The organism is Citrobacter sp. MGH 55 (assembly GCF_016906145.1).
GTDB classification, from domain to species: Bacteria; Pseudomonadota; Gammaproteobacteria; order Enterobacterales; family Enterobacteriaceae; genus Citrobacter_A; species Citrobacter_A amalonaticus.
On record NZ_CP070239.1, the window covers coordinates 457379 to 507250 of the forward strand.

A 49872-nucleotide genomic window follows, 5' to 3' on the forward strand; every position below is an offset into this window, starting at 1 on the left:
TTATCGCCCGGCCACTTTACCCCGCTTTTTATTGGCGGCTGGCGTCTGACGCTGATGCGCCACCGGCGTGTGTTTGGTCAGCGCCGGACGGGTGTTACGGTTCTGACGGCGCGCTTCGCGCATCTCTTCCAGCGTTGGCGCCGGTACCAGGCACTCACGGCGTCCGCCAATCAGATGCTTTTTACCCATCTCTTCCAGCGCCTGACGGATCATCGGCCAGTTAGCCGGATCGTGGTAACGCAGCAGCGCTTTATGCAGACGACGCTGCTTATCTCCCTTCGGCACCACCACATCTTCACTCTTATAGCCAATCTTACCCAGCGGGTTTTTGCCGGTGTAATACATGGTGGTCGAGTTGGCCAGCGGCGACGGATAGAAGTTCTGCACCTGATCGAGACGGAAGCGATGTTTCTTCAACCACAGCGCCAGATTCACCATATCCTCGTCACGCGTTCCCGGATGCGCGGAGATGAAGTACGGGATCAGATACTGCTCTTTCCCGGCCTGCTTCGAGTAGAGATCGAACAGTTGTTTGAAGCGGTCATAGCTGCCCATACCCGGCTTCATCATCTTCGACAACGGCCCTTCTTCGGTATGTTCCGGCGCAATCTTCAGATAACCGCCGACGTGGTGGCTCGCCAGCTCTTTGATATAGCGCGGATCTTCCACTGCGATGTCGTAACGCACGCCGGAGGCGATCAGGATCTTCTTGATGCCTTTCAGATCGCGCGCACGGCGATAGAGGTTAATCGTCGGCTCGTGGTTGGTATCCATATGCGGACAGATATCCGGATAAACACACGACAGACGACGACAGGTCTGTTCTGCGCGCGGTGACTTACAGCGCAGCATATACATGTTGGCCGTCGGTCCGCCGAGATCGGAGATCACGCCGGTAAAACCCGGCACGGTATCGCGGATCGCTTCAATCTCATTGATGATTGAATCTTCAGAACGGCTCTGAATAATGCGTCCTTCGTGTTCGGTGATCGAACAGAACGAGCAACCACCGAAACAGCCGCGCATGATGTTGATCGAGAAACGGATCATCTCGTAGGCCGGGATGCGGCTGTTACCGTATGCCGGGTGTGGCACGCGCTTATACGGTAGGGCAAAAACGCTGTCCATCTCTTCAGTAGAGAGTGGGATCGCCGGCGGGTTGATCCAGATGTAGCGATCGCCATGCTTTTGCATCAGCGCACGCGCACAGCCTGGGTTGGTTTCATGGTGCAGGATCCGCGAAGCGTGCGCATACAGCACTTTGTCGCCCTTCACTTTTTCAAAGGACGGCAGCAGAACGTAGGTTTTTTCCCACGGTTTCGGACGCGCGGGCTGCACGGTAATGGCTTTCGCTTCCTGCTTTTTCGGGGCAACCGGTTTGTTGTCGGCGCACGGCAAATCTTCACCATACGGATGCGGGATCGGATCGATTTTCCCCGGCGTATCCAGACGCGTGGAATCGACGCCGCTCCAGCCAGGCAGCGCTTCTTTCACCATAATCGCCGTGTTACGCACATCGCGGATCTGATCGATGGTTTCACCCATCGCCAGTCGGTGCGCCACTTCCACCAGCGGACGCTCGCCGTTGCCAAACATCAGCATATCGGCTTTAGAATCCACCAGCACGGAACGGCGCACGGTATCAGACCAGTAATCGTAATGCGCGGTACGGCGCAGGCTCGCCTCAATACCACCGAGGATCACCGGCACATCTTTCCACGCCTCTTTACAGCGCTGGGTATAGACCAGCGTGGCGCGGTCCGGGCGCTTGCCCGCGACGTTATCCGGCGTGTAGGCATCGTCATGGCGCAGGCGGCGATCGGCGGTGTAGCGGTTGATCATAGAGTCCATGTTGCCAGCGGTTACGCCAAAGAACAGGTTCGGTTTGCCCAGACGCATAAAGTCGTCTTTGCTGTTCCAGTCCGGCTGCGCAATGATGCCGACACGGAAGCCCTGTGCTTCCAGCATTCGACCACAAATCGCCATACCAAAACTCGGGTGATCGACATAGGCGTCGCCGGTTACCAGAATAATGTCGCAGCTATCCCAGCCAAGTTGATCCATTTCGTCGCGTGACATCGGCAAAAAAGGAGCGGGACCAAAACAGGCCGCCCAATACTGAGGCCAGGAGAAGAGATCTCTGTCTGGCTGGATCAGGGATATTGCGCTCATAGTGCTTCCAAAAATGGTAAAAAAATAATCAAAGGCCGGCGATTATATGCCGGAACGAATGAGAAATCGAAGGATAATCTCTCTCGCATCGTCGCGAGAGAGAGGAGGATTACGCCGCCGGATTCACCAGAATCTGACCGATGGAACCACGGTCCGCCATTTCCAGCGTCTGGCTGTGGAAGTAAAACGGGAAATGCGCCCAGGACGGCTGTCCATAGTAAACCAGCAGCTCTACCTGCCCATCCACCCAGACGGTATCTTTCCAGCCACGATCTTCCGGGAATGGCATCGCGCCGTTGACGTTACGCACGAGGAACGACACCCCTTCAATGTGGAATGACTGCGGCATATCGGCCCGCACCGTCCAGCGCTCCCAGGAACCCTGCTGCGCAGTGATATCAATGCGGTTGACGTCCCATAACTGGCCGTTGATGCCTGGATCGTCGCCCAGACTGATGTCGCGACTGCGAATTGGCGTACCGCTCATGATCTCGGTCGGCAGCAGACGCATCGGCAGGCTGTCGGTCACCAGTGGCAACAGACCGGTTGGGCGCAGCGTTAACACCAGCGTGGACACCAGAATGCTCGACGGTTCAAAGAACCCCCGGATCCGGTCGACAATGCTCGCTGCCTCACCACAGGTAATCGACACTTCATCGCCATTGGTCATATCAACCAGAATTTCGCGGCGCTCGCCGGGTGCCAGCGACAACTGTTTTACCGACACCGGTGCCGGCAAAAAGCCCTGGTCGCCGGAGATAACATGCAGCGCGCGACCGTCGCTCATCTGCAACTGATAACGACGGGAGTTAGAGGCGTTCAGCAAACGCAGACGCACCCAGCCGCGGGACACTTCCACGTAAGGGCTTTGGACGCCGTTGACCAACAGCGTATCGCCGACAAAACCGCCGCTGCCAGGCTCGCTGTATTCCGGCGTGCCGAAGTTATCCAGCCGCTTGTCCTGAATAATAATCGGGAAGTCATCGACACCGTAATGGTTGGGGATCGGCAGCGATTTACTGACCTCATCTTCAACCAGCCACATCCCAGCCAGGCCATTATAAACCTGCTGTGCGGTACGGTTCGGCGTATTGGCGTGGTACCACAGCGTGGCGGCGTTCTGACGGATGGGCAGTACCGGCGCCCAGTCCGCGTTTGGCGACATCATGCGCGCCGGACCGCCCATCAGCGGACCCGGCACCTGGAGACCGGCGATAGTCATCGAGACGTTTTCTGCCAGACGGTTACTGTAGATCAGCTTAACGTCATCCCCTTTCCAGACGCGGATCGTCGGCCCGAGATAACGCCCGTTAATCCCCCAGACCGGCGCTCGCGTGCCCTGGGTAAAGGACCAGTGCGAACGCTGCAGTGTCATAAACAGCGGCTGGCCCCGGCGGGACTCCAGTAGCGGCGGAACGGGCAGCGGCTGTTGCTGACCGGCAGCATGGGCCCTCAGCGGAACGGCACCTGCGCACAGCGCGATCCCCGATGCCTGAATGAACTGACGCCGACTGAGTGACATATAAGCTCCATGTAAAACTGGCTAAATTACGGGCAGGAACTCGTTTCCTGCAAAAACTCGTCATACTCCAGGCTGCATGCGCGTTGGCTTGCAGCACGAATGAGTAAGCATTTATCGCTGAATCACACTTTTCCGGCGGCTTCGCGCTCGGCGACTTCTTTATCCAGTTCAGCGATCTTTTGTTCCATCAACGAGCGGCAGTGCGCGGCCAGTTCACGAACCTGATCTTTACCATACTGACTGATATCCACCGGCGGCAGCATCTCCACAATCACCAGACCATTCTTCAGGCGATTCAGATTAATTTTATTCGAGGTATTGGAAACGCACACCGGAATAATCGGGACGCCAGCCGCAATCGCGGCATGAAACGCCCCGGTTTTAAACGGCAGCAGGCCACGACCCCGGCTGCGGGTGCCTTCCGGAAACATCCAGATGGAGATACGACGCTTTTTAAAATGATTCACCACTTCAGCAATCGTGCCGTGCGCTTTTGCGCGGTTATTACGGTCGATCAGCAGGTTCCCTGTCAGCCAGTAAAGCTGACCAAAAAACGGGATCCACAGCAGGCTCTTCTTCCCGACGGTCACGGTGGGCGGCTGCACGATATTCGCGGCGGTCACCATATCGTAGTTATTCTGATGGTTAGCGATATAGATAGCGTTGCCGTAGCTTTCCGCATCCGCGGGTTTACGGCACTCTACCTTCAGGCCGAACAACGGTGCCAGGCGACCAAACATATGCCCGAAGGTCGCGACGTGTTTTGGGTTACGCGGGCTGAGCAGGCAGTAAAGAGAACCGAAAACACAAACCAGAATGGAATAGATAACGGTAATAATAAGTCGAAAAATAAATAGCATAACAACCTCTGAAGGCCTAAGAGCCCGGGATTCTACGTCACCTGCTATCAGGTTAGGGTATTGTTAATGTGGCTCTCTGGAAAACTGTATTGTTAATCGCGACTCACGAATAAACAACGGTTTTACGGGAAATTTTACTGTCATCTGGCCTGGCGGTATCGTTACAACCGCAGGCCGGATAAGGTATTAACGCCGCCATCCGGCACGATAGTGCAGCCTGATGGCGGCGCGTTGCCTCTTATCAGGCCTACTTATGCCTTCAGGCGTTTAACAACGTTTTACTCTTCGCTGTCGCCACTGCTGGCACGACGCGGCGAATCAATGTCGATGCGATCGATGCGTTGCAAACCGCGCATCAACGTCCCGCGACGGCCGCGCTCGCCGGTCACTTTCTGCAATTCCTCAGGGCGCAGCTTGATTTTGCGTTTCCCGACGTGAATCGTCAGCGTACTTTGCGGCGGCAGAACATACAGCAGCGCCAGCGCATCGTCACCACGCGCCGCATCCGCAGACGGAATGTTGATGATCTTATTCCCTTTGCCTTTCGACAACTGCGGCAGATCGCTGACCGGGAACATCAGCATACGTCCGGCCGTCGTTATCGCCAGCAGCATATCCGTTTCATCTTCAATCACCACCGGCGGCATCACGCGGGCGTTTTCCGGCAGCGTGATGAGTGTCTTACCGGCACGGTTGCGCGCCACCAGATCGTTGAACGTACAGACAAAACCGTAACCCGCATCGGATGCCATCAGCAGTTTCTGCTCATCGCCTTCCATCAGCATGTGCTCAACGGTCGCGCCTGGCGGCAGCGTCAGTTTGCCGGTCAACGGTTCGCCCTGACCGCGCGCCGACGGCAGCGTGATCGGATCAATGGCGTAACTACGTCCGGTGGTATCGATAAACACCACTGGCTGGTTGCTCTTCCCTTTCACAGCGGATTTAAAGCTGTCGCCCGCTTTGTAGTTCAGTCCCTGTGCGTCGATGTCATGACCTTTGGCGCTACGCACCCAGCCCATCTGCGACAACACGATCGTCACAGGCTCAGACGGCAGCATGTCGTGTTCGCTCATTGCTTTCGCTTCTTCGCGCTCGCGAAGCGGTGAACGACGATCGTCACCATAGGCGTCGGCATCGGCCTGAAGTTCTTTCTTCAGCAGGGTATTCATTTTGCGTTCAGACGCGAGGATCGCCTGTAGCTGATCGCGTTCTTTCGCCAGTTCATCCTGCTCACCGCGAATCTTCATCTCTTCCAGTTTGGCGAGATGACGCAATTTCAGTTCGAGGATCGCTTCGGCCTGCGTTTCGGTAATACCAAAACGCGACATCAGCGCGGGTTTCGGCTCATCTTCCGTACGGATGATCTCAATGACTTCGTCAATATTGAGAAACGCCACCAGCAAACCTTCCAGGATATGCAGGCGTTTGAGGACTTTCTCGAGGCGATAGTTCAGGCGACGACGCACTGTATCGCGACGGAACGCCAGCCATTCGGTGAGGATCTCCAGCAGGTTTTTCACCGCCGGACGCCCGTCAAGACCGATCATATTAAGGTTAATGCGATAGCTCTTTTCCAGATCGGTGGTAGCAAACAAGTGGTTCATCACCTGTTCCATGTCCACGCGATTGGAACGCGGCACCACCACCAGACGGGTCGGGTTTTCGTGGTCTGACTCATCGCGCAAATCGTCTACCATCGGCAGCTTTTTATTGCGCATCTGGGCGGCGATTTGCTCCAGCACGCGCGCGCCGGAAACCTGGTGCGGCAGCGCTGTAATTACCACCGCGCCGTCTTCTTTCTTCCACACCGCGCGCATGCGCACAGAGCCGCGCCCGTTTTCATAAATTTTACGAATCTCGGCGCGCGGGGTAATGATTTCCGCTTCGGTCGGGTAGTCCGGGCCGTGGACAATATCCAGCAGCTCGTCCAGCGTGGTTTTCGGCTGCTCAATCAGGGTGATCGCGGCTTTTGCCACTTCACGCAGGTTGTGCGGCGGAATATCGGTCGCCATGCCGACCGCGATACCGGTTGTACCGTTAAGCAGGATGTTCGGCAGACGCGCAGGCAGCATTTTCGGCTCCTGCATTGTTCCGTCGAAGTTTGGCACCCAGTCAGCGGTTCCCTGGCCGAGTTCACTCAGCAGCAGTTCGGCGTATCTGGACAGGCGGGATTCGGTATAACGCATCGCCGCGAAGGATTTCGGATCGTCCGGCGCCCCCCAGTTCCCCTGGCCATCAACCAGCGGATAACGGTAAGAGAACGGCTGCGCCATCAGCACCATGGCCTCATAGCAGGCGCTGTCTCCGTGCGGGTGGTATTTACCCAACACGTCGCCGACGGTACGGGCGGATTTTTTAAATTTGGCGCTGGCATTCAGCCCCAGCTCTGACATCGCATAGACGATGCGGCGCTGAACGGGTTTCAGACCATCACCAATAAACGGCAACGCCCTGTCCATGATGACGTACATGGAGTAATTCAGATAGGCGTTTTCCGTGAATTCATGCAGCGCAAGGCGCTCTGCCATATCGCTCATTAATCGTGATTCCTCAACTGTAAGCCCGCCAGATACGCGGTATCTTTTCGGGCAATATTGCCGCAGATACTACCTTATCTGACGCGTTGAGTCACAAAGAAAAGGGCCGCGAACGCGGCCCTGACAGGGATTATTTGCTGACTTTACTGATTTGCTTCACGTCAATTTCAACAGAATTCCAGTCTTTATCCACTTCACCCTGAATTTCAACGGTATCCTGCGGGGTAACCGTCACGCCATTCCAGCGTTTGTGGTCGATATCGACATTGATGGTGCCTGTCGCATCTTTAAACAGATAGAGGTCATCGGAAATACGTTCAACGATGTTGCCGCGCAGCGTCACCCAGGTGTCATCACGCAAGGATTTCGCACTTTCTACCGTCGTGCTACTACCGTTAGGCCCCTGGAAGCCGCCGCTCTGCGTTTGCGTCGCGGACGGGCCAGAAAAACCACCCTGCTGCGCGGCCAGAACCGGTGCGGAGCAGAGCGCCATGACGGCAACAATTGCAGCCAGTTTTTTCATGATCATTTCTCCCTTTGATGTCATTTCACATCCATTAAATACGGTAATCCTTAACAAGTTCTTAAGGCAAAAAAAGTCTCTTTTTTGCTGTACATCACGTGCAACATCGCGGTTTACTTGCCTTTATCACAGCGGGTGCAGGGATGAAAATATGCGAATTTTACTGGTTGAAGATGATGCGTTGATTGGTGACGGCATTAAAACCGGGCTGAGTAAAATGGGCTTTAGCGTCGACTGGTTTACCGAAGGTCGTCAGGGAAAAGAAGCGCTCTACAGCGCGCCTTACGACGCGGTGATCCTCGATCTCACGCTGCCGGGAATGGACGGGCGCGATATTCTGCGCGACTGGCGCGAACAGGGAAAGCGCGAGCCGGTGCTGATCCTCACCGCACGCGATGCGCTGGCCGAACGCGTCGAAGGGCTTCGACTCGGGGCCGATGATTATCTGTGTAAACCCTTTGCACTGATAGAAGTCGCCGCCAGACTGGAGGCGCTGATGCGTCGCGCCAGCGGTCAGGCCAGCAGTGAATTACGCCATGGGCGAGTGAGCTTACGTCCCGGCGATCGGGTCGCGACGCTGGCGGGTGAGCCATTGATACTCAAGCCAAAAGAGTTCGCGCTTCTGGAATTGCTGATGCGTAATAAAGGTCGCGTGCTGCCGCGCAAGCTCATTGAAGAGAAGCTGTATAACTGGGACGAAGAGGTCACCAGCAATGCCGTTGAAGTGCACGTCCACCATCTGCGACGCAAGCTGGGCAGCGATTTCATTCGCACCGTTCACGGCATCGGCTATACGCTTGGCGAGGTATCATCGTGACCCAACGACTCAGCCTGCGCGTCAGGCTTACCCTCATTTTTCTGATTCTGTCAGCCATTACCTGGGCGGCATCGAGTTTTGTCGCCTGGAAAAAAACAACGGATAACGTTGATGAACTGTTTGATACCCAGTTGATGCTCTTCGCCAAACGCCTGGTTACGCTCGATATCAATGAACTGCACGCCACCGAACGGATGGCGCATACGCCAAAGAAATTCAAGCACGGTCATGTTGATGATGATGCGCTGACCTTTGCCGTCTACACCACGGACGGTAAGATGGTGCTGCACGACGGCGATAATGGTCAGAACATCCCCTATAGCTACCGCCGGGAAGGCTTTGATGACGGCAAGTTAAATGGCGATGACGATAAATGGCGTTTTATCTGGCTGACTTCCTCCGATGGTAAGTACCGCATCGTGGTCGGTCAGGAGTGGGAATACCGTGAAGATATGGCGCTGGCGATTGTGACGGCGCAACTGGTTCCCTGGCTTATCGCCCTGCCGCTGATGCTGCTGCTGTTGATTATGCTGCTGCATCGGGAGCTCATGCCGCTTAAAAAGCTGGCGCAGGCGTTGCGTCTGCGCGATCCGGAATCCAGCGAGCCGCTCAGCTCACACGGCGTCCCGAGTGAAGTGCGCCCGCTGGTCGAATCGCTCAACCAGCTTTTTACCCGTACCCATAAGATGATGGTGCGCGAACGGCGCTTTACCTCAGACGCCGCCCACGAACTGCGTAGTCCGTTAACGGCGCTAAAAGTCCAGACGGAGGTGGCGCAGCTTTCTGATGATGATCCGCAGGCACGCGAGAAAGCGCTGATGCAACTCCATACGGGCATCGATCGTGCCACGCGTCTGGTCGACCAGTTGCTGACGCTTTCCCGTCTCGACTCGCTGGATAACCTGCAGGACGTCGCCACGCTCTCTCTTGAGGAAGTGCTTCAGTCTGCGGTAATGGACATCTGGCAACCCGCGCAGCAGGCGCAGATTGATGTGCGTTTGCAGATCAACGCTCATAATGTGACGCACACCGGGCAACCGCTACTGCTCAGTTTGCTGGTGCGCAATCTGCTGGATAACGCCATCCGCTACAGCCCCAAAGGTAGCGAGGTGGATGTCACGCTTGACGCCCGGCAGTTTACGGTCAGAGACAACGGCCCCGGCGTCACGGCAGAAGTCCTGCCTCACATTGGCGAACGCTTTTATCGTCCGCCCGGACAGCAGGTTACCGGCAGCGGGCTGGGCCTGTCGATTGTCCGTCGCATTGCCGCCCTGCACACAATGACAGTGTCGTTTGACAATGCGCCAGACGGGGGTTTTATCGCGATAGTGAAGTGGTAATCGTCGATTATTGCGCCAGATGCAAAAGACTTTGCACATTTTGCTAATTTCACCCTACCGGCTGTTGACGTAAAATTAGCCTCAAACGCATTTCAGAGGATTAATAATGAGCAACATCCTGATTATCAACGGCGCGAAAAAATTCGCACACTCCAACGGCCAATTGAACGACACCCTGACGGAAGTCGCCGACGGCACGCTGCGCGACCTCGGGCATAGCGTCAAAATCGTCCGCGCTGACAGCGATTACGACGTGAAAGAAGAAGTGCAGAACTTCGTCTGGGCGGACGTGGTTATCTGGCAAATGCCAGGCTGGTGGATGGGTGCGCCGTGGACCGTGAAAAAATACATTGATGACGTGTTCACCGAAGGCCACGGCACACTGTATGCCAGCGATGGTCGTACCCGCTCAGATGCTTCGAAGAAATACGGCTCCGGCGGTCTGATTCAGGGGAAAAAATACATGCTTTCTCTGACCTGGAACGCACCGATGGAAGCCTTCACCGATAAAGATCAGTTTTTCCATGGCGTGGGCGTTGATGGTGTTTATCTGCCGTTCCATAAGGCGAATCAATTCCTTGGAATGGAAGCGCTGCCGACCTTTATTACCAATGACGTCATTAAAATGCCGGATGTACCACGTTCTGTTGCAGAATATCGCGAGCATCTGCAGGCGATTTTTGGTTAACTGGTAACCTGGAATTAGAAGGAGTTAACCATGCTTACAGTTATTGCTGAAATCCGCACCCGTCCGGGACAACATCACCGTCAGGCCGTCCTCGATCAGTTTGCGAAAATTGTTCCAACCGTACTGAAAGAAGAAGGCTGCCACGGCTACGCGCCGATGGTAGATCATGCGGCAAACGTGAGTTTTCAGACCATGGCGCCTGATTCAATCGTGATGATTGAGCAGTGGGAAAGCATCGCGCATCTTGAAGCGCACCTGCAAACCCCGCATATGAAAGCCTACAGCGAAGCCGTTAAGGGCGATGTGCTGGAGATGAATATTCGTATTCTGGAATCCGGTATTTAAACATACCGCGTTGCGCCGGGTCAGCCATCAGCGTCAGACCCGGCAACAGCGACCTCAGGGCAACGCTTTTTTCAATCTCCGTACCGCTTCTTCAAGCTCATCCGCCGTTGGTGTCGCAAAAGACATCCGTAGCGTCCGTTTGTCCGGCTTATCACAGAAGAAGAACTCTCCCGGCACGAATACCACTTTTTCCTGCAGTGTGCGGGAAAGCCATGCCGTGGTATCAAAATCATCACGGAACGTCCCCCACAGGAACATCCCACCCTGCGGCATATGGAATGAGATATGCTCGCCCAGTTCGCTGCGAATCGCGTCCGCCAGCAAATAGCACTTCTCACGGTACGCCTGACGAATGAGCTGAATTTGATCGTCCAGACGACCTAACGTCAAATAGCTGGCGGCCATTGCCTGCGAATGCGCGCTGGTATGCAGATCGGTCGCCTGTTTAACGATGGTCGCTTTTTGTCTGATCCATTCCGGCAGTACCACCCAACCCACACGCAGGCCTGGAGCCAGAATCTTGGAAAAAGTCGAGGTATAGATCACCTGCTCAGGGCATCCGCTCTCTCGGGCATGCTGGAACAGCGTTTTATAGGTCTCGTTGGTGAAATTGATTTCACCGTAGGGATCGTCTTCGATGATGGCAAAGTCATGCTGTTTCGCCAGTTGAACCAACTTCTGACGACGGGAATCACTAAGAACCACGCCACCGGGGTTACCGAACGTCGGCACGATGTACACAAACTTGATCGTGTTGTTCTGCAGCAAAACTTCCAGATCGTCTACGATCATGCCGTCTTTATCGGTACCAACAGACAGAATATCCGCCTGAGACAGTTGCAGCACCTGCAAGGCGGCAAGATAGGTCGGACGTTCGACGACCACTTTGTCGCCCGGATTGATCAGCGTTCTCACCAGAATATCCAGCGACTGCTGAGACCCATTGGTCACCAGAATGGCGTCGGACGCGGCCTGAATGCCTCGTTTCTGACACAACTGAGCGATCGCTTCCCGCAGAGGCGGAAAACCTTCACTCAGACCGTACTGGAACGCATCCAGAAACTGGTTTTCCATCATGTTACGCGTGGCCATTTCCAGCCCTGTATTATCAAACAGTTCCGGGCTGGGAATGCCGCCGCCCAGCGATATCACGCCAGGCATTTTGCTATGTTTGAGTAATTCCCTGATAGCGGAGGGTTTAAGGGCGTCGACGCTCTTAGACAGATGTGTGTTGTTCATCCTGTTTCCTTATTATGTATTTTTGGCGTCCATCCCCGGTCAGTGCCATAACGTCAATCCGCGTTCTCGCCTCGATTGAGCCTAATAGACCTCTCTGGCAAGATCAATCAGATATCCTGAAAGCAAAAGGGTAAGCCATGATGGCTTACCCTTTTTATTAACAATGAAACGTATAATTACCCGTCGATATCTGCGAGGTCGCCTTTTTCCTGCAACCAGTTACGGCGATCTTCAGAGCGTTTCTTCGCCAGCAGCATATCCATCATGGCGTTAGTGCGCTGATCGTCCTCATCATCAATGACGAGCTGGACCAGACGACGCGTGTTGGGATCCAGCGTGGTTTCACGCAACTGCATCGGGTTCATTTCACCCAGTCCTTTAAAGCGCTGTACGTTTGGCTTGCCTTTCTTGCGCTTCAACTGTTCCAGTACGCCCGCTTTCTCTTCTTCCGTCAGCGCGTAATAAACCTCTTTGCCGAGGTCAATTCGGTACAACGGCGGTAGCGCGACGTAGACGTGTCCGTGTTTCACCAGCGTGCGGAAATGCTTCACAAACAGCGCGCACAGTAGCGTGGCGATGTGCAGACCATCGGAGTCCGCATCCGCCAGGATACAGATCTTACCGTAACGTAACTGGCTCAGATCGTCGCTGTCCGGATCGATGCCGATCGCGACAGAAATATCGTGCACTTCCTGTGAGGCCAGTACTTCATCAGAAGAGACTTCCCAGGTGTTCAGGATCTTACCCTTCAGCGGCATGATCGCCTGATATTCACGATCGCGCGCCTGCTTGGCGGAGCCGCCCGCCGAGTCCCCTTCCACCAGGAACAGTTCGGTACGATTCAGATCCTGCGCGGTACAGTCCGCCAGTTTTCCCGGCAGCGCCGGACCGCTGGTCAGCTTTTTACGCACCACTTTTTTCGCCGCGCGCAGTCGGCGCTGAGCGCTGGAGATCACCATCTCCGCTAACTGCTCGGCTGACTGGACGTTCTGGTTCAGCCACAGGCTGAAGGCATCTTTCACCACACCAGAGACGAACGCTGCACACTGACGCGACGACAAACGTTCTTTGGTCTGTCCGGCAAACTGTGGATCCTGCATTTTCACCGACAGCACGTAGGCGCAGCGATCCCAGATATCTTCCGCTGAGAGCTTCACGCCGCGCGGCAGAATGTTGCGGTATTCGCAGAACTCACGCATCGCGTCGAGCAGCCCCTGACGCAGACCATTGACGTGCGTCCCGCCCTGCATGGTCGGGATCAGGTTCACGTAGCTTTCGGTCAGCAGTTCGCCGCCTTCCGGCAACCACAGCAGCGCCCAGTCGACCGTTTCCGTGTCACCGGAAAAATTGCCGATGAACGGTTTTTCCGGCAGCGTCGGCAGGCCGTTTACCGCTTCGCGCAGATAATCGTTCAGGCCATCCTGATAGCACCAGCGCTGTTCGCTGTTATTAACTTCATCTTTAAAGGTGATTTCAACGCCAGGGCACAGCACGGCTTTGGCTTTCAGCACGTGCGTTAAGCGCGAGACAGAAAAACGCGGGCTGTCGAAAAAGGTTTCGTCAGGCCAGAAATGGACGCTGGTGCCGGTATTGCGCTTGCCGCAGGTGCCAACAACCTGCAAATCCTGAACCTTGTCGCCGTTCTCAAACGCAATGTTATACACCTGACCATCACGACGCACGTTCACTTCCACGCGCTTCGACAGGGCGTTGACCACGGAGATCCCTACGCCGTGCAAGCCGCCGGAGAACTGATAGTTCTTGTTCGAGAACTTGCCGCCCGCGTGCAGCCGACAGAGGATCAGTTCAACCGCCGGAACACCCTCTTCCGGGTGAATGTCCACGGGCATGCCGCGACCGTCGTCGATAACTTCCAGAGATTGATCGGCATGTAAAATCACATCCACGCGTTTCGCGTGGCCCGCCAGTGCTTCATCGACACTGTTATCAATTACTTCCTGCCCAAGATGGTTAGGGCGGGTCGTATCGGTATACATCCCTGGGCGACGGCGTACCGGCTCAAGCCCAGTGAGTACCTCAATGGCATCAGCGTTATAAGTTTGCGTCATGGTTTTAATAGCAATTCGAAATGATTGTCAGCAACTGTGCAGTCCAAGGAAATCGACAATCGGGTTGAAATAATCTTCGAAGCCCGTGAATGCATGGTTTCCACCTTCAATAACAGTCTGGCGGCATGAGGCGTAATACGCCACTGCCTGGCGGTAGTCCAGCACTTCATCTCCCGTCTGTTGCAGCAGCCAGATTAAATCCGACGCTTCCAGCGGGTCGATCTGCATGACTTTAAGATCGTAAATATGGCGTGACTCTAGCACATATTGCTGCCCCGTGTAGGGGTTCTCGTTCTGACCGAGGTAGTCAGTCAACAGTTCAAATGGCCGGACAGCCGGGTTGACGACAACCGCGGGCAGCATAAAGCACTGTGACAGCCAGGTGGCGTAATAACCGCCTAATGATGATCCCACCACGCCCAGCGCCTCGCCGCCATGCTCCAGTACGATAGACTCCAGCATCTCTGCGGCATCGGCCGGATACGGCGGCAGCTGCGGCACAACCATCTCGACATGAGGATAGTGTTCGCGCAGCCAGTCTTTCAGCAGACAGGCCTTCGCCGAACGGGGCGAGCTATTGAAGCCGTGCAGGTAAAGAAGCGTAGACATCAGTAGCCTTCAGAAGCGGTATCAGGTCGGAACTCAGTCCCTTGCAAACGACAGACGTCTGTTTTCAACGTACCGTCGGCAAACAGCTCCAGCGTACGCCAGCCAGGGCCGATGCTATCAAGGGTAAAGTTCGCACAATGGGGTTTGAACTGAACGCAGGTGGAGGGCGTCGCCAGCAGACGGCGGCCATTCCAGTCGAGATCCAGTTCCTGATGAATATGCCCGCAAAGCAGATATTTCACGCGCGGATAATTCACCAGCACGTTGTCCAGTTCCGCCGCGTTACGCAGGCTGTGTTGATCCAGCCAACTGCATCCCGCAGGCATGGGGTGATGATGCAGAAGCAGCAGAGTGTGACGCTCAGGGGCCGCAGCAAGTTTACGCTCCAGCCACTCGAGCTGAAATTCGCTCAGTTCACCGTGAGGTACGCCGAAGACCTGACTGTCCAGCAGCAGAATTTGCCACTGCTCGCCAACCATGACGCATTTTGCAGGGGAGATCCCCGCCTCTTGTAATGCGCTATACATCGCAGGCTGGAAGTCATGATTACCGGGCAACCAAACGCAAGGCGCACGAAAGCTTGCGATGCCTTCAGCAAAATGCTGATAAGCCGCAGCGGTTTGATCCTGAGCTAAATCACCTGTCGCCACGATCAGATCGTATTCCTGCCCCTCGGCATGAATGGCATCCAACACGGCCTGGTAGCTTTCCCAGGTGTTTACGCCCAATAGCGTTTCGTGCTTTTCGGCAAACAGGTGAGTATCAGTAATTTGTAAGATCCTGACCCTGGCCTCACCAGCCAGAGAAAGGTTTAACAGGCTTTCCAAATGGTGTCCTTAGGTTTCACGACGCTAGTAAACCGGAATCGCCATCGCTCCATGTGCTAAGCAGTATCGCAGCCAATCGGCCAGAAACTGATTAATTTGATGCTTTTCGTCGCGTTGATGCAACTTTTTATTTGGGTAATCATACCGTGCTTTGAAGCGAAAGATCTGCTGACTTGAACACACTTCGGCGACCATTGCGTCATGGTAGAGCCGTACAGTCAGTGACGGCAGGCTCCAGTAGGTGATGGTCGGCGCCGTCTGCTCGATGGTCACCAGCGTGGTGTATCGGGTCGATTCAACGATCGTAATCCGATATTGTGCGTTGCCCACCTGGTAACTCACCGTTTCGCCAGGCGCATCATTACGCGGCAGCAGACGTCGCAGTTGCGAAAAGTTCGTTTCGCAAAGACGCATCATTTCAGGGAAGTCAGGTGTATAGCGCTTCATTTTTTCCACTCGTTTATTAGCTCTTTATAGTGCAGTTGCAGCCATTGCAGGGCGATGACCGAAGCCGCGTTATCAATTATCCCCTCTTCTACCCAACGGTAAGCCTGCTCCCGGCTTACCACATGAACCCGAATATCTTCGTTTTCATCAGCCAGACCGTGAATCCCGTTTGCGGTCGTGGCGTCCACTTCACCCACCATAATTGACGAGCGCTCACTGGTGCCGCCAGGGCTTGCCAGAAAACTGAGCACCGGTTTCGTCCGTTTTACCTCAATGCCGGCCTCTTCCATCGCTTCACGGCGGGCCACATCCTCAACGCTTTCACCCTCTTCGATCATCCCGGCCACCATTTCCAGTAGCCACGGCGTTTCACTGGTGTCATAGGCCGCGATGCGCACCTGCTCGACTAACACCACTTCATCCCGCTCAGGGTCAAAGGGTAGCAAGACTGCCGCATGGCCGCGCTCTAAAATTTCTCTACGCACTTCCTGGCTCATTTCACCGTTGAACAAACGGTGGCGAAAGCGATAAAGATCCAGCGAAAAAAAACCGCGATATAGCGTTTCTCGTGCAATAATTTCTACATCGTTTTTGGCGAAAGTTACTGGCGAGTTGCCTGATTTGCGCATTGTGCCGTCCTGTACCAATAGTGATTTAAATGTGAATTTCAAGGGCGTTTGACTGCCGTTTCATCGACCTTGTGGTAAATTGGTGCAAATTAACGCCTGATGGCACAGAACGCCAACTTTTTGCGGTGGCGGATTCTGCTAGAATCAGCAATTATTTTTAAAATTTGATCAGCGCTAAATACTGCTTCACAACAAGGAATGCAAATGAAGAAATTGCTCCCCATCCTTATCGGCCTGAGCCTGTCGGGGTTCAGCACACTGAGCCAGGCAGAGAACCTGATGCAAGTTTATCAGCAAGCACGCCTGAGCAACCCGGAATTGCGTAAATCCGCCGCCGATCGCGATGCTGCATTCGAAAAAATCAACGAAGCACGTAGTCCTTTACTGCCTCAACTGGGCTTAGGTGCCGATTACACCTACAGCAACGGCTACCGTGATGCTAACGGCGTGAACTCAAATGCCACCAGCGCGTCCCTGCAATTAACGCAGACCCTTTTCGATATGTCGAAATGGCGTGCGCTGACCCTGCAGGAAAAATCGGCGGGTATTCAGGACGTGACTTTCCAGACGGACCAGCAGACGCTGATCCTCAACACCGCGAGCGCCTATTTTAAAGTGCTGAACGCCATTGACGTTCTCTCTTACACCCAGGCGCAGAAAGAGGCGATTTATCGTCAGTTGGATCAAACCACCCAGCGTTTCAACGTGGGTCTGGTGGCCATCACTGACGTGCAAAACGCCCGTTCGCAATACGATACCGTGCTGGCCAACGAAGTGACCGCCCGTAACGATCTCGACAATGCGGTTGAAGAACTGCGTCAGGTTACCGGCAACTACTACCCGGAGCTGGCATCGCTGAACGTTGACAGCTTCAAAACCGACAAGCCGCAGGCGGTGAACGCCCTGCTGAAAGAAGCCGAAAACCGCAACCTGACGTTGTTGCAGGCGCGTCTGAGCCAGGATCTGGCACGTGAGCAGATTCGCCAGGCGCAGGATGGTCACCTGCCAACGCTGGACTTAACTGCCTCTACCGGCGTATCTGATACCTCCTACAGTGGTTCGAAAACCCGCGGCAGCGCGGTAGGCTCCCAGTATGACGACAGCAACATGGGCCAGAACAAAGTCGGCCTGAGCTTCTCGCTGCCGATTTATCAGGGCGGGATGGTGAACTCGCAGGTGAAACAGGCGCAATACAACTTTGTTGGCGCCAGTGAGCAACTGGAAAGTGCCCACCGTAGCGTAGTGCAGACCGTACGTTCTTCCTTCAACAATATCAATGCGTCAATCAGCAGCATTAACGCGTACAAACAAGCGGTGGTTTCCGCCCAGAGCTCATTAGATGCGATGGAAGCGGGCTACTCCGTGGGTACACGTACTATCGTTGATGTATTGGATGCGACCACCACGCTGTACAACGCCAAGCAGCAACTGGCGAATGCGCGTTATAACTACCTGATCAACCAGCTGAATATCAAGTCAGCGCTGGGTACGTTGAACGAGCAGGATCTGGTGGCGCTGAACAACACGTTGGGCAAACCGATCTCCACCTCGCCGGAACACGTCGCGCCGGAAACCCCGCAGATGGACGCGAACGCTGACGGCTATGCCGCCAACGCGACAGCGCCCGCCACGCAACCGGCGTCGGTACGTTCTTCCAGCAGCAACGGTAAAAATCCGTTCCGTAATTAAACGCGATGACGGGGCTGCGGCCCCGTCTGAACGTAAGGCAACGTAAAGATCCCGCCATTGTTCCGCATTCCTGCCTCTTCTCGCTTCATTTTCAACCACTCATCCTCTATCCTGAGCAGTAATAACCACTGGGTCCAGGAAAGACGAAAATGAAACGGACAAAATCCATCCATCACGCCTCGTTCCGCAAAAGCTGGAGCGCACGCCATCTGACGCCTGTGGCGTTAGCCGTTACCGCTGTGTTTATGCTGGCGGGCTGTGAGAAAAGCGATGAAACCGTATCGCTGTATCAGAATGCGGATGACTGCTCGGCAGCCAATCCAGGTAAAAGTGCGGAATGTACCACCACATACAACAATGCGCTGAAAGAAGCGGAACGTACCGCGCCAAAATATGCCACTCGCGAAGATTGTATCGCTGAGTTCGGTGAAGGCCAGTGTCAGCAAGCCCCTGCTCAGGCAGGCATGGCGCCAGAAGCACAGGCACAGCAGTCCAGCGGCAGTTTCTGGATGCCTCTGATGGCGGGCTATATGATGGGCCGCATGATGGGCGGCGGCGCGGGCTTTGCGCAGCAACCGCTGTTCAGCTCGAAAAACCCGGCCAGCCCGGCTTACGGTAAATACACCGATGCGGGTGGTAAAAACTACGGCGCCGCACAGCCTGGTCGTACGATGACGGTTCCTAAAACCGCCATGGCGCCGAAACCGGCAACCACCTCTACCGTAACGCGCGGCGGCTTCGGTGAATCTGTAGCCAAACAGAGCGCCATGCAGCGTAGCGCAAGCGGCACGTCTACGCGTTCAATGGGTGGCTGATACGCATGGAAAGAGTCAGTATTACCGAACGCCCGGACTGGCGCGATAAAGCCACGGAATACGGTTTTAATTTTCACACCATGTACGGCGAACCGTACTGGTGTGAAGACGCCTATTACAAACTCACGCTGGCCCAGGTGGAAAAGCTGGAAGATGTGACCGCTGAGCTGCACCAGATGTGTCTCAAAGTGGTCGAGAAAGTGATCGCCAGCGACGAACTGATGACCAAATTCCGTATTCCTAAGCACACCTGGGGCTTTGTTCGTCAGTCCTGGCAGACAAACCAGCCGTCGCTCTACTCGCGTCTTGATCTGGCGTGGGATGGCACCGGCGAACCGAAGCTGCTGGAGAACAACGCCGATACTCCGACCTCGCTGTACGAAGCGGCGTTTTTCCAGTGGATCTGGCTTGAAGATCAGATCAATGCGGGCAATCTGCCGGAAGGCAGCGACCAGTTTAACAGCCTGCAGGAAAAGCTCATCGAGCGCTTCGCCGAGCTGCGCGAGCAGTACGGCTTCCAGCTTCTGCATCTGACCTGCTGTCGTGATACGGTTGAAGATCGCGGCACCATTCAGTATCTGCAGGATTGTGCAGCGGAAGCGGAGATCGCCACTGAATTCCTCTATATCGAAGATATTGGGCTGGGTGAAAAAGGTCAGTTCACGGATTTACAGGACCAGGTGATTGCCAACCTGTTCAAACTCTATCCGTGGGAGTTTATGCTGCGCGAGATGTTTTCCACTAAGCTGGAAGACGCTGGCGTGCGCTGGCTGGAGCCGGCCTGGAAAAGCATTATCTCCAACAAGGCGCTGTTGCCGCTGCTGTGGGAAATGTTCCCGAACCATCCGAACCTGCTTCCCGCTTATTTCGCCGAAGACGATTATCCGCAGATGGAAAAATTCGTCGTGAAACCGATCTTCTCGCGTGAAGGCGCAAACGTCTCCATTATCGAGAACGGTAAAACGATCGAAGCAGTGGAAGGACCGTACGGTGAAGAAGGCATGATCGTACAGCAGTTTCATCAACTGCCGAAATTTGGCGACAGTTATATGTTGATCGGTAGCTGGTTGATCAACGATCAGGCTGCCGGGATCGGTATTCGCGAAGACAGAGCGCTGATCACTCAGGATCTGTCCCGCTTCTACCCGCATATTTTTGTCGAGTAATTGAGAATGCCGGGTGGCGGCTTCGCCTTACCCGGCATTAATCATCCCACCTGTACCGACAGCATACTCAGGCTGCCCATCTCGATACCATCAACCGGGATCGTCACCGGTTCTTTACCATCCCATGCGCCCAGCACGTACAGCAGCGGCAGATAGTGATCCGGTGTCGGGTTCGATAGTGAGCCGCCTTCGTGATCGAGATAATTGACCAACGGATGCTGCTCAACCGGTCCCTGCCAGCTCAGGTTCGCTTTGACAAAATCATTGAACGATGTCGCCCACGGATACGGGTTATTATCGCCGTGCCAGCGCGCCGTGCGCAGGTTATGCACTACGTTGCCGCTGGCCACCAGCATGATGCCTTCATCACGCAGCGCCGCCAGTTTACGCCCGATTTCAAAATGCCAGGCCGCCGGTTTGGTGCTATCAATACTCAACTGCACCATCGGGATATCGGCATTCGGGTACATCTTTATCAGCACACCCCAGGAACCGTGGTCAAAGCCCCAGGCTTCTTTGTCGAGCGCAACCGGCACCGGTGCAAGCAAATCAACCAGGTGCTGCGCCAGTTCAGGTGAGCCGGGCGCCGGGTAATGCGTGTCGTACAACGCCTGCGGGAAACCGCCGAAATCATGAATGGTCTTAGGCGCTTCCATCGCGGTGACGCCGGTACCTCGGGTGTACCAGTGGGCTGACACCACCACAATCGCTTTCGGACGCGGCAGTGTCTCCCCAAGCTGCTGCCAGGCGCGGGTATACAGGTTATCTTCCAGAACGTTCATCGGACTGCCGTGTCCCAAAAACAATGCTGGCATACGAATTGAAGACATGATGATATCCTTACTCAGGGAGTCATTTTGATGGTCTTACAATACCCTCTTTCGATGAATGAAGAACTCTGATAACCATGATGATGATCATCAGTTATTTTGAAGGTCAGCGAGATGTATAAGGAGTCATTGATGTCAGTACCTTTAATTCTGACCTTACTGGCGGGGGCCGCCACGTTCATTGGCGCGTTTCTTGGCGTACTGGGGCAAAAGCCCTCTAATCGCCTGCTGGCGTTTTCGCTCGGATTTGCCGCCGGGATCATGCTGCTGATCTCTTTGATGGAGATGCTGCCCGCCGCGCTGGGTACAAAGGGAATGCCGCCAGTTCTGGGCTACGGCATGTTTATCATCGGCCTGCTGGGTTATTTTGGTTTGGATCGTCTGCTTCCACATGCCCACCCGCAGGATCTGATGCAAAAAAGAACGCAGCCGATTCCTGGCTCGATTAAACGTACCGCCATCCTGCTGACGCTGGGGATCAGTCTGCACAACTTCCCTGAAGGGATTGCCACCTACGTCACCGCCAGCAGTAACCTGGAGTTAGGATTCGGCGTCGCGCTGGCGGTTGCCCTGCATAATATTCCGGAAGGTCTGGCGGTCGCCGGGCCGGTCTATGCGGCCACTGGTTCTAAACGTACCGCGATTTTCTGGGCGGGCATTTCCGGAATGGCGGAAATATTGGGCGGCGTGCTGGCGTGGTTAATTCTTGGCAGCCTGGTGTCACCTGTCGTCATGGCGGCGATTATGGCCGCAGTCGCCGGCATTATGGTTGCGCTGTCGGTGGATGAACTGATGCCGCTGGCAAAAGAGATCGATCCCAACAACAATCCCAGCTATGGCGTTCTGTGCGGAATGTCGGTGATGGGGCTGAGTCTGGTCATACTTCAGACGATGGGGATCGGGTAACAGAGAGGGCAGGAAGCGGTTATTCCTGCTCTTTAGTCATGACGCGTTCTTCATCATCACGACGAAGTAATTTATTGCGGATTTCCATTAGCGCATCACGATCCTGCCGAAACGCCTTACAGTAGCGTTTCATGTGGCAAACATATCCCACGACCACCAGAACAATTAATACAATCCAGTACCAGGCAATAAACATCCTTTTACCCTTAAAATTTAACATTAACAGATATTTAGCGTTAAAATTTAACATACCTATAAGTAGGTAGGATTATATACTGGCATAGTATGAAATCGAAAAGATGATTTCGATCATAGAGAAAAAGATTGGATGTTTATTAACCGACAGGATGTTTGAAAAAGCGAAATTTGCCGGATAAGGTGCTTGCACCACTATCCGGCAAGGCAGAGTTAGCTGGCTTTACGTTCGTGCGCCTGACGGTAAGCCACCAGGTCTTCGATCGTCACAACAGCCATATTGTGTTTGCCTGCAAAGTCGATGCACTCCGGCGCACGCGCCATGCTGCCATCATCATTGGTCAGTTCACACAGAACACCCGCCGGTTTGAAGCCCGCCAGCGTCACCAGATCGATGGTCGCTTCGGTGTGGCCACCGCGGGTTAATACGCCGCCCGGTTGAGCGCGCAATGGGAAAACGTGTCCCGGACGGTTCAGATCGGAAGGTTTTGCGCCATCGGCGATCGCCGCACGAACGGTGGTCACGCGATCGGCTGCGGAAACGCCGGTTGTAACACCTACCGCCGCTTCAATAGTCACGGTAAAACCGGTGCCATAAGCGCTGGTGTTATTTTCCACCATCATCGGCAGATCGAGTTGTTTACGACGATCTTCGGTGATGCACAGGCAGACAATACCGCTACCGTGACGGATGGTCAGTGCCATCTGCTCAACGGTCATGGTTTCTGCCGGGAAAATCATATCGCCTTCGTTTTCACGATCTTCGTCATCCAGCACCATCACACCGCGGCCTTCGCGCAACGCAGACAGAGCGTGTTCGACACGTTCAAAAGGCGTACCAAAAGAGGAAAGTAGCGTCTGATTCATGGTAAAAAAACCTCACTAAAATTATGGTTACCAGAATCAGGGCAGTCTTAGGAGTACCGACAAGCGGCAAAAAAATAACGTGAGCGGGTCCATGCCCGACTGGATCGTTACTCTCTCCCATCCGGACTCTAACCGTCGGCCCCGGAATTACACCGGATCTGCTGACCTTTAGGTTTGCACCCAAAGCGCTCGCGGGCTTTCAACCTGAGTTGATTTACCGCCGGTGGGGAATTTCGCCCCGCCCTGAGAATAAGCGGATTAACTATAACCCTATTGATTACCTTCATCAACGCCTTTACCCGCATTAACATCACACAATTCTGGTTTATGCCTTACGCAGATCGCACTACAATGAGCGTTAACACTTACCAGTTCAGGGAAACCACTATGATTGACCCGAAAAAAATTGAGCAGATCGCTCGCCAGGTTCACGAGTCGATGCCGAAAGGGATCCGGGAGTTCGGGGAAGATGTCGAGAAGAAAATCCGTCAAACGCTGCAATCTCAGCTGACACGTCTCGATCTGGTGAGCCGCGAAGAGTTTGATGTTCAGACCCAGGTACTGCTACGCACCCGTGAAAAGCTGGCGCTGCTGGAGCAACGTTTGAGCGAACTGGAAGCGCGTCAGGCCACTGAAGAAGTCAAACCTGCGCCCGCCATCCCACCAGTAGAACCGCAAGCGTAAAAACAGCAACGGGCCGCAAGGCCCGTTGACATATCAATGTTCCACTTCTAACTTTCTGGCGTTCATTGCCTGCTGGCAGTAGTGCGCGTAGCGTTTGCAAAACCAGCTGCGGTGCTCTTCATCCATATTGCCGGTAACCGCCTGGATATCAACAGGGCGACCTTCAGCCTGCATTCTGGCAAAGCTCCGCGCCAGGAAATCGAAATTGTTCATCGAATAAACACTGTTGTTCATTAGCATATCCTCCAGTCGGTGAATCTCTGTTAAGGTCATATGCTTTTTTCTGATACCAGTATTTACCGGGAGGCGTAGCAGGTTTGTACATATTGTGCGCAAATCAGTTGCCTGAGTTCACACTTTGGGAACACGGGTGATGCCCGATTTCCAGACATCACCGCCAGCGGTTATTTATCGCTGTCTTTTTGAATTTTTTTGATGATATTGGTGGTGGAGCAACCGTCTTCAAAGTTGAGCACCAGCACTTCGCCGCCGTTGGCCCACACCTCTTCACTACCGGCAATCTCTTCTGGCTTATAGTCACCGCCTTTCACCAGCAGATCCGGTAATACGCCTGCAATAAGGCGCTGCGGCGTGTCTTCTTCAAAGGAGACCACCCAGTCAACGGCTTCCAGCGCGGCCAGCACGATCATCCGCTGTTCGAGCGGATTCACCGGGCGAGTTTCCCCTTTCAGCCGTTTCGTCGATGCATCGCTGTTGACCGCGACAATTAAGCGATCGCCCAGCTTACGTGCGTTTGCGAGATAGGAGACGTGACCTGCGTGCAGAATGTCAAACACCCCGTTGGTCATGACGACTTTCTCACCACGCTTACGGGCACTGGCAACGGCCTGCTTCAGCTCGTCTTCTGTCATCACGCCAAAGCCGGTTTCCGCACGGCCGCGTACCGCGTTTTCCAGTTCGATAGGCGACACAGTGGAGGTCCCCAGCTTACCGACCACCACACCCGCCGCCGCATTGGCAAAGAAGCAGGCTTCTTCCAGCGAATTACCGGCAGCCAGCGTCGCCGCCAGCACACCAATAACCGTGTCACCCGCACCGGTCACGTCATACACTTCCTGCGCCTGCGTCGGCATATGCAGCGGGGCTTTGCCCGGTTGCAGCAGCGTCATCCCTTGCTCAGAGCGGGTGACCAGTAGCGCGGAAAGCTCGAAATCGGCAATCAGCTTCATGCCACGTTCAACAATTTCTTCTTCGCTTTTGCATTTTCCTGCCACCGCTTCGAACTCAGAGAGGTTTGGCGTCAGTAGCGTCGCGCCGCGATAGCGGGCAAAATCAGTCCCTTTCGGATCGATCAGCACCGGCACTCCGGCTTTACGCGCCAGCGCGATCATCTGCTGAACGCTGGCCAGCGCGCCTTTCGCATAGTCAGACAGCACCAGCGCCCCAATCGAGCTCAGCGCCTGGTTGATACGCTCATGCAGCGGCTGCGGATCCACACCTTCAAAACCTTCTTCGAAGTCGAGACGAATCAGTTGCTGGTTGCGTGAAAGCACGCGCAGTTTGGTGATAGTAGGATGGGTCGGGACAGAAACAAAGTCGCATTTCACGTTCACGTCCGCCAGCGTTTTGCTGAGCGCGCGCGCGGCATCGTCAATACCGGTCAGTCCGACCAGGCGCGAATTTGCGCCCAGAGAGGCAATGTTCATCGCCACGTTCGCCGCACCGCCCGGACGTTCTTCGATGGTATCGACTTTCACCACCGGTACCGGCGCTTCAGGTGAAATACGGCTGGTGGGCCCGTACCAGTAGCGATCCAGCATCACATCACCGACAACCAAGACTCCTGCACGTTCAAACTCTGGCAGCGTTACTTTCATTCCTGTCTCCTGAGAGATTCAAAATTTGCGCGCGATAATAGCACACTTCATTCTTCAACCAGCCACTTCTGCCAGCTTGCCCGCACCAGCGTACGTTCCGCCTCAAAACACGTTTGCGCCACATGGCCTGGCAGCTCCTGTAAGGCAAGGTGATGTAACTCATCGCGCAGCGTGGTGTAGGCGTGGGTCAACGCCATCGCCTCCTGCTCGTCCATAATGTCGTTTTGCGCTAACAGTTCCAGAATGCGCACATTATCCGACCAGCGGGTCAGTTTGGGTTTGTCATGGGCATAACGTAGCACCAGATATTGCGTGATAAATTCGATATCCGTAATACCGCCTTCATCAGCTTTAATATCAAAGCGATCGCGATGTTTATTGCCCAGATGCGCGCGCATTTTTTCACGCATTTCGCGCACCTCGTTCTGCAACGTTTTGCCATCGCGAGGCTGCGTCATAATATCGCGACGCACCGAATCAAACTGCGAGGTCAGTTGCGGGTCGCCGTAAACCACTCGTGCGCGCACCAGCGCCTGATGCTCCCACGTCCAGGCCTCATTTTTCTGATAATCCGCAAAGGACTCTGCGGAAGTCACCAGCATCCCCGCAGCCCCTGACGGACGCAACCGGGCATCCACTTCATACAGGATGCCCGAGGAGGTGCGGGTGCTGAACAGATGCATAATGCGCTGCGCCAGCCGCAGATAGAACTGCCGCCCGTCAATTTCCCGTTCACCGTCGGTCATCACGTCAACGGGGCAGTCATGCAGGAAGATCAAATCGAGATCGGAGCTGTAGCCCAATTCCCAACCGCCCAGCTTGCCGTAGCCCACCACCGCAAAACCGCGCCCTTCCCGCTCGGCAAGATGCGTCGGCTGGCCGTAGCGCGCCACCATTTGCAGCCACGCTTGTTGCACAACGGCGTCAATCATCGCCTCCGCCAGCCAGGTCAGGTGGTCGCTGACTTTCATCACCGGCAGCGTACCGGCAATATCCGCGGCGGCAATACGCAGCAGTTGCGTTTGCTTAAACTGCCGCAGAGCTTCCAGCTGTTGTTCTTCATCATCTTCCGGGACGCGCAGTAAATACTGACGTAACTCATCACGATACGCGTCGGTCGCCGTCGGCTGATAGAGCGTATTCGGATCGAGCAGTTCATCGAGCAGCAGCGGATAGCGCGCCAACTGACTGGCGACCATCGGCGACGCTGCGCAGAGCGAAATCAGATGTTTCAGTGCGCCGGGGAATTCACTCAGCAGCTCCAGATAGGTGGTCCGGGTGACAATTCCCACCAGCAGCGGCGTAATGCGCGACAGCGGGAGAGAAGCGTCCTGGCGCGTGCAGACATCACTCAGCAGGTGCGGCATCAGGTGGTCGAGCACCTGGCGACCGCGCGGGCCTATCGTGCGTTTATCCAGTTCTTTACGGAAATCGGCAATCAACGCCAGCACGCGCAGGCGATCGTCATCCGTAAGATGCGACAGCACCGGCGGCGTGTCATCTTCCTGCAAGGCATCCTGCCACAGTTCGCGCCACTGTTCCGAGGGCGCATCTTCCTGCGTGTCAGTTTCGTCATCGCCTATCAGCTCGTTAAACACGCGCCGAACGTTCGCCATGTGCCCTTCCAGCGTTTCCATCAGCTGCGACCAGTTATCCGCATTCATTCCCCAGGCCAGTCGCGCCCGGTTAAGTTCATCGCCCGGCAGCGTCTGCGTCTGTTCATCGTTAATGCTTTGCAGCAGGTTTTCCAGTCGACGCAGGAAGAGATAGGCCAGTCGCAACTGTTCGGCATCGTTTTCCGGCAGCAAATGCAGTGCGGCGATCGCGCTTAACGTCGGCAGCAGTGAACGCGATTGCAGCGACGGCTCACGCCCGCCGCGAATCAACTGAAATACCTGCACAATAAATTCGATTTCGCGAATGCCGCCCGCGCCGAGCTTGATGTTATCTTTCAGCCCCCGGCGACGAACTTCACGCGCAATCATCCCCTTCATATTGCGCAACGACTGGATCACACTGAAGTCGATATAACGGCGGAAGATGAATGGACGCAGCATGGCGCGCAGTTCATCGACATAACGACCGTCGGTATCGCCCATGATCCGCGCCTTGACCATCGCGTAGCGCTCCCAGTCGCGCCCTTGCTCCTGGTAATAATCTTCCAGCGCCGCAAAACTCAGCACCAGCGGGCCGCTGTCGCCAAACGGACGCAGCCGCATGTCCACCCGATAGACAAAACCATCCTGGGTAGGCTGATCCAGAACCTTGATCAGCCGCTGCCCCATGCGTGTAAAAAACTGCGCGTTATCGAGTTCGCGGCGTCCCCCCTGGGTAGAGCCGTGCTCAGGCCAGGCAAAGATCAGATCGATGTCCGAAGAAAAATTCAGCTCACCGCCGCCCAGTTTGCCCATGCCCAAAATCAGCAGCGGCTGTGGGATACCGTCCTGACTGCACGGCGTTCCCCATTCCCGACAGCAGGCGTCGTACAGCCAGTCGCGCGCGCTGACGATCAGCGTTTCGGCCAGATGGCTTAACTGTTGCAGAATGTCGGTATCGTCCACCAGCGACAGCGCCTGCGCCCAGGCAATGCGCACCATCACGCGGCGGCGAAACAGACGCAGCTCATGCATCAGCGCCGCTTCATCGTTCACCGTTGCCAGCGCCGCCTGTAACCATTCGCCGTACTGTTGCCATTCATCGGCCTGCGGCGGCGCGCTTTCCAGTTCCGTCAGCCAGTGAGGATGTGCAATGATGCTGTCCCGCACAAAATCACTGAATGTAAGTACTGACTTCGCTTGTACGCCAGATACGGATTCAGGTAACTGCTCTGCAATGGTTTGCCAGTACTGCTGTAACGGTGACGAAAGCGGCTTCATTAAAAGGTTCCTTGTAACGTTGCCGGATGTGGGCATTACGCCTTATCCGGTCTACAAAACATGTCGATCCGTAGGCCTGATAAGCGCAGCGCCATCAGGCACTCCGGTTATCGTTTCCCGCTGTGCAACCAGAACGGTTGCTGGTTGTTCGCCTCATTGCGGAAATGTTCAATTTCAATGTGTTGACCGTTGGCGATAGCGTGATACAGCCCTTGCCAGTTCTCCAGCCAGGCCTGAACCACCGGCGTATCGTAATACCCCGCCAGCAGCAAAACGGTGTCGATATCGCGGCGTAAACGCGGCAACTGATCGCGATACTGGTCACCCAGCGGTTGTCCAAAAACGCTTTTCAGCTCAGCGGCGGTACGCGAAAGATGGATATCGGCGAAGCGCTTGAAAGAATCCGCCATTTTGGCCTGCGCCTTTGCATCCAGAAACGGCTGCCAGGCTTTGGTCACCAGCCACTCAGTCAGCGCCAGTTTCGCCATCGCCGTTTGGGTGGTATACACCGCCGTCACGGCAGAAACCGCAGAAGCGATGGTCGCTTCCGACTGGGTGAGCAGATCACGTAAGTGAGCGCTCGCTTTACGCGGAACGATGCCGCCAAACAGCATCAGGGTGTGACGCACCAGGCCCATCGCGGCCAGCACATGCGCCTTCGCGGCCTTATTGTCGCGAACCCAGAGTTCTTCGTGGTACTGCCATTGTGCCAGCGCCAGCTCCAGAGCGGCTTCCAGCCCGTGTTCCACGCTGGCTTTCGCGGGTGCTTTCAGCACCGCAGTCGGTTTGATCTCGCGTGGAGGATTCCCCTGCGCCAGATGATATCCACGCGCCGCTTTACTCAGGCTGCCCTGGCGCAGACCCGCCTGGTTCACCAGCTGATTCGCCAGCTTCAGAACCGCCCGGGTGTCGCCGCTCAGCAGTTCAAGCTCCAGCTCGCAAATCGGCTCCGCCAGTTCACCTGCTTTCACTTCGCCTAAATCGAGGGCGATTTCAATCTGGCTGCCATCCACGGTCAACAGCCATTTTTCACGTTCAAAATCGGTGCTGAACAGCGGCTGCACGCGGGAGAGGAGATCGGCAGGCAGCTCACCGTTGGGCCACACCTCCGGCGGAAATTGCGTTAAATCCAGCGTGGGCTCATTCAGGGGAACATTGTATTCCGGTCGCTGGTGTAAACCGCCGGTCACTCGTCCGGCAATTTTTAGGGTCATCTCATAGCGACCTTTCTCCCCACGAATACGCAGCCCCATATCGTGACCACGCAACCACTTATCCTCGGTCTCGTAGTAAATATTCAACAACGGGCTGGGTGCATGATGCTCGCCTCCGAGCGTATTCAGATGGTCACGCAGCGCGTTCACGGCGTCGTGATTAACGATAAATTTTAATTCAATTTCCTGAGCCATGGCCTTGTACTTACCGGTTATGTCACATAAGAGAGAATCACGACGAACTTACGGTGATCTTTTTTGTCAGTAGATAGTATTTTGCGCCAAATTGCCATGCAACGAGCAATTTGACGGGCGTAAAAGTTTTGAAGTAGCGGTAAACCGGACACAGATGATTCCGATTGATGTTGAATGCTTTGCGTAGAGACACTGATACCACTACTATCGTTCCACTTTCTATGACAATAACGACAGCCTGATGCCAAAATTACGCCTGATTGGATTTATGTTACTCGCACTTAGCGCTACTGCCGTGTCTCACGCCGAAGAAAAGCGCTATGTCTCTGATGAACTGAACACCTGGGTCCGCAGTGGTCCGGGGGATAATTATCGCCTCGTTGGCACGGTCAACGCGGGCGAAGAAGTCACACTGTTACAAACTGACGCCAACACGAACTACGCGCAGGTTAAAGACAGCACCGGGCGGACGGCCTGGATCCCGATGAAAGAGCTGAACAGCACGCCCAGCCTGCGCACCCGCGTGCCGGATCTGGAAAATCAGGTCAAAACGCTGACCGATAAGCTCAACAATATTGACACCACCTGGAATCAACGCACGGCTGACATGCAGCAGAAAGTGTCGCAGAGCGACAGCGTGATCAATGGGCTGAAAGAAGAGAATCAGAAGCTGAAGAACGAGCTGATTGTGGCGCAGAAGAAGGTCAGCGCCGCGAATTTGCAGCTTGATGATAAGCAACGCACCATCATCATGCAGTGGTTTATGTATGGCGGCGGCGTGCTGGGACTTGGCCTGCTGCTCGGTTTGATCCTGCCGCACATGATCCCAAGCCGGAAACGCAAAGACCGCTGGATGAACTAAATCGCCTTCTCCGCCACACTGTCATATGATTAAGGGATTGTATTTCCCTGGAGAGGTGGTGTGGCGTGAAGATTTATCTGGTCGGTGGTGCGGTTCGGGATACGCTGTTAGGGCTACCGGTTAAAGATAAAGATTGGGTGGTGGTTGGTGCCACGCCGCAACAAATGCTCGACGCGGGCTACCAGCAGGTAGGTCGCGATTTTCCTGTTTTTCTCCATCCGCAAACCCACGAAGAGTATGCCCTGGCGCGTACCGAGCGTAAGTCTGGCTCGGGCTATACCGGATTCACCTGTTATGCCGCGCCGGACGTCACGCTGGAAGACGATCTCCAGCGCCGTGACCTGACCATTAATGCCCTGGCGCAAGATGGTGACGGTGAGATCGTCGATCCCTATCACGGTCGGCGCGATCTGGAGCAACGCCTGCTGCGCCATGTTTCACCAGCCTTTAATGAAGATCCGCTTCGCGTCCTGCGGGTGGCACGTTTTGCCGCCCGCTATGCGCATCTGAGCTTCCGCATTGCTGACGAAACCATGGCCCTGATGCGCGAAATGACGCACGCCGGTGAACTGGAACACCTGACGGCAGAGCGCGTGTGGAAAGAGACCGAGAACGCGTTAACCACGCGTAACCCGCAGGTCTATTTCCAGGTCTTACGCGACTGTGGCGCGCTACGCGTGTTGTTCCCGGAGGTTGATGCGCTGTTTGGCGTCCCTGCTCCGGCTAAGTGGCATCCGGAAATCGATACCGGGATTCATACCCTGATGACGTTGTCGATGGCGGCGCTGCTCAGTCCGGAAGTTGACGTGCGTTTTGCCACGCTGTGTCATGACCTCGGCAAAGGCCTGACTCCGCCGGAGCTCTGGCCGCGTCACCACGGGCACGGCCCGGCGGGCGTCAGACTGGTCGAACAGTTATGCCAGCGCCTGCGCGTCCCGAATGAAATCCGTGATTTAGCCAAACTGGTGGCGGAGTTCCACGATCTCATCCATACCTTCCCGATACTGCAACCTAAAACCATCGTGAAACTGTTTGATTCAATCGATGCCTGGCGCAAACCGCAACGCGTGGAGCAAATTGCGCTCACCAGCGAAGCTGACGTGCGCGGACGGACGGGATTTGAAGCCGCGGATTATCCGCAGGGGCGTTTGCTGCGGGAAGCGTGGGAAGTGGCGCAATCGGTGCCCACCAAAGACGTTGTCGAGGCCGGATTTAAAGGTATTGAGATTCGCGAGGAGTTGACCCGACGCCGGATTGCGGCGCTTGCCCGCTGGAAAGAGACTCGCTTCCCGAAGGCGGCCAATTAAGGTGTGAATGCCGGATGGCGCTGCGCTCATCCGGCATGAGAGGTCGGTCAGAAAAACACCACGTAGACCGCCGCGGCGACGATAAAGCGATAGATCGCGAACGGTATGAAGGAGATCCGCTTAATCAGTTGCAGGAACGTTTTGATAGCAACCAACGCCACCACAAAAGCGGTGACAAACCCAACGGCAAACATCGGAATATCGGCCACGGTCAGGAACGACCAGCTTTTGTAGAGATCCAATGCGGTGGCACCCATCATCATCGGTACGGCCAGCAGGAACGAAAATTCAGACGCGGCATAACGGCTCACGCCCATCAGCATCCCGCCGGAAATGGTCGCCCCGGAACGGGAGAACCCCGGCCACAACGCCAGGCACTGGAAGCAGCCAATCATGAATGCCTGACGGTAAGTCATGTCATCCAGACCCGGTGCGCGCGGTTCTTTCGGTTTCAGACACTCTGCAGCGATCAACAGTAAACCGCCCACCACCAGCGCATACATCACATTAACCGGGTTAAACAGCGATTTGATCGTATCGTGGAAGACCAGTCCCAACACCACCGCCGGGATCATCCCCAACAGAATATGGAGAAGCGTTAAGCGGCCTTTACTTTCTCCTTCGCGCTGTAGCGGACGACCAAAGTGAATGCCGATCAGACCAAACAAACGCCGCCAGAACATCACGACGACCGCAAGAATGGAACCCAATTGGATCACCACCTCAAACGTCTTTGCCGTATCACCCTCAAATCCCAACAGGTGGCCCACAATGATCATGTGCCCGGTGCTGGAAACGGGTAAAAACTCCGTCAATCCTTCGACCACACCCAAAATTGCCGCAATCAGCAGCGAGTGCATATCGCTCATCAATAAACCCCTAAGTAGAAAAATTTACAGCGCAAAATGATCCAGCTTCATACCCTCAATAATTCGCGTGCAGCCAACGCACATGCAACCTGAAGTATGACGGGTATAGGACTCTTTTATATCCGTTTGGTTTAACAAAGATGAAGATAATTATTTTTCTTTCAGATTATTGCTACGCTCAATGATTACGCCCACATTGGCCGCGCGCGCCACCGCGCCGGGCTTACTGAGTTTGATGCGCACCCACGGCGAATTAAAGCGCGTCAGCAGCAGTTCGGCCACCTCTTCGGCAACGCGCTCCACCAGCGCGAAACGCCCGCCTTCTACATGATTAACAATCGTCTCGGCGATATCCGCATAGCTCAGGCAATCGGCGACATCGTCACTTTTTGCTGATTTTCGGTTATCCCATGCCATTTCGATATCGAACACCAGCTTCTGTTCGATAGTCTGTTCCCAGTCGTAAACACCAATCGTGGTGATTACCGAAAGTTGCTCTATAAATACAATATCCATCACGACCTGCCTGCTTTTTGGCTAACCCGGATACCACTTCCGGCGAAATATGCGTATTATCCACAGAAGTAGCGTTTTACACGACATTTTCAAAACGGAACAGCTTATGAGTGCAATCGCGCCTGGAATGATCCTCTTCGCGTACCTCTGCGGCTCCATTTCCAGTGCCATTCTGGTCTGCCGCATTGCTGGCTTGCCCGATCCGCGTAGCAGCGGCTCCGGCAACCCTGGCGCGACCAATGTGTTACGAATCGGTGGCAAGGGAGCAGCCGCAGCGGTCCTGATTTTCGACGTCCTGAAAGGGATGTTGCCCGTCTGGGGCGCGTATGCGCTGGGCGTTAGCCCGTTCTGGTTGGGTCTTATCGCCATCGCCGCCTGTCTGGGGCATATCTGGCCAGTCTTCTTTGGCTTCAAAGGAGGAAAAGGCGTGGCAACAGCCTTTGGCGCTATCGCGCCTATCGGTTGGGATCTCACCGGCGTAATGGCGGGCACCTGGTTGCTCACCGTTCTGTTAAGCGGCTATTCATCGCTGGGAGCGATCGTCAGCGCGCTGATTGCCCCGTTCTATGTCTGGTGGTTCAAACCGCAGTTCACCTTCCCGGTCTCCATGCTGTCGTGCCTGATTTTGCTGCGCCATCATGACAACATCCAGCGCCTGTGGCGCCGCCAGGAAACGAAAATCTGGACCAAACTGCGCAAGAGACGCGAGAAAGATCCCGAGTGAAGTTGGCCGGAAATGGCGTTGTCCAGCCCGGCCTACAGCACCTGATAGCCCTCGTCCGGCTTGCCTAAGCGCTGCTGGCACCATGCTGCCAGAAACTCCACACAGACTCTGAGCTTCACGCTGCGGTACAGTGGTTCCTGATATACCGCCCAGATGTTGGCGCTCTGCGCATATTCCGGCAACACTCGCACCAGTTTGCCGCTTACCAGAAACGGCTGCACATCCCACTCTGAACGCAACATGATGCCTTTGCCTTCCAGCGCCCATTGCAGAACGACTTCACCGCTGTTGGAAGAGAGATGCCCGCTCACTTTGACCGATTTTTTCGTCGTGCCATTTCCCAGTTCCCATATTCCGTGCGTCATGTCACGCTCTTTTGTCACCAGGCAATCATGGTGACTTAATTCCTGCAAGGTTTTGGGTTCAGGATATTTTTGTAAATATTCTGGGGAGGCACACAATATTCTTTTATTCTTTGTTAACAAATGCGCAATATAATAATCCGGGATCTCATCGTTAATACGAATATCGAGATCGATATTATCCTGAACCAAATCAATTTGCCGATCGAAGAGTTCAAAATGGACCTGTAACTCAGGATAATTGCGCATCAATTCGGTAATCGCAGGTGCAATATGACTGCGGCCAAATCCGAAGCTACAGCCAATACGAATCATCCCTTCCGGGCGCGTTTTGATTTGCGTCACATCATCAATCAAGCGCTGATATTGCGTCAGGATCACCAGCGCCTGTTCGTAACAACGCTGACCGCTTTCCGTCAGCGCCACCCCGCGCGCCGAGCGGTTAAGCAGCGTAGTGCCGAGCGTAGTTTCCAGAATCTGGATCCGCTTCGTCACAAAGGCAGGCGTTTGTCCGAGGGCGCATGCTGCGGCGCTAAAACTGCCCGTATGGACGATTTCCACCAGCACCTGAAGGTCTTTGGCTAAGGGCCAGTTTTTGAGCATTTTTCGGGGTGTCCATGATAATTGATACCTGAAGTGTAATTCGCAATCTAAGGTTAATCTCTGCCTTTGCTCAATTTTCATCATCTTTCTTCAGCATCATTCACGAACTGTTAATTGCATATACACAGTGGCAAATAATATAAAACCACACATTCAATGGTAGTTTGTGAGGGAGAATTTATTTCCAGACAAATAAAAGAACTGGAGTTGACATGATGAGCAATCAAAATAATCAAAATGCGGTTAATACGCTGACGGAAATAGTCGCCAATTTTACCGCCATGATTTCCACGCGCATGCCCGACGATGTGGTGGACAAATTAAAACAGCTACGGGATGCCGAAACCTCAAAGATGGGGCAAATCATCTACCACACGATGTTCGACAACATGCAGAAGGCTATCGATCTTAACCGTCCGGCCTGCCAGGACACCGGTGAGATCATGTTCTTCGTGAAGGTCGGCTCCCGTTTCCCGCTATTGGGTGAGTTGCAAAGCATTCTCAAGCAAGCGGTGGAAGACGCCACGGTGAAAGCGCCGCTGCGCCACAACGCAGTAGAAATTTTTGACGAAGTGAATACCGGTAAAAACACCGGTAGCGGCGTACCGTGGGTGACATGGGACATTGTCCCTGATGGCGAAGACGCGGAAATTGAAGTTTACATGGCCGGCGGCGGCTGCACGTTGCCGGGGCGCTCCAAAGTGCTGATGCCTTCCGAAGGCTACGAAGGCGTGGTGAAGTTCGTCTTTGAAAACATCTCGACGCTGGCCGTCAACGCCTGCCCGCCGGTGCTGGTCGGTGTGGGGATCGCCACCTCCGTTGAAACCGCCGCCGTGCTGTCCCGTAAAGCGGTACTGCGTCCGATCGGCACCCGCCATCCGAACCCCAAAGCGGCAGAGCTTGAATTGCGTCTGGAAGAAGGGTTGAACCGGCTGGGCATTGGCCCGCAGGGGCTCACCGGCAACAGTTCGGTGATGGGCGTGCATATTGAATCCGCCGCGCGTCACCCGTCGACCATTGGCGTCGCTGTCTCTACCGGCTGCTGGGCGCACCGTCGCGGTACGCTGCTGGTCCATTCTGACCTCTCCTTCGAAAACCTGTCTCACACCCGGAGCGCGTTATGAAAAAGATCCTCACAACCCCGATCAAAGCCGAAGACCTGGAAGACATCCGCGTTGGCGATGTGATCTATCTGACCGGTACGCTGGTGACCTGCCGCGACGTCTGCCACCGCCGCCTGATCGAACTAAAGCGCCCGATCCCCTACGACCTCAACGGTAAAGCGATTTTCCATGCCGGACCGATCGTGCGTAAGAACGGTGAAAAATGGGAGATGGTCTCCGTCGGCCCCACCACCAGCATGCGCATGGAAGCCTTTGAAAAAGAGTTCATTGAGCAGACGGGTGTCAAACTGGTGGTGGGTAAAGGCGGCATGGGGCCGCTAACGGAAGAAGGTTGCCAGAAGTTCAAGGCGCTACACGTGATCTTCCCGGCAGGCTGCGCGGTGCTGGCAGCCACTCAAGTGGAAGAGATCGAAGAAGTGCACTGGATGGAGCTCGGTATGCCGGAATCGCTGTGGGTTTGCCGGGTGAAAGAGTTCGGTCCGCTGATTGTCTCTATCGACACCCACGGCAACAACCTGATCGCCGAAAACAAAAAACAGTTCGCCGAACGTCGCGGTCCCATCGTCGACGAAATCTGCGAACACGTGCATTACATCAAATAACCCTTCCGGAGAGGCCTGTGCCTCTCCCTCTTTCGCAGGGATACGACAATGGCACCTTTATCTGGTTGGTGGCGATATCTGGCTCCGCTGGTGGTCATCGCCATTATTGCTGTTTTGCCCGTCCCCACCGGTCTTGAGAGCCACACCTGGCTCTACTTTGCGGTCTTTACCGGGGTTATCGTGGGACTCATTCTGGAACCGGTACCCGGCGCAGTCGTGGCGATGATTGGGATATCAATTATCGCGGTTCTCTCGCCGTGGCTTTTGTTCAGCCCCGAACAACTCGCCCAGGACGGATTCAAATTTACGTCCAAAGCGCTGTCGTGGGCAGTTTCTGGTTTTTCTAACTCGGTGATCTGGTTGATTTTCGCCGCCTTCATGTTTGGCACCGGCTATGAAAAAACCGGCCTCGGGCGGCGTATCGCGCTGATGCTAGTGAAAAAAATGGGGCACCGCACGCTGTTTCTCGGCTACGCGGTGATGTTCTCCGAGCTGATTCTTGCTCCCGTTACACCGTCTAACTCCGCACGCGGCGCAGGGATCATCTACCCCATTATCCGCAACCTGCCGCCGCTCTATAACTCAAAACCCAACGATCCCAGCGCCCGTTCCATTGGTTCTTATATTATGTGGATGGGGATCACCGCCGACTGCGTGACCAGCGCCATTTTCCTGACGGCGATGGCACCGAACCTGCTGCTAATTGGTCTGATGAAGACCGCGTCCCATACGGCGCTGAGCTGGGGCGACTGGTTCTTAGGCATGCTGCCGCTGAGCATTCTGCTGGTTCTGTTGGTGCCGTGGCTCGCCTATGTGCTATATCCGCCCGTGCTGAAGTCGGGCGATCAGGTGCCACGCTGGGCGGAATCGGAACTCAAAGAGATGGGGCCGCTCTGCTCACGTGAGAAAAAGATGCTGGTGCTGATGGTAGGCGCCCTGGTGCTGTGGATCTTCGGTGGGGACTACATCGATGCCGCGATGGTCGGTTACAGCGTCGTTGCCCTGATGCTGGTGCTGCGCATCATCTCCTGGGATGACATCGTCAGTAATAAATCGGCGTGGAACGTCTTCTTCTGGCTGGCCTCGCTTATCACCCTCGCAACCGGACTGAACAACACCGGCTTTATCACCTGGTTTGGCAAACTGCTGGCCAGCGGATTGAGCGGCTACTCACCGGTGATGGTGATGATCGCGCTGATTGTGGTGTTCTGGCTGTTGCGTTACTTCTTTGCCAGCGCCACGGCGTATACGTCCGCGCTGGCACCGATGATGATCGCCGCCGCGCTGGCGATGCCGGAAATTCCCTTACCGGTCTTCTGCCTGATGGTCGGTGCGGCTATTGGTCTGGGCAGCATTCTCACTCCGTATGCGACCGGACCAAGCCCTATCTACTATGGCAGCGGTTATCTGCCGACCGTGGATTACTGGCGGCTGGGGGCAATTTTCGGCCTGATTTTCCTGGTGCTGCTGCTGGCGACCGGGCTTATCTGGATGCCTCTCGTTTTGCTTTAACCCCGTTGGGGCGGCAGGGCTGTCGCCCCTTTTTTCCATAAGCGTCTCATATGACCGTTTTCCCGCCGCGCTGAGGCATACTTTTTGCTATGCAAACACCCTCACGCTGAGAAGGGAAACGCTCTGGAAACCCTTGCGCACAAGACACCGACACGGGGCTGGCAGGCCGAACTCGACCTGCGGTTTAGCCATACCGCGCACAAAACGGTGCTCACCCGCGCACGCCACGTCGGTCCCCTGACGGTTCAACGGCCATTTTATCCGCAAGACGATGTTTGCCACCTCTATTTACTCCACCCACCCGGCGGAATTGTCGGCGGTGATGAGCTGCACATTTCCGTCACGCTGGACGAAGACAGTCACGTATTAATCACCATGCCCGGCGCGGGTAAGTTTTATCGTAGCGCAGGCCCACAGGCGTGCCTGCATCAGACGTTCACGCTGGCCCCAAACGCGACGCTGGAATGGCTGCCGCAGGATACGATCCTGTTCCCCGGCGCTAACGCCAGCCTCCGCTCCGTATTTCATCTCACCGCTGAAAGCCGCCTGCTGGGCTGGGATCTGCTCTGCCTCGGGAGACCGGTTATGCAAGAAACGTTCAGCCACGGCACGCTGCATAACCGTCTGGAGATCTGGCGCGACGGGCAGCCGCTGCTCATTGAACGCCTGACGCTGAGGGATGGGGATCTCTCGGCCATCGCCAGCCAGCCGTGGTGCGGTACCCTGCTCTGCTATCCGGCTACGGAACAGATGCTCGACGGTGCGCGGGAACGTCTTGCTCCGCTCGGTGATTATGCCGGGGCAACGCTCGTCGACTCACTGCTGACGGTTCGTTTTCTGGCTGACGACAACCTGATTGTTCAGCGCGTCATGCGCGAAATCTGGCAGTTTTTACGCCCGCTGTTAACCCAAAAGCCACCGCACCTGCCGCGCATCTGGCAAACCTGAGAGACGCTTATGGAACTGACCCCCAGAGAAAAAGACAAACTGTTGCTCTTTACCGCCGCGCTGGTCGCAGAACGCCGACTGGCGCGGGGTCTGAAACTGAACTACCCGGAATCGGTGGCGCTCATCAGCGCATTCATCATGGAAGGCGCGCGCGACGGTAAAAGCGTCGCCTCGTTGATGGAAGATGGCCGCCACGTTCTGAACCGTGAGCAGGTGATAGAAGGCGTTCCGGAAATGATCCCGGACATCCAGGTGGAAGCGACCTTTCCGGACGGTTCGAAGCTGGTCACCGTTCACAGCCCGATCGTCTAAGGAGAACCCATGATTCCAGGCGAATACCGGATCGCAACGGGAAACATTGCGATCAACGCAGGGCGCGAAACGCGCACGATCGTGATAGAAAACCATGGCGATCGCCCTATTCAGGTGGGATCGCACTACCACTTTTACGAGGTCAACCCGGCGCTCCGCTTTTCCCGCGAATCCGCGCTGGGTTTTCGGCTGAATATTCCGGCGGGAACGGCGGTACGTTTTGAACCGGGCCAAAAGCGAGAAGTCGAACTGGTTCGAGTGGCGGGCGCACAGCGTATTGTTGGCTTTCGCGGCGACGTCATGGGTGCGCTGGAGGTGAAGCATGGCTGAGATTTCCCGGCAGGCTTACGCCGACATGTTCGGCCCGACCACCGGCGATAAAGTGCGTCTGGCGGACACGGATCTGTGGATCGAAGTGGAAAACGACCTCACCACCTATGGCGAAGAGGTGAAATTCGGCGGCGGCAAAGTGATCCGCGATGGCATGGGCCAGGGACAGATGCCGTCTCAGGAATGCGTGGACCTGGTGATCACCAACGCGCTGATCGTCGATCACTGGGGGATCATCAAAGCGGATATCGGCATTAAAGACGGCAGGATCTTTGCCATCGGCAAAGCCGGGAATCCGGATATTCAGCCTGACGTAACGATCCCGATCGGCGTCGCCACCGAAGCGATCGCCGGTGAAGGCAAGATCGTGACCGCAGGCGGCGTGGATACCCATATTCACTGGATCTGCCCGCAACAGGCGGAAGAGGCGCTGGTCTCCGGCGTGACGACAATGATTGGCGGCGGTACCGGACCGGCAGCCGGCACCAACGCCACCACCTGCACGCCGGGGCCGTGGTACATCGCCCGGATGCTACAGGCGGCGGATACGCTGCCCGTCAATATCGGTCTGCTGGGCAAAGGCAATGGCTCCCACCCCAATGCACTGCGCGAGCAGGTTGCCGCCGGTGCCATCGGCCTGAAAATTCACGAAGACTGGGGCGCGACGCCTGCGGCTATCGACTGTGCGCTAACCGTGGCCGATGAGATGGACATTCAGGTGGCGCTGCACAGCGATACTCTGAACGAGTCAGGCTTTGTCGAAGATACGCTGGCGGCGATTGGCGATCGTACCATCCACACCTTTCACACCGAAGGGGCCGGCGGCGGGCATGCGCCAGATATCATCACCGCCTGCGCGCACCCGAATATCCTGCCCTCCTCCACTAACCCGACGCTGCCCTATACCGTCAATACCATTGATGAACACCTCGACATGCTGATGGTTTGCCACCACCTCGATCCGGATATTGCCGAAGACGTGGCCTTTGCCGAATCACGGATCCGTCGGGAGACCATCGCCGCCGAAGATGTGTTACACGATATTGGCGCGTTTTCTCTGACCTCATCGGATTCACAGGCGATGGGGCGCGTGGGAGAAGTGATCCTGCGCACCTGGCAGGTGGCGCACCGGATGAAGGTTCAGCGCGGTCCCTTGGCCGAGGAGACGGGGGAGAACGATAATCTGCGCGTGAAGCGCTATATCGCCAAGTACACCATTAACCCGGCACTGACCCACGGTATCGCTCACGAAGTCGGCTCCATTGAAGCCGGAAAGCTGGCGGATCTGGTGCTCTGGTCACCGGCCTTTTTCGGCGTGAAGCCTGCAACGATCGTGAAAGGCGGCATGATCGCCTGCGCACCAATGGGGGACATCAATGCTTCCATCCCCACGCCGCAACCGGTGCATTACCGCATGATGTTTGGCGCGCTCGGCGCGGCGCGTCATCATTCCCGGCTGACCTTTCTGTCGCAGGCGGCGGTGGAAAACGGTGTCGCACAGCAGCTCAATTTGCAAAGCCAAACCGCCGTGGTGAAAGGCTGCCGGACGGTGAAAAAAGCCGACATGATCCACAACAGCCTGCAACCGACTATCACCGTGGATGCCCAGACCTACGAGGTCCGCATCGACGGCGAACTCATTACCAGCGACCCCGCTGACGTTCTGCCGATGGCGCAACGTTACTTTTTATTTTGAGGAGCCGAGATGCTGTTATTGACGCAACGCGTTGACACCCCAGCGCACATCACCGCCACGCTGACGCTGCCGATTGATATCCGCGTGAAGAGCCGGGCGAAAGTACAGCTCAATGACGGGCGCGAGGCGGGGCTGATGCTGCCCCGAGGCTTGCTGCTGCGCGGCGGTGATTGCCTGAGCACTGAAGATGGCACGGAGGTGGTAGAAATTATCGCTGCCAGCGAAGCGGTATCGGTGGTGCGTTGCACCGATCCGTTCCTGCTCGCGAAAGCCTGCTACCACCTCGGCAACCGTCACGTCCCATTGCAAATTTTGCCGGACGAACTGCGCTATCACCACGATCACGTTCTGGACACCATGCTGCGCCAGTTCAGGTTAGAGGTGACCTTTGCCCATCTGCCGTTTGAGCCCGAGGCCGGGGCGTATGCCGGTGAATCCCACGGCCATCACCACAGCCATGCGCACTGATGCGTGACGCACAACAGCAGTTGCGTTTGCTACAACTCGCCAGCAGCAGCCTGCCGGTGGGCTCGTTTACCTGGTCCCAGGGGCTGGAGTGGGCGGTTGAAACCGGCTGGGTGAACAGCGTGGACACCTTCGAATGCTGGCAAACCCGACAGATGGAAAATAACGTTTTCACCGTCGACCTGCCGCTGTTTGCCCGTCTGTATCACGCCTGTGAGCAGGATGATATTGACGCCGCACGCCGCTGGACCGCGTATCTGCTGGCCTGCAGGGAAACCCGCGAGCTGCGGGAAGAAGAACGTAGCCGGGGTGTCGCGTTCACCCGACTGGTGGTCGACTGGCAGCCAGAGTGCCCGCAGCAATGGCGCGCACGTTTTGCCGACAGTCAGCTCTGCGGTATGGCCTGGCTCGGCGTGCAGTGGCGCATTCCGCTGCATGACCTGGCGTTAACGCTCGGCTACAGCTGGATCGAGAGCGCCGTGATGGCCGGCGTCAAGCTGGTGCCGTTTGGCCAACAGGCCGCGCAACGGCTGATTATTTCACTTTGCGCGCAATACGCCAAAGGCATGGCGCAAGCGCTGGCGTGTCCGGACGACCGTCTGGGTTCCGCCACGCCGCTGGCGGCCATCGCCTCTGCACGCCATGAAACCCAATATTGCCGTTTATTTCGCTCCTGAGGAGAGACAATGAGTGAGTACAAACATCCCCTGCGCGTTGGCGTAGGCGGCCCGGTCGGTTCCGGTAAAACCGCCCTGCTGGAAGCGTTATGCAAAGCAATGCGCGATCGCTGGCAACTGGCGGTGGTCACCAACGATATCTACACCAAAGAGGATCAGCGGATTCTCACCGAAGCGGGCGCACTGGCGCCGGAACGTATTGTCGGTGTAGAAACCGGCGGCTGTCCGCACACCGCCATCCGCGAAGACGCCTCGATGAATCTGGCTGCGGTGGAAGCATTAAGCGAAAAATTTGGCAATCTGGATTTGATTTTTGTCGAGAGCGGCGGCGACAACCTGAGTGCTACCTTCAGCCCGGAGCTGGCGGATCTGACGATCTATGTGATCGACGTCGCCGAAGGGGAAAAGATCCCGCGCAAGGGCGGACCAGGGATCACCAAATCGGATTTCCTGGTGATCAACAAAACCGATCTCGCCCCCTATGTCGGCGCGTCGCTGGAGGTGATGGAGCGCGATACGTTGCGCATGCGCGGCGAGCGCCCGTGGACATTTACCAATTTGAAATCGGGTGACGGTCTGGCGACGATTATTGCGTTTCTGGAAGACAGAGGAATGTTGCGGATGTAGTGCGGTGTATTGCTGAGTGGCGGCTTCGCCTGACCCGGCCTGCGGTCTTGTCGATCCGGTAAATGCAGAGAATAGATTCGTAGGCCCGGTAAGCGTAGCGCCACCGGGCAGGACAAACCCTACTTAAGCTGCTGGCAGTTCCGCCAACGGCCAGCGTGGACGCACGGTCACGCCGAGATCCGCCGTAGCGCCCGCTTTAAAGCGCACCATACCGGCATAGGCAATCATCGCCCCGTTATCGGTGCAAAATTCCGGACGGGCATAAAACACCTCACCACGACGTTTTTGCATCATCTCCGCCAGCTTCGCGCGCAGCGTGCGGTTGGCGCTGACGCCGCCTGCCATCACCAGACGCTTAAAGCCGGTCTGATCCAGCGCACGTTTACACTTGATCATCAGCGTATCCACCACCGCGTCTTCAAACGCCCGGGCGATATCAGCACGGGTTTGATCATCGCCGCCGTTATTGCGGATAGTATTCGCCGCAAAGGTTTTCAGCCCTGAGAAGCTGAAATCCAGCCCCGGGCGATCGGTCATGGGCCGTGGGAAAACAAAACGTCCAGCGGTGCCCTGCGACGCCATTTTCGACAGCATCGGACCGCCTGGATAGTCAAGCCCCAGCAGTTTGGCGGTTTTATCGAACGCTTCACCGGCGGCATCATCAATCGACTCACCCAGCAGTTCATACTGTCCGACACCAGTCACGCTGATAAGCTGGGTATGTCCCCCCGACACCAACAGCGCCACGAAGGGGAATTCCGGCGGGTTATCTTCCAGCATTGGCGCCAGCAGATGTCCTTCCATGTGGTGTACGGGGATAGCGGGCACATTCCACGCAAACGCCAGAGAACGACCAACGGTTGCACCGACCAGCAGCGCGCCAACCAGACCCGGTCCTGCGGTATACGCCACCGCATCAATCTCTTTTGCACTCAGTCCCGCCTCTTTCAGCGCCGCCTGGATCAACGGCACCGTTTTGCGGACATGATCGCGGGAGGCCAGTTCAGGCACGACCCCGCCGTAGTCAGCATGTAATTTCACCTGACTATACAATTGGTTGGCTAACAGACCTTTTTCGTCGTCGTAAATGGCGATGCCGGTTTCATCGCAGGATGTTTCAATTCCCAGTACACGCATGACTTGTTTCTACCTCACTTTATTACCGCGCAGTGTAGGTCGAATGCGGGGAGATGTATACCCTCACTCCCGATTTCGTGTATACTCTCCCCCCTTATAAAAGTCCCTTTCAAAATCGCATCGGTGCTTTACAAAGCAGCAGCAATTGCAGTAAAATTCCGCACCATTTTGAAATAAGCTGGCGCTGATGCCAGCGGCAAACCGAATTTATTAAAGGTGAGAGTTACATGCCGGTAATTAAAGTACGTGAAAACGAGCCGTTCGACGTAGCACTGCGTCGCTTCAAGCGTTCCTGCGAGAAAGCAGGCGTTCTGGCGGAAGTTCGTCGTCGTGAGTTCTATGAAAAACCGACTACCGAACGTAAACGCGCTAAAGCTTCTGCTGTGAAACGTCACGCGAAGAAACTGGCTCGCGAAAACGCACGCCGCACTCGTCTGTACTAATCTCTGTCGGGGGCTGAGGCTCTCGATTCAGACCGAGTTGTAGTTGTAAGGCCGTGCTTCCGAAAGGAATGCGCGGCTTATTTTCGTTTATATACGTCATCATTCAAGCTGCCTCTGCGCTCGCTCCCCCCAGTCACGTACTGATGTACGTTCCTGAGGATTCGCTCTTTTGCCGCCTTGATGCAACCTGAATGATTTTGTGTATATGAGTCATAAAAAATAAACGGGGCATATGGCTGGACGAATCCCACGCGTATTTATCAATGACCTGCTGGCACGAACCGACATCGTCGATCTCATCGACGCGCGGGTAAAGCTGAAAAAGCAGGGCAAGAATTATCATGCGTGCTGTCCGTTCCATAACGAAAAAACCCCCTCTTTCACCGTAAACGGTGAAAAACAGTTTTATCACTGCTTCGGATGCGGCGCGCACGGCAACGTCATCGACTTCCTGATGAACTACGACAAGCTCGAGTTCGTGGAAACCGTCGAAGAACTGGCGGCCATGCATAATCTTGACGTCCCGTTTGAAGCAGGCACAGGTCCCAGCCAGATAGAGCGCCATCAACGGCAAAGCCTTTATCAACTGATGGATGGCCTGAATACGTTTTATCAGCAATCTCTGATGCAACCCGCCGCTACCCCTGCGCGCCAGTATCTGGAAAAGCGAGGACTCAGTAGTGAAGTGATCGCGCGTTTTGCTATTGGCTTTGCGCCCCCCGGTTGGGACAACGTCCTGAAACGGTTTGGCGGCAATAGCGAAAATCGCCAGTCACTGGTGGATGCGGGCATGTTGGTCACCAACGATCAGGGACGCAGTTACGATCGCTTCCGCGAACGGGTGATGTTCCCCATCCGCGACAAGCGTGGTCGGGTGATAGGTTTTGGTGGTCGTGTGCTGGGTGATGCCCTGCCGAAGTACCTTAACTCTCCGGAAACCGATATTTTCCATAAGGGTCGCCAACTGTATGGCCTTTATGAAGCGCAGCAGGATAACGCCGATCCGCAACGTCTGTTAGTAGTGGAAGGCTATATGGATGTGGTGGCGCTGGCGCAGTATGGCATTAACTATGCCGTGGCTTCGCTGGGTACTTCAACCACCGCCGATCATATCCAGCTCCTGTTCCGCGCCACGAACAACGTCATATGCTGTTATGACGGTGACCGGGCAGGACGAGACGCCGCCTGGCGCGCGCTGGAAACCGCTTTGCCGTACATGACAGATGGTCGTCAGCTACGCTTTATGTTTTTACCTGATGGCGAAGACCCCGATACGCTGGTGCGGAAAGAGGGGAAAGAGGCATTCGAAGCCCGGATGGAGCAGGCCCTGCCGCTCTCCGCGTTTTTGTTTAATAGCCTGCTGCCACAGGTGGACCTGAGCACTCCAGACGGGCGTGCGCAATTGAGTACGCTGGCGCTGCCGCTCATCACACAGGTACCGGGTGAAACGCTGCGCATTTATCTGCGCCAGGAATTGGGAAACAAGCTTGGCATTCTGGATGACAGCCAACTTGAACGATTGATGCCAAAATTGTCTGAAAGTGGGGCTTCCCGACCCGCTCCGCAGCTAAAACGCACGACCATGCGTATACTGATAGGACTGTTGGTGCAAAATCCGGAACTGGCGCCGCTGGTGCCGCCGTTAAGCGGTCTGGATCAGAATAAACTGCCCGGACTTGGTTTATTTGCCGAACTGGTCAACACGTGTTTGTCCCAGCCCGGGCTGACTACCGGACAGCTTTTAGAACACTATCGTGGCACAAATGATGCGGCCACCCTTGAAAAACTGTCGATGTGGGACGATATAGCAGATAAGGATATTGCTGAAAAAACCTTCACCGACTCACTCAACCATATGTTTGATTCGATGCTTGAGCTGCGCCAGGAAGAGCTAATTGCCCGCGAGCGCACACACGGTTTAAGCAACGAAGAACGCCGGGAACTCTGGACATTGAACCAGGAACTGGCGAAGAAATAATTGAAGCAGACAAAATCATTCGAGTTGTATCAAGGCAGCAAGAGAACGCCGCTAGCGCAGAGACAACTTGAAGGATGAACTATTTAACGGCTTAAGTGCCGAATAGCGATCGGGAAGCCCCCGACAGCCGCACTGAGAGGCAGCGGCACAAATATAAGTACGCCCTCGCTTTAAATGTTGGCAGCAACGGCTTGCTGACGCTAATCAAACGAATTAAGTGTGGATACCGTCTTATGGAGCAAAACCCGCAGTCACAGCTGAAGCTTCTTGTCACCCGTGGTAAGGAGCAAGGCTATCTGACCTATGCCGAGGTCAATGACCATCTGCCGGAAGATATCGTCGATTCAGATCAGATTGAAGATATCATCCAAATGATCAACGACATGGGTATTCAGGTGATGGAAGAAGCACCGGATGCCGATGATCTGCTACTTGCTGAAAACACCACCAGTACCGACGAAGACGCGGAAGAAGCGGCCGCGCAAGTTCTGTCCAGCGTAGAGTCTGAAATCGGTCGTACCACTGACCCGGTTCGCATGTACATGCGTGAAATGGGTACCGTTGAACTGTTGACCCGCGAAGGCGAAATCGATATTGCGAAACGCATCGAAGACGGGATCAACCAGGTTCAGTGCTCCGTTGCCGAATATCCAGAAGCCATTACCTATCTGCTTGAGCAGTACGATCGTGTTGAGGCTGAAGAAGCCCGTCTGTCCGATCTGATCACCGGTTTTGTCGATCCGAACGCGGAAGAAGATTTGGCGCCGACCGCCACTCACGTTGGCTCTGAGTTGTCTCAGGAAGACCTGGATGACGACGAGGACGAAGACGAGGAAGAAGACGACGACAGCAGCGATGACGACAACAGCATTGACCCTGAGCTGGCGCGCGAGAAGTTCGGTGAACTGCGTACGCAGTACGAAGTCACGCGTGACACCATCAAAGCGAAAGGTCGTAGCCACGCCGATGCTCAGGCCGAGATCCTGAAGCTGTCTGAAGTGTTCAAGCAGTTCCGTCTGGTGCCGAAGCAGTTCGACTACCTGGTGAACAGCATGCGCGTCATGATGGACAGAGTTCGTACCCAGGAACGTCTGATCATGAAGCTCTGCGTTGAGCAGTGCAAAATGCCGAAGAAGAACTTCATCACCCTGTTCACCGGCAACGAAACCAGTGAAACCTGGTTCAACGCGGCTATCGCGATGAACAAACCGTGGTCCGAAAAACTGCACGATGTGACCGATGACGTTCACCGTGGCCTGCAGAAACTGCAACAGATTGAAGAAGAGACCGGCCTGACTATCGAGCAGGTCAAAGACATCAACCGTCGTATGTCCATCGGCGAAGCGAAAGCGCGTCGTGCGAAGAAAGAGATGGTTGAAGCCAACTTACGTCTGGTTATCTCTATCGCCAAGAAATACACCAACCGTGGTCTGCAGTTCCTGGATCTGATTCAGGAAGGCAACATCGGTCTGATGAAAGCGGTTGATAAGTTCGAATACCGTCGTGGTTACAAGTTCTCCACCTACGCAACCTGGTGGATCCGTCAGGCGATCACCCGCTCTATCGCGGATCAGGCACGCACCATCCGTATTCCGGTGCATATGATTGAGACAATCAACAAACTCAACCGTATCTCTCGCCAGATGCTGCAAGAGATGGGTCGCGAGCCGACGCCGGAAGAGCTGGCCGAGCGCATGCTGATGCCGGAAGACAAGATCCGTAAAGTGCTGAAGATCGCTAAAGAGCCGATCTCCATGGAAACCCCGATCGGTGACGATGAAGATTCGCATCTGGGTGATTTCATCGAGGATACTACCCTCGAGCTGCCGCTGGATTCTGCGACCACCGAAAGCCTGCGTGCAGCAACACACGACGTACTGGCCGGTTTGACCGCGCGTGAAGCGAAAGTCCTGCGTATGCGTTTCGGTATCGATATGAACACCGACCACACGCTGGAAGAAGTAGGTAAACAGTTCGACGTGACCCGCGAACGTATCCGTCAGATCGAAGCGAAGGCACTGCGTAAACTGCGTCACCCGAGCCGTTCTGAAGTCCTGCGTAGCTTCCTGGACGATTAATCCCGTCACATAAACTGCAAACGCCACCTTCCCGGTGGCGTTTTTTTTACATTCCGCGCACGATCAGCGCCTCATCCAGTTCCCTGAAGGCTTCCACCAGTTTATCCAGGGTAATACGGCTCAGTCCGCTGGTATTCGGCAACACCCACACCTGCGTTGCGCCAATCGTTATGCTCTGCTTTCCCCACTCTACGCCGCGCTGGCTGAAGCCTTGTTCAAACGCCTGCTTACCTAATATCGCCAGGGCATGCGGTTGATAATCTTCAATTTTGGCAATCAGTTGACGCCCACCATCATGCAGTTCTTTACGCGAAACCTCATTAGCCTGCACCGTCGGTCTGTCGACCAGTTTGGTCACACCACAGCGAAAATCCAGCAAGTGTTCTGCTTCTTCCGGTTTGAGTTGGCGATCGGTAAAACCGGCCTGATGAATCACTTTCCAGAAACGGTTTGCCGGATGCGCAAACGGAAACCCCGTCCCGGCAGAAGAGAGCCCCGGATTGATGCCGCAGAACACGACCCGCAGCCCCGGCGCTAAAATATCTTTTACCATGAATACCTCACAACGATACGTCATGAGAAAAGTATAACGGATTGAAAATACGTTGTTTAATAAAACAGCATACGTACGGTTATGGCTGGATTGCGCGCAGGAGTTACTTTATAATTCACCGCCACGGCCCCTTAGCTCAGTGGTTAGAGCAGGCGACTCATAATCGCTTGGTCGCTGGTTCAAGTCCAGCAGGGGCCACCAAACAAAACAAGGAGTTAGATGAGAAATCGTCTGACTCCTTTTTCTTT

Annotated in this window: 48 protein-coding genes, 1 tRNA gene and 1 riboswitch; of the genes, 26 read left to right on the forward strand and 23 right to left on the reverse strand. The window is 55.3% G+C overall.

What is annotated here, in order from left to right:
* The 5 genes from JTI98_RS01605 to JTI98_RS01625 all read right to left on the reverse strand — a co-directional run bounded on the left by JTI98_RS01605 (position 1) and on the right by JTI98_RS01625 (position 7614).
* Positions 1–2172 carry a YgiQ family radical SAM protein gene (locus JTI98_RS01605; protein WP_216081853.1) on the reverse strand — a complete coding sequence of 724 codons (2172 nt, stop codon included), beginning with the start codon at positions 2170–2172 and terminating at the stop codon, positions 1–3.
* 109 nt (positions 2173–2281) lie between these two features.
* A complete protein-coding gene (gene ftsP, locus JTI98_RS01610) occupies positions 2282–3694 on the reverse strand; it encodes a cell division protein FtsP (RefSeq protein ID WP_042998158.1) in 1413 nt (470 codons plus the stop codon).
* Positions 3695–3816: 122 nt separating this feature from the next.
* Positions 3817–4554, reverse strand: a complete 738-nt coding sequence (plsC, locus tag JTI98_RS01615; RefSeq protein ID WP_042998159.1) for a 1-acylglycerol-3-phosphate O-acyltransferase — start codon at positions 4552–4554, stop codon at positions 3817–3819.
* A 278-nt stretch (positions 4555–4832) separates the two neighbouring features.
* Complete coding sequence (parC, locus tag JTI98_RS01620; RefSeq protein WP_044265602.1) at positions 4833–7091, reverse strand: DNA topoisomerase IV subunit A; 2259 nt, start codon at positions 7089–7091, stop codon at positions 4833–4835.
* Between the two features lie 130 nt (positions 7092–7221).
* On the reverse strand, positions 7222–7614 hold the full coding sequence (locus JTI98_RS01625; RefSeq protein WP_042324346.1) for a YgiW/YdeI family stress tolerance OB fold protein: 393 nt from the start codon (positions 7612–7614) through the stop codon (positions 7222–7224).
* 151 nt (positions 7615–7765) lie between these two features.
* Between JTI98_RS01625 and qseB the strand changes: the two genes are divergently transcribed.
* The 4 genes from qseB to JTI98_RS01645 all read left to right on the forward strand — a co-directional run bounded on the left by qseB (position 7766) and on the right by JTI98_RS01645 (position 10804).
* Positions 7766–8431 carry a quorum sensing response regulator transcription factor QseB gene (qseB, locus tag JTI98_RS01630; protein ID WP_044265600.1) on the forward strand — a complete coding sequence of 222 codons (666 nt, stop codon included), beginning with the start codon at positions 7766–7768 and terminating at the stop codon, positions 8429–8431.
* The gene (gene qseC / locus JTI98_RS01635) at positions 8422–9771 is read left to right on the forward strand and encodes a quorum sensing histidine kinase QseC (RefSeq protein ID WP_046401892.1); all 1350 of its coding nucleotides are present in this window, start codon (positions 8422–8424) and stop codon (positions 9769–9771) included. The genes qseB and qseC overlap by 10 nt, the downstream gene beginning before the upstream one ends.
* A gap of 106 nt (positions 9772–9877) precedes the next feature.
* Positions 9878–10459, forward strand: a complete 582-nt coding sequence (locus tag JTI98_RS01640; protein WP_044329019.1) for an NAD(P)H-dependent oxidoreductase — start codon at positions 9878–9880, stop codon at positions 10457–10459.
* Between the two features lie 30 nt (positions 10460–10489).
* Positions 10490–10804 (forward strand): putative quinol monooxygenase, encoded by a 315-nt coding sequence (locus JTI98_RS01645; protein ID WP_042998164.1) that lies wholly within the window; start codon positions 10490–10492, stop codon positions 10802–10804.
* Between the two features lie 54 nt (positions 10805–10858).
* On the opposite strand, the gene JTI98_RS01650 is transcribed toward JTI98_RS01645, so the two are convergent.
* From JTI98_RS01650 to nudF, 6 genes are all read right to left on the reverse strand, one after another.
* Positions 10859–12043 (reverse strand): PLP-dependent aminotransferase family protein, encoded by a 1185-nt coding sequence (locus tag JTI98_RS01650; RefSeq protein ID WP_046401893.1) that lies wholly within the window; start codon positions 12041–12043, stop codon positions 10859–10861.
* A gap of 176 nt (positions 12044–12219) precedes the next feature.
* Complete coding sequence (gene parE, locus JTI98_RS01655) at positions 12220–14112, reverse strand: DNA topoisomerase IV subunit B (RefSeq protein ID WP_042998166.1); 1893 nt, start codon at positions 14110–14112, stop codon at positions 12220–12222.
* A 27-nt stretch (positions 14113–14139) separates the two neighbouring features.
* Positions 14140–14721: an esterase YqiA gene (gene yqiA / locus JTI98_RS01660; RefSeq protein WP_044327036.1), complete on the reverse strand. Its 582-nt coding sequence runs from the start codon at positions 14719–14721 to the stop codon at positions 14140–14142.
* Complete coding sequence (gene cpdA / locus JTI98_RS01665) at positions 14721–15548, reverse strand: 3',5'-cyclic-AMP phosphodiesterase (RefSeq protein ID WP_042998168.1); 828 nt, start codon at positions 15546–15548, stop codon at positions 14721–14723. The genes yqiA and cpdA overlap by 1 nt, the downstream gene beginning before the upstream one ends.
* A 24-nt stretch (positions 15549–15572) precedes the next feature.
* A complete protein-coding gene (locus JTI98_RS01670; RefSeq protein ID WP_042998169.1) occupies positions 15573–15995 on the reverse strand; it encodes a DUF1249 family protein in 423 nt (140 codons plus the stop codon).
* The gene (gene nudF / locus JTI98_RS01675) at positions 15992–16624 is read right to left on the reverse strand and encodes an ADP-ribose diphosphatase (RefSeq protein WP_216081854.1); all 633 of its coding nucleotides are present in this window, start codon (positions 16622–16624) and stop codon (positions 15992–15994) included. Before nudF ends, JTI98_RS01670 begins: the two co-directional genes overlap by 4 nt.
* A 204-nt stretch (positions 16625–16828) precedes the next feature.
* Between nudF and tolC the strand changes: the two genes are divergently transcribed.
* The 3 genes from tolC to JTI98_RS01690 all read left to right on the forward strand — a co-directional run bounded on the left by tolC (position 16829) and on the right by JTI98_RS01690 (position 20294).
* Positions 16829–18313, forward strand: a complete 1485-nt coding sequence (gene tolC / locus JTI98_RS01680; protein WP_042998171.1) for an outer membrane channel protein TolC — start codon at positions 16829–16831, stop codon at positions 18311–18313.
* A 149-nt stretch (positions 18314–18462) separates the two neighbouring features.
* Positions 18463–19128, forward strand: a complete 666-nt coding sequence (locus tag JTI98_RS01685; RefSeq protein WP_042998172.1) for a DUF1190 family protein — start codon at positions 18463–18465, stop codon at positions 19126–19128.
* Between the two features lie 5 nt (positions 19129–19133).
* Complete coding sequence (locus tag JTI98_RS01690) at positions 19134–20294, forward strand: glutathionylspermidine synthase family protein (protein ID WP_216081855.1); 1161 nt, start codon at positions 19134–19136, stop codon at positions 20292–20294.
* 41 nt (positions 20295–20335) lie between these two features.
* Here JTI98_RS01690 and ygiD read toward each other — a convergent pair whose 3' ends face one another.
* Complete coding sequence (gene ygiD, locus JTI98_RS01695; protein WP_216081856.1) at positions 20336–21124, reverse strand: 4,5-DOPA dioxygenase extradiol; 789 nt, start codon at positions 21122–21124, stop codon at positions 20336–20338.
* 132 nt (positions 21125–21256) lie between these two features.
* On the opposite strand from ygiD, the gene zupT reads away from it, so the two are divergent.
* On the forward strand, positions 21257–22030 hold the full coding sequence (gene zupT / locus JTI98_RS01700) for a zinc transporter ZupT (RefSeq protein WP_042998175.1): 774 nt from the start codon (positions 21257–21259) through the stop codon (positions 22028–22030).
* A 19-nt stretch (positions 22031–22049) separates the two neighbouring features.
* Here zupT and JTI98_RS01705 read toward each other — a convergent pair whose 3' ends face one another.
* Complete coding sequence (locus JTI98_RS01705) at positions 22050–22226, reverse strand: hypothetical protein (RefSeq protein WP_042998176.1); 177 nt, start codon at positions 22224–22226, stop codon at positions 22050–22052.
* A gap of 212 nt (positions 22227–22438) precedes the next feature.
* A complete protein-coding gene (gene ribB / locus JTI98_RS01710) occupies positions 22439–23092 on the reverse strand; it encodes a 3,4-dihydroxy-2-butanone-4-phosphate synthase (RefSeq protein ID WP_042998177.1) in 654 nt (217 codons plus the stop codon).
* A 105-nt stretch (positions 23093–23197) separates the two neighbouring features.
* A riboswitch (FMN riboswitch) is annotated at positions 23198–23347 on the reverse strand.
* A 132-nt stretch (positions 23348–23479) separates the two neighbouring features.
* Between ribB and ubiK the strand changes: the two genes are divergently transcribed.
* Positions 23480–23776, forward strand: coding sequence for a ubiquinone biosynthesis accessory factor UbiK (gene ubiK / locus JTI98_RS01715; RefSeq protein ID WP_042324283.1), 297 nt, complete (start codon positions 23480–23482; stop codon positions 23774–23776).
* A 33-nt stretch (positions 23777–23809) separates the two neighbouring features.
* Here ubiK and glgS read toward each other — a convergent pair whose 3' ends face one another.
* The 4 genes from glgS to JTI98_RS01735 all read right to left on the reverse strand — a co-directional run bounded on the left by glgS (position 23810) and on the right by JTI98_RS01735 (position 29899).
* Positions 23810–24016: a cell surface composition regulator GlgS gene (gene glgS / locus JTI98_RS01720; RefSeq protein ID WP_080343280.1), complete on the reverse strand. Its 207-nt coding sequence runs from the start codon at positions 24014–24016 to the stop codon at positions 23810–23812.
* 164 nt (positions 24017–24180) lie between these two features.
* Positions 24181–25614, reverse strand: coding sequence for a bifunctional D-glycero-beta-D-manno-heptose-7-phosphate kinase/D-glycero-beta-D-manno-heptose 1-phosphate adenylyltransferase HldE (gene hldE / locus JTI98_RS01725; RefSeq protein WP_042998180.1), 1434 nt, complete (start codon positions 25612–25614; stop codon positions 24181–24183).
* Positions 25615–25661: 47 nt separating this feature from the next.
* Positions 25662–28490 (reverse strand): bifunctional [glutamate--ammonia ligase]-adenylyl-L-tyrosine phosphorylase/[glutamate--ammonia-ligase] adenylyltransferase, encoded by a 2829-nt coding sequence (glnE, locus tag JTI98_RS01730; protein ID WP_216081857.1) that lies wholly within the window; start codon positions 28488–28490, stop codon positions 25662–25664.
* Between the two features lie 107 nt (positions 28491–28597).
* The gene (locus JTI98_RS01735) at positions 28598–29899 is read right to left on the reverse strand and encodes an inorganic triphosphatase (RefSeq protein WP_044328098.1); all 1302 of its coding nucleotides are present in this window, start codon (positions 29897–29899) and stop codon (positions 28598–28600) included.
* A gap of 241 nt (positions 29900–30140) precedes the next feature.
* On the opposite strand from JTI98_RS01735, the gene JTI98_RS01740 reads away from it, so the two are divergent.
* Entirely contained in the window at positions 30141–30761 is a 621-nt protein-coding gene (locus JTI98_RS01740) for a TIGR04211 family SH3 domain-containing protein (protein WP_042998183.1), read from the forward strand.
* 65 nt (positions 30762–30826) lie between these two features.
* Positions 30827–32068, forward strand: coding sequence for a multifunctional CCA addition/repair protein (locus JTI98_RS01745; protein ID WP_216081858.1), 1242 nt, complete (start codon positions 30827–30829; stop codon positions 32066–32068).
* A gap of 47 nt (positions 32069–32115) precedes the next feature.
* On the opposite strand, the gene bacA is transcribed toward JTI98_RS01745, so the two are convergent.
* Both bacA and folB read right to left on the reverse strand, forming a co-directional pair.
* On the reverse strand, positions 32116–32937 hold the full coding sequence (gene bacA, locus JTI98_RS01750) for an undecaprenyl-diphosphate phosphatase (protein ID WP_058587561.1): 822 nt from the start codon (positions 32935–32937) through the stop codon (positions 32116–32118).
* 150 nt (positions 32938–33087) lie between these two features.
* Entirely contained in the window at positions 33088–33453 is a 366-nt protein-coding gene (folB, locus tag JTI98_RS01755) for a bifunctional dihydroneopterin aldolase/7,8-dihydroneopterin epimerase (protein ID WP_042998186.1), read from the reverse strand.
* Between the two features lie 106 nt (positions 33454–33559).
* Between folB and plsY the strand changes: the two genes are divergently transcribed.
* Entirely contained in the window at positions 33560–34177 is a 618-nt protein-coding gene (plsY, locus tag JTI98_RS01760; protein ID WP_042998187.1) for a glycerol-3-phosphate 1-O-acyltransferase PlsY, read from the forward strand.
* Positions 34178–34209: 32 nt separating this feature from the next.
* Here plsY and JTI98_RS01765 read toward each other — a convergent pair whose 3' ends face one another.
* The gene (locus JTI98_RS01765) at positions 34210–35142 is read right to left on the reverse strand and encodes a LysR family transcriptional regulator (protein WP_042998188.1); all 933 of its coding nucleotides are present in this window, start codon (positions 35140–35142) and stop codon (positions 34210–34212) included.
* A 212-nt stretch (positions 35143–35354) separates the two neighbouring features.
* Here JTI98_RS01765 and ttdA point away from each other — a divergent pair, with 212 nt between their 5' ends.
* From ttdA to ureG, 10 genes are all read left to right on the forward strand, one after another.
* Positions 35355–36266, forward strand: coding sequence for a L(+)-tartrate dehydratase subunit alpha (ttdA, locus tag JTI98_RS01770; RefSeq protein ID WP_086512708.1), 912 nt, complete (start codon positions 35355–35357; stop codon positions 36264–36266).
* Positions 36263–36868: a L(+)-tartrate dehydratase subunit beta gene (ttdB, locus tag JTI98_RS01775; protein ID WP_042324302.1), complete on the forward strand. Its 606-nt coding sequence runs from the start codon at positions 36263–36265 to the stop codon at positions 36866–36868. Before ttdA ends, ttdB begins: the two co-directional genes overlap by 4 nt.
* A 48-nt stretch (positions 36869–36916) precedes the next feature.
* On the forward strand, positions 36917–38380 hold the full coding sequence (locus JTI98_RS01780; RefSeq protein ID WP_042998189.1) for an anion permease: 1464 nt from the start codon (positions 36917–36919) through the stop codon (positions 38378–38380).
* Between the two features lie 123 nt (positions 38381–38503).
* Entirely contained in the window at positions 38504–39328 is an 825-nt protein-coding gene (locus JTI98_RS01785) for an urease accessory protein UreD (protein WP_252869630.1), read from the forward strand.
* A 9-nt stretch (positions 39329–39337) separates the two neighbouring features.
* Positions 39338–39640 (forward strand): urease subunit gamma, encoded by a 303-nt coding sequence (locus JTI98_RS01790; protein ID WP_216081860.1) that lies wholly within the window; start codon positions 39338–39340, stop codon positions 39638–39640.
* A gap of 9 nt (positions 39641–39649) precedes the next feature.
* Positions 39650–39970 (forward strand): urease subunit beta, encoded by a 321-nt coding sequence (locus JTI98_RS01795; RefSeq protein ID WP_216081861.1) that lies wholly within the window; start codon positions 39650–39652, stop codon positions 39968–39970.
* Positions 39963–41666, forward strand: a complete 1704-nt coding sequence (gene ureC, locus JTI98_RS01800; RefSeq protein ID WP_216081862.1) for an urease subunit alpha — start codon at positions 39963–39965, stop codon at positions 41664–41666. The genes JTI98_RS01795 and ureC overlap by 8 nt, the downstream gene beginning before the upstream one ends.
* Positions 41667–41675: 9 nt before the next feature.
* Entirely contained in the window at positions 41676–42134 is a 459-nt protein-coding gene (gene ureE, locus JTI98_RS01805; RefSeq protein ID WP_042998193.1) for an urease accessory protein UreE, read from the forward strand.
* Entirely contained in the window at positions 42134–42808 is a 675-nt protein-coding gene (locus tag JTI98_RS01810; protein ID WP_042998194.1) for an urease accessory protein UreF, read from the forward strand. Before ureE ends, JTI98_RS01810 begins: the two co-directional genes overlap by 1 nt.
* Before the next feature lie 9 nt (positions 42809–42817).
* On the forward strand, positions 42818–43435 hold the full coding sequence (ureG, locus tag JTI98_RS01815; protein WP_044255783.1) for an urease accessory protein UreG: 618 nt from the start codon (positions 42818–42820) through the stop codon (positions 43433–43435).
* 123 nt (positions 43436–43558) lie between these two features.
* Here ureG and tsaD read toward each other — a convergent pair whose 3' ends face one another.
* Entirely contained in the window at positions 43559–44572 is a 1014-nt protein-coding gene (tsaD, locus tag JTI98_RS01820; protein ID WP_042998195.1) for a tRNA (adenosine(37)-N6)-threonylcarbamoyltransferase complex transferase subunit TsaD, read from the reverse strand.
* A 227-nt stretch (positions 44573–44799) separates the two neighbouring features.
* On the opposite strand from tsaD, the gene rpsU reads away from it, so the two are divergent.
* The 3 genes from rpsU (at position 44800) to rpoD (ending at position 49071) form a co-directional block, all read left to right on the forward strand.
* Positions 44800–45015 (forward strand): 30S ribosomal protein S21, encoded by a 216-nt coding sequence (gene rpsU / locus JTI98_RS01825; RefSeq protein WP_001144069.1) that lies wholly within the window; start codon positions 44800–44802, stop codon positions 45013–45015.
* Positions 45016–45247: 232 nt separating this feature from the next.
* Positions 45248–46993, forward strand: coding sequence for a DNA primase (dnaG, locus tag JTI98_RS01830; RefSeq protein WP_044265580.1), 1746 nt, complete (start codon positions 45248–45250; stop codon positions 46991–46993).
* A 233-nt stretch (positions 46994–47226) separates the two neighbouring features.
* The gene (gene rpoD, locus JTI98_RS01835) at positions 47227–49071 is read left to right on the forward strand and encodes an RNA polymerase sigma factor RpoD (protein ID WP_216081863.1); all 1845 of its coding nucleotides are present in this window, start codon (positions 47227–47229) and stop codon (positions 49069–49071) included.
* Between the two features lie 46 nt (positions 49072–49117).
* Here the strand turns inward: rpoD and mug are convergent, their stop codons facing one another.
* Positions 49118–49624 (reverse strand): G/U mismatch-specific DNA glycosylase, encoded by a 507-nt coding sequence (gene mug / locus JTI98_RS01840; RefSeq protein WP_042998198.1) that lies wholly within the window; start codon positions 49622–49624, stop codon positions 49118–49120.
* A gap of 125 nt (positions 49625–49749) precedes the next feature.
* On the opposite strand from mug, the gene JTI98_RS01845 reads away from it, so the two are divergent.
* Positions 49750–49825, forward strand: a tRNA-Ile gene (locus tag JTI98_RS01845).
* The last annotated feature ends 47 nt before the right edge of the window (positions 49826–49872 follow it).

Bases quoted from the DNA above. Each gene is read 5' to 3' on its own strand.
- JTI98_RS01605 (WP_216081853.1), bottom strand. From the start codon at position 2,172: ATGAGCGCAATATCCCTGATCCAGCCAGACAGAGATCTCTTCTCCTGG.
- ftsP (WP_042998158.1), bottom strand. From the start codon at position 3,694: ATGTCACTCAGTCGGCGTCAGTTCATTCAGGCATCGGGGATCGCGCTG.
- plsC (WP_042998159.1), bottom strand. From the start codon at position 4,554: ATGCTATTTATTTTTCGACTTATTATTACCGTTATCTATTCCATTCTG.
- parC (WP_044265602.1), bottom strand. From the start codon at position 7,091: ATGAGCGATATGGCAGAGCGCCTTGCGCTGCATGAATTCACGGAAAAC.
- JTI98_RS01625 (WP_042324346.1), bottom strand. From the start codon at position 7,614: ATGAAAAAACTGGCTGCAATTGTTGCCGTCATGGCGCTCTGCTCCGCA.
- qseB (WP_044265600.1), top strand. From the start codon at position 7,766: ATGCGAATTTTACTGGTTGAAGATGATGCGTTGATTGGTGACGGCATT.
- JTI98_RS01640 (WP_044329019.1), top strand. From the start codon at position 9,878: ATGAGCAACATCCTGATTATCAACGGCGCGAAAAAATTCGCACACTCC.
- JTI98_RS01645 (WP_042998164.1), top strand. From the start codon at position 10,490: ATGCTTACAGTTATTGCTGAAATCCGCACCCGTCCGGGACAACATCAC.
- JTI98_RS01650 (WP_046401893.1), bottom strand. From the start codon at position 12,043: ATGAACAACACACATCTGTCTAAGAGCGTCGACGCCCTTAAACCCTCC.
- parE (WP_042998166.1), bottom strand. From the start codon at position 14,112: ATGACGCAAACTTATAACGCTGATGCCATTGAGGTACTCACTGGGCTT.
- yqiA (WP_044327036.1), bottom strand. From the start codon at position 14,721: ATGTCTACGCTTCTTTACCTGCACGGCTTCAATAGCTCGCCCCGTTCG.
- JTI98_RS01670 (WP_042998169.1), bottom strand. From the start codon at position 15,995: ATGAAGCGCTATACACCTGACTTCCCTGAAATGATGCGTCTTTGCGAA.
- nudF (WP_216081854.1), bottom strand. From the start codon at position 16,624: ATGCGCAAATCAGGCAACTCGCCAGTAACTTTCGCCAAAAACGATGTA.
- tolC (WP_042998171.1), top strand. From the start codon at position 16,829: ATGAAGAAATTGCTCCCCATCCTTATCGGCCTGAGCCTGTCGGGGTTC.
- JTI98_RS01685 (WP_042998172.1), top strand. From the start codon at position 18,463: ATGAAACGGACAAAATCCATCCATCACGCCTCGTTCCGCAAAAGCTGG.
- JTI98_RS01690 (WP_216081855.1), top strand. From the start codon at position 19,134: ATGGAAAGAGTCAGTATTACCGAACGCCCGGACTGGCGCGATAAAGCC.
- ygiD (WP_216081856.1), bottom strand. From the start codon at position 21,124: ATGTCTTCAATTCGTATGCCAGCATTGTTTTTGGGACACGGCAGTCCG.
- zupT (WP_042998175.1), top strand. From the start codon at position 21,257: ATGTCAGTACCTTTAATTCTGACCTTACTGGCGGGGGCCGCCACGTTC.
- JTI98_RS01705 (WP_042998176.1), bottom strand. From the start codon at position 22,226: ATGTTTATTGCCTGGTACTGGATTGTATTAATTGTTCTGGTGGTCGTG.
- ribB (WP_042998177.1), bottom strand. From the start codon at position 23,092: ATGAATCAGACGCTACTTTCCTCTTTTGGTACGCCTTTTGAACGTGTC.
- ubiK (WP_042324283.1), top strand. From the start codon at position 23,480: ATGATTGACCCGAAAAAAATTGAGCAGATCGCTCGCCAGGTTCACGAG.
- glgS (WP_080343280.1), bottom strand. From the start codon at position 24,016: ATGCTAATGAACAACAGTGTTTATTCGATGAACAATTTCGATTTCCTG.
- hldE (WP_042998180.1), bottom strand. From the start codon at position 25,614: ATGAAAGTAACGCTGCCAGAGTTTGAACGTGCAGGAGTCTTGGTTGTC.
- glnE (WP_216081857.1), bottom strand. From the start codon at position 28,490: ATGAAGCCGCTTTCGTCACCGTTACAGCAGTACTGGCAAACCATTGCA.
- JTI98_RS01735 (WP_044328098.1), bottom strand. From the start codon at position 29,899: ATGGCTCAGGAAATTGAATTAAAATTTATCGTTAATCACGACGCCGTG.
- JTI98_RS01740 (WP_042998183.1), top strand. From the start codon at position 30,141: ATGCCAAAATTACGCCTGATTGGATTTATGTTACTCGCACTTAGCGCT.
- bacA (WP_058587561.1), bottom strand. From the start codon at position 32,937: ATGAGCGATATGCACTCGCTGCTGATTGCGGCAATTTTGGGTGTGGTC.
- folB (WP_042998186.1), bottom strand. From the start codon at position 33,453: ATGGATATTGTATTTATAGAGCAACTTTCGGTAATCACCACGATTGGT.
- plsY (WP_042998187.1), top strand. From the start codon at position 33,560: ATGAGTGCAATCGCGCCTGGAATGATCCTCTTCGCGTACCTCTGCGGC.
- JTI98_RS01765 (WP_042998188.1), bottom strand. From the start codon at position 35,142: ATGCTCAAAAACTGGCCCTTAGCCAAAGACCTTCAGGTGCTGGTGGAA.
- ttdA (WP_086512708.1), top strand. From the start codon at position 35,355: ATGATGAGCAATCAAAATAATCAAAATGCGGTTAATACGCTGACGGAA.
- ttdB (WP_042324302.1), top strand. From the start codon at position 36,263: ATGAAAAAGATCCTCACAACCCCGATCAAAGCCGAAGACCTGGAAGAC.
- JTI98_RS01780 (WP_042998189.1), top strand. From the start codon at position 36,917: ATGGCACCTTTATCTGGTTGGTGGCGATATCTGGCTCCGCTGGTGGTC.
- JTI98_RS01790 (WP_216081860.1), top strand. From the start codon at position 39,338: ATGGAACTGACCCCCAGAGAAAAAGACAAACTGTTGCTCTTTACCGCC.
- JTI98_RS01795 (WP_216081861.1), top strand. From the start codon at position 39,650: ATGATTCCAGGCGAATACCGGATCGCAACGGGAAACATTGCGATCAAC.
- ureC (WP_216081862.1), top strand. From the start codon at position 39,963: ATGGCTGAGATTTCCCGGCAGGCTTACGCCGACATGTTCGGCCCGACC.
- ureE (WP_042998193.1), top strand. From the start codon at position 41,676: ATGCTGTTATTGACGCAACGCGTTGACACCCCAGCGCACATCACCGCC.
- JTI98_RS01810 (WP_042998194.1), top strand. From the start codon at position 42,134: ATGCGTGACGCACAACAGCAGTTGCGTTTGCTACAACTCGCCAGCAGC.
- ureG (WP_044255783.1), top strand. From the start codon at position 42,818: ATGAGTGAGTACAAACATCCCCTGCGCGTTGGCGTAGGCGGCCCGGTC.
- tsaD (WP_042998195.1), bottom strand. From the start codon at position 44,572: ATGCGTGTACTGGGAATTGAAACATCCTGCGATGAAACCGGCATCGCC.
- rpsU (WP_001144069.1), top strand. From the start codon at position 44,800: ATGCCGGTAATTAAAGTACGTGAAAACGAGCCGTTCGACGTAGCACTG.
- dnaG (WP_044265580.1), top strand. From the start codon at position 45,248: ATGGCTGGACGAATCCCACGCGTATTTATCAATGACCTGCTGGCACGA.
- rpoD (WP_216081863.1), top strand. From the start codon at position 47,227: ATGGAGCAAAACCCGCAGTCACAGCTGAAGCTTCTTGTCACCCGTGGT.
- mug (WP_042998198.1), bottom strand. From the start codon at position 49,624: ATGGTAAAAGATATTTTAGCGCCGGGGCTGCGGGTCGTGTTCTGCGGC.